Genomic DNA, 48,979 nt, shown 5'->3' with positions numbered 1-48,979 from the left:
CGTGGCGAAGCCCTGCGCCACGGAAACCGACAGGATGCCGTCGCGGCCTTCCAGTGCCTTGATGCGACTGACGAAGCCTAGCGCGGGCTCGCGCGTGGTGTGCATGGGCACGATCATCTCGCAGTCCACCAGCGACGCCACGGGCCGGCTACGGTCCGCCTGCGCATCCAGGCACAGCGCCAGCAGATCCTCCGCGCGCTCTCGGATATCGGTATGCGGATATTCCTTGAACAGCACCAGGACCGTGGCCTGCTCCACCATCAGCGGAGAGAGGTGCGCATGCGGATCCAGTTCCGCGCCCACCACGACGTCCGGGCCCACGATCTCGCGCACGCGGCGCAGGATGTCGCCTTCGCAATCATCGTAGCCGTCGGCCACCATCGCGCCGTGCAGGCCAAGCAGCACCATGTCCACCGGCATGGCCGCGCGCAGATCGGCCAGGATCTGGTCGCGCAGTGTCTCGTAGGCTGCGCGCGTCGTCGTGCCCCCGGGCTGGGCGGACGTGACGAGGCCTTCGGCCAGCGTCCAGCCCGCTTCGCGGCCGCGCAGACGCGCCACGTACAGTGGCGCGCCCGCGAAGGTGACCGAATCCGGATGTTTGCCCGCCGGATAGTAGTCCCGCTCCTGGAAGGCGGCGAGACTGGTGGGCATGGGTGCGAAGGTGTTGGTTTCCGTGCCCAGGCCGGCGCTGAAGATCTTCATGGCCGCGCTCCCGGACAAGCTGGAGCATGCGCCGCGGCATGCGCGGCGTTCCGGTACGACGACATATTGTTCCCCTTGTTTGGACCGGATATCCGTCATTGCCGCTGCGTGGAAAGCGGCACTGCGTTCCGTAACGCGGATCATCGGCGGCACACAAGCGTGGCACAAATAGCTAATGTGGGCGTATGGATAACCCAAGGTTATGGCGTGCGTTTTTTCGGGCGAAATTGCAGAAAAACGCGCGTGAAACGGGCTTTTTTAAGGGAAAACGATAGGACGATGGAAACGCGCCACGCACATGCCGCAAGGTTATGGATAGCTCATGATTTGGAATTTGCCGGCCCTCGGCGGTCGGCCCAGAATCGTGGCCTGTTCTGGACCTACGGGGCGAATCATGCGGGTATGCGTAATTGGAGCAGGTGTGGTCGGCGTAACCACGGCGCACCTGCTGGCGCGAGAAGGGCACGAGGTTGCGTTGGTCGACGAGCGGGCCGAGCCCGCATTGGGCAGCAGCTTCGCCAACGGCGGCCAGCTCAGCTACAGCTACGTCGCGCCGCTCGCCGGCCCAGGCACCCTGGCCGAAATGCCCCGCTGGATGTTCCGGCGGGACTCGCCGCTGCGCCTGCGCTATCGTTGCGATCCGGCGCAATGGCGATGGCTCGCGGGATTTCTGAGCGCCTGCCGCGCTTCGGTCTCGCGCGCGTCCACGGCGCAGTTGCTTTCGCTGTCATATCTCAGCCGCGACACTCTGCACGCCATGCTGGATGAAGCGCCGATGGATTTCGGGCTGACTCGCACCGGCAAGCTCATCGTGTACCGCAGCGCCTCCCTGCTGGACAAAGCCGCCGCACTTGTGCGCTACCAATCCGCGCATGGCGCGGAACAGCGCGTGCTGTCTTCCAGCGAAACCATTGCCGCGGAGCCCGCGCTGGCCGGCATGGGAAGAAAGATCGCAGGCGCCGTTTTTACGCCGGGCGAAGAAGCCGGCGACTGCCGCCGCTTCACCGACGCGCTCTTCCAGCGCCTGCAACGCGCGTCCGATATCTCCGTGCATATGAACACCCGCGTACAGCGCCTGCGGCGCGAACGTGGACGCATCGTGGCGGCACAGACGTCCGCAGGCGACCTGCAGGCCGACGCATTCGTCGTGGCGTCCGGAATCGGCAGCCGCCCGCTGCTTGCAGCCCTCGGCCAGCGCGTGCCGCTCTATCCACTCAAGGGCTATAGCCTGAGCATCCCGCTTGCTGCCGGCGGCGCCGGCGTCCCGGCCATCAGCGTCACCGACTACGAACGCCGCATCGTCTACGCCCGACTGGGCGACGTGCTGCGCATTGCCGCCATGGTGGACATCGGCGCCCAGCCGGAAGAGATCGATGCATCCCGGCTGGCCACGCTGCGGCGCCAGGTGTCCGGTGCTTTTCCGCGCCTGGACTTGTCGCAGGCGCAAGCCTGGGCGGGCGTGCGCCCCGCGACGCCTACCAGCAAGCCGCTGATTGGCAGAAGCCGCGTCGCGAACAACCTGTGGCTCAACATCGGCCAGGGCGCCCTGGGCTTTACCCTGGCCTGCGGCAGCGCCGCCCTGCTGACGGCGCAACTGAGCGGCGTACGGCCGCCCATCGATCCCGCTCCCTTCCAACCCTGACCGGCGCGCTGCGCCCTGGAGTCGTCCCATGCGTGTCTTCACCGGCGCTCTCGCCACGGAAACCAACACGTTCTCGCCCCTGCCCACCGGGCTCGCCGCCTTCAAGTCGCGCGAATACCTGCCGGGCGGCACGCACCCCGACCATATGACGTTCTACGCGGGGCCGCTATGGGTCGCGCGACAGCGCGCCAGAGAGATGGGATGGACGCTCATCGAGGGTCTCGTTGCGTCCGCGCAACCCGGAGGCACAACGACACGCATGGCCTACGAAACGTTGCGCGACGAGTTGCTGGCCGATCTGCGCGCGGCCATGCCGGTGGACATGGTGCTGCTTGGCCTGCACGGCGCGATGGTGGCCGACGGCTACGATGATTGCGAAGGCGACATCCTGCGCCGCGTGCGCGAGATCGTGGGCCCGGACGTCGTGGTGGGCGCGGAACTGGATCCGCATGCGCACCTCTCTCCGCTGATGGTGGAGCAGGCCACGGTCCTGGTGCTGTTCAAGGAATATCCGCATACCGACGTACTGGAACGGGCGCAGGATTTGTTGGAACTGAGCCATGCGGCCCATCTTCGCCAGCGGCATCCCGTTGCGGCGTTGGTGGATTGCGAGATGATCGTACCCATGCACACCACGCGCGAGCCCGCGCTAGGCTTCGTCAGTCGCATCAAGGCGCTGGAAGGCCGCGACGGCATCCTGTCGGTTTCCGTGGCGCAGGGCTTCGCCACGGGCGACGTGCCGGAGATGGGCACCAAGGTGCTCGTCTACGCCGACGGCGACGCCGGCCGCGCGCAGGCGCTGGCCCGGCAGCTGGCCGACGAACTCATCGCCATGCGCGAACAGCTCATGGTGCCGTACCGCAGCGTGGACCAGGCGCTCGATGAAGCGCTGGCATTCGGCGACGGCCCCATCGTCCTGGCCGACCGCTCCGACAACCCCGGCAGCGGCGCCGCGGGCGACTCCACCTATCTGCTGGCCCGCATGCGCGAACGTGGCATACGCGACGCCGCCATCGGCCCCATGTGGGATCCGGTGGCGGCGCGCATCGCATTCGATGCAGGCCCCGGCGCGGTGCTGGACCTGCGCATCGGCGGCAAGGTCGGCCCCTTGTCCGGCAACCCCGTGGATGCCCGTTGCCGCGTCGTGTCGACCCGCGCCGGGATGTTCATGACCGGCAACTCCAACACCCGCATCGCGCTGGGCGACTGTGCTCTGGTCGACGTGGACGGCATCCTGGTCGCGCTCGTATCGCTGCGTACCCAGGCCTACCATACGGATCTGTTCACTCAGCTGGGCTGCGACCTGACGGCGCAACGCCTGATCGTGGTGAAGTCCGCGCATCACTTCCACGCCATGTACGCCCCGCTGGCCAAGGCGGTGTTGTACGTGGCCGCCCCCGGTTCGGCCAGCCCGGACTGGCGCAGCCTGCCATACCGCAAGGCCAGGCTGCCGAAATGGCCCATCGCTTGAAATTCCGGGCCGCCAGCGGCCGGCCTCTCAGGCAGCATAAACATACCGGTATGAATTAACGGAGCCATTCTTTCGGATACTGGCGGGCCGCCCGGGCTCCGCCTATATATCGCTGCTACGGCCGCGCCGCACCGCGCCGCCGTCATGTCGTTTGCCGATAACACAGATTTCGAAACCAGGCCGACAATAAGGGAGGGGCCGCCATGGCTGCCAGGAAGCAAACGGGGCGCGCTGCCCAGAAAAAGCCGGCCACGAAGGCCTCCGCGCGCAAGACGCCGCGCCCGCGCAAGACCCGCAAGCTCCCGCCGGAACTTCCCTTCCGCCGCACGGCGAAGCCCGACGCCTTCGACGCTCGCGACGTCGCTTTCCATCCCAACATTTCCGTCACCCCCAAGACGGAAATGATCCCGGCCATGGGGCTGACGGTAAAACACCAGGGCGACACCTCCGCCTGCACCGGCTTCGCCTTGTCGACCGTCGTCGAATATCTGCTGCGCCGCTCCGAACGCGAGCCGCGCCCGGCCATTTCCCCGTACATGCTGTATTCGATGGCCAGGCGCTACGACGAATTCCCGGGCTCGGTCGACGACAACGGATCGAGCCTGCGCGGCGCGCTCAAGGGCTGGTTCAAGCACGGCGCCTGCGCCCAGGCCCTGTTCCCCGGTATCGAGATGCCCGCCGCGGCCAACGCAACGGAGGACGACTGGTGGCTGGATGCGGTGAAGCGGCCGCTGGGCGCCTACTATCGCGTCGACACGCGCAGCATCGTCGAAATGCATGCGGCGCTCAACGAGGTCGGCATCCTCTACGCCAGCGCCGGGTGCCATTCCGGCTGGGACGCCGGCCATGGCGTCACGCCGCGGACGGCGCCCGCCACGCCCGTCGCCCAACCCTTCTGGATCATTCCTTCCAACGATCAGGAATCCGCGATGGACGGCCACGCCTTCGTCATCGTGGGCTATACCCAGGACGGCTTCCTGATCCAGAATTCCTGGGGCGAGGAATGGGGCACGCACGGCATGGCGGTGCTGACCTACGACGATTGGATGCGCAACGCCATGGACTGCTGGGTGGTCCAATTGGGCGTCGTCACCCATGAGCACGAAAAGATTTCCAACAGCATCAGCCTGCGCACGGACGGCAGGAAGGTCACGCTGGCCGCGGGCACGGTCTTGCGCAACCGTGAAATCTCCCCGTTCATCGTCAACATCGGCAATAACGGGAAGCTCAGCAACAGCGGAACCTTCAGGACCACGCCGGACGACCTCCGCGCCATCGTGGACGTGCATATGAACGCCGCGCGCGAAAAATGGGGCCTGAAGGACAAGCCGATGGACGTGTGCGTCTATGCCCATGGAGGATTGGTCGGGGAGGAAGATGCCGCGCAGGCTGCCGCCGAGTGGATACCCCTGCTGTACGAAAGACAGATCTTCCCGGTCTTCCTGATGTGGGAAACCGATTTCATCACCACGGTGATGAACATCATCCAGGACGCGGCCAACAGCGTGCCCAGGACCACGGGCGGCCTCGGCGAGCGCCTGGAGCGCTGGTGGAACCAACGCCTGGAACGCTGGCTGGCTCGGCCCGGCACGGTCGTCTGGGGAGAAATGAAGCAGAACGCGCAGGCCATGAGCGAGCCCAACCCCAAGGGCAGCTCCCAGGAAGAGGCGGCGATGCTCATGCTGTACAAGCACTTCAAATCTCAGGTCGGCCAGGGCCGCGTCCGCCTGCACATCGTGGGCCACTCGGCCGGCGCCATCGTCGCCAGCCATTTCGTGCAACGGCTGGCGGCGGATGGCGGCGAACTCGAATCCCTGAGCCTCATGGCGCCGGCGGTAACGATGGACACGTTCCGCCGGCTGGTCGTGCCGAGCCTGAAGACTCGCGTGAAGCGCTACCAGCAGTTCCACCTGTCGGACCGCGCCGAAGAGGACGACCCCACCTGCGGGCCGTACCGGCGCTCGCTGCTTTATCTGGTGAGCGAGTCCTTCGAGGGCGGCACCACCACGCCGCTGCTCGGCATGGAACGGTACTTCCGCGACGCCGGCATCCCCTGCGACGCCGTGCATGTCTCGCCGGCCGGCGCCCATGCTTCGGGCGGCGGGCTGCCGCCCGTCGCCTCCAGCACGCATGGCGGCTTCGACAACGATAAAGGAACCCAGCAGCACGTCATCGCATTCATCAAGCGCTGACCGGCGCCGGGAACGGGCGCCTATTGCGTGCCCTCGCTTGGCGCACGCGGCTCGGCTAGCGCAGCACCAGGGTCGCCCCGATGACGCGCATGGTCGGCATCAGCTGGCGCCAGGCGTCCTTGGAAATGGCGGCAGGCCTCCGGAGCGCCGCGGCGGCGGGATCGTCCAGCAGATCGCCCTTGCAGGCGAACACGATGCTGTTGGTCATGTCGTCATCCACGACCTCGAACATCGACGCCCCGAACGAGGCGCGCACCCGGTCCATGTACTCGTGATGCTGCGGATGATTCACGTGGAAATTGATCACCAGGATGCCGTCCTCCCGCAGGGCGCGGAAGCAATCGGCATAAAAGCCGACCGAGCACAGGGCATCGGGAATCCCACCCACGCCGAAACCGTCCAGGAAGATCACGTCCGCGTGGTCTTCGGCTTCGCGCAGGTATTCTGCGGCGTCCGCCTGGATGACCCGGAACCGGGCGTCGTCCGCCGGCACCATGAAGGCATCCCGCAAGGCGATGACGTCGGGATCGATCTCGATCACCTCGATCTCGGTCCGGGCCAGGTGGCGGTGGCAGAACTTGGGCAGCGACCCGCCCCCCAGCCCGACCATCAGGATGCGGGCGGGTTCCGGCTTGAACAACACGAAGCCCATCATCATCCGCGTGTATTCGAGGTCCAGCGCATCGGGATTGAGCAGCGACATGCTGCTCTGTATTTCCTTCTCGGTGAAATGCAGCGTCCGCCGGGCGCCTGAATCCTGGACAAAGGGCCTGGGATTGCCGGTGGACGCGGCGGGCGGCGGGGAATCGGCGGAAATGCGGACGTCGGACATGGGGGTGCGGCGGATTGCAGGGAAATGTGCAGAAGATACCATCCGGCGCGGGACGGGTTCAGATCCCCGTCCCGCCATGCAATCCGCCCGCGCGGGCGGCCCGATCGGCCGGCGTGCCCTAGATCAGCAGGACCGGGCAGGGCGCGTTCGCGACGATCCGCCCGCAAACCGACCGCAGGATGGCATCGACGAACTGCCCCCGGTGGTGCGAACCCATCACGATCGCGGCCGCTTCGATCCTGGCCGCGTACTCGACGATTTTCTCCGCCGCGTGGCCCGTCAGCTCGTGGCATTCGAACGCCACGCCGCCTTCGGTCAGGATGTCGACCGCCGACTTCATCGCCCTGCCGCTCTCTTCGTGGTGCCAGGCGTCTATGCCTGCCTTGCCGATGAAGGCCTGCACATCTCCCGTCACGTCGGGCTCGCAGTGCACCACGTGCACGGTGAAATCCCGGTTGAGCAGGGAACTTCCGACCAGGTAGCGCGCTGCCGCATCGCTGTAGCTCGACCCATCGGTGGCAAGAATGATCGTGTTCATGGCGGATCTCCGGTTTTTGACGCTTTGGCCTTGGGACGCGCGGCATTTGCCGCAATCCGCCCGGGCAGAATCAGGCTGGCGCCAACGGACGCCAACAGGATAAGGCCAACTGCCCCAAGCGACCAATGCACGGGCACATGGAGCCATGGCGCGGCCAGCATCTTGCCGCCGATGACGATGAGCACGGCGGCCAGGCCATGCTTGAGATAGCGGAAGCGCTCCCGCATGTCGGCCAGCAGGAAGTACATCGCGCGCAGGCCCATGATGGCGAATATATTGGAGGTGAATACCAGAAAGGGATCGGTGGTGACCGCGAAGATCGCGGGAATGCTGTCCACCGCGAACACCGCATCGCTGGCCTCGATCATCAACAGCACCACGAACATCGGCGTGGCGTAGCGCAGGCCGCCGATACTCACGAAGAAGGCCTCTCCGTGATAGTCCTTGGTGATCCGCATGGACGACCGCAGCAAGCGGACCAGCGGATTGCGGGCGATGTCCGGCTGGTGATCCGCCTTGGCCAGCATCCTGGCCCCGGTGACGACCAGAAGCGCGCCGAAGACGTAGAACAGCCATGCGAACTGCGAAAGCAGCCACACGCCGGCAAGAATCATGGACACGCGCATCACGATCGCGCCCAGCACGCCGTACAGCAATACCCGGCGCTGCAGGTCGAGCGGCACGGCGAAGTACCCGAAGATCAGCGAGAACACGAACATATTGTCCACCGACAGGGACAGTTCGATCAGGTATCCGGTAAAGAACTCCAGCGCCTTCCGGTTCGCCGTGGCGCGGCCCAGGGTGGCATCCAGGAACCACCATAGCAGGGCGCCGAACAGCGTGGCGAGGGCCACCCAGGCAAGCACCCAGCATAGCGCCTCCCGCGAAGAGACGCGGTGCGCGTGCCTGCCGCCCAGCACGTACAGGTCCAGCGCCAGCACGACCAGCACGAACCCGACGAAGCCCGCCCACATCGGCAGGGTGGCAAAGGTCTCGACCTGATCCATCAGGGTCTCCCGCCATCGCCGCACCTCCGGCGCCTGGCCGGCGGCTTGCGGCAAATACACGAATCCAGTCTAGAGCGGCGCGATTCCGGGAACAATTCGCATATGACGAATTGATAGTCAGTAAATCCCGAAATCCGCGCGCGGGCGCCACGCCGCGGCGCCGGCGGAGTAGAATTTTTGCGTTGCAGCGCGCCCCGGGGCGCCAAGGCACACCTTGCACACAATGGGAGGTTGACTCATGCCAGAGATATCCCCAGCGTCACAGCAGGTCCGGCCGTTGGAGATCGGCGACATCACCGTCATCGACAACACCAAGCTCAAGAAGGCGGTAACGGCCGCCGCGCTCGGCAATGCGATGGAGTGGTTCGACTTCGGCGTCTACGGCTTCGTCGCCTTCGCGCTGGGCAAGGTGTTCTTCCCGGACGCCTCGCCCGCGGTCCAGACCATCGCCGCGCTGGGCACCTTCTCCGTGCCCTTCCTCGTGCGCCCGCTGGGCGGCGTCTTCTTCGGCGTGATGGGCGACCGCTTCGGTCGCCAGAAGGTGCTCTCGCTGACCATCATCATCATGGCGATCAGCACCTTCTGTATCGGCTTGATTCCCTCCTACGAATCCATCGGCCTGTGGGCGCCTGTACTGCTGCTGCTGTGCAAGCTCGCCCAGGGGTTTTCCGTGGGCGGCGAGTACACGGGGGCCGCCGTCTTCGTGGCCGAGTACGCGCCCGACCGCCGGCGCGGCTTCCTCGGCAGCTGGCTGGACTTCGGCTCCATCGCCGGCTTCGTGCTGGGCGCGGGCCTGGTCGTGCTGCTGCAGGCGACGCTGGGGGAACGGACCTTTCTTGAATGGGGATGGCGCGCGCCCTTCTTCGTCGCCGGTCCGCTCGGGCTGCTGGGCCTGTATCTGCGCCATGCCGCCGAGGAAACCCCGGCGTTCACGCAGCAGCTGGAAAAAATGGAGCAGGAAGACCGCGACGCCGTGCAGGAACGGCCCACCGTATCCTTCCGGGAAATCTTCTCCAAGTACCGCAAGGCGCTGCTGGTCTGCATCGGCATGGTGCTGGTGACGAACATCACCTACTACATGCTTCTGACCTATATGCCCACCTACCTGTCGAGCAGCCTCGGCTATTCCGAGGAGCACGGCGTGCTCATCATCGTAGTGGTCATGATAGGCATGCTGTTCGTGCAGCCTGTCGTCGGCTTCTTCAGCGACAAGGTCGGCCGCAAGCCGTTCCTGCGGGTCGGCAGCATCGGCCTGCTGGCGATAGCGGCACCCGCCTTCACGTTCGTGGGCAGCGACAACACCGGCCTGATTTTCCTGGGGCTGTTGTTCATCGCCGTGTTCCTGAACTGCCTGACCGGCGTCATGGCGTCCACGCTACCCGCGCTGTTTCCCACCCGGATCCGGTACAGCGCGCTGGCCAGCTCTTTCAACGTGGCGATCATTGCCGCCGGCCTCACCCCCACCGTGGCCGCATGGCTGGTCGAGGAGACCGGCAACCTGATGATGCCCGCCTACTACCTGATGGCGGCATCGCTGATCGGCATCGTCACGTCCTTCTTCCTGCCCGAAACCGCGAACCGCCCGCTGCGAGGAGACACCCCGACAGCCTCGAACCGGCGCGAGGCGCACGCCCTGCTGCAGCAAGCCCATGAGCATATCGAGCAGAGCGTGCTCGACGTGGAGGCGGAGATCGCGGAACTGGAAGAAAAACTGGAGGAACTGCGGCAACGCCGCCAGCGCCTGGCGGACCGGCATCCCGATCTGGAATGAGGCGGCGCGGCGGACGCACGCCGTCTCTCCTTTACAATCCGCGCGGGCCGATGCCTCGTTGACAACCCAAAGGGCGACTTATCGAGTCGCCCTTTGTTCGTCCGCCGCATTGGCGCAATCCGCTATTCAAAAGGAAGTCATACCCACCATGCAGCACCCTCAGTCTTATTCCAAGGGCGACCTTATCCAGACCTTTCGCCATGGCAAGGCCCTCGTCTATTTTCTTGTGATAATGGGATTCGTCTGCCTGGGCACGGCCGGGTTCGTGGTGTATCTGAGCACCATCGTGCCGCAGAAAGATCCCGTTCTCTTCTTCGGCACCAGCGGCTTCCTGCTGTTCTGCTCGATTTGCGCATTCGCCGCCTCCGTGTGGCAGAAGAAACTGCGCCGCGCCAGCTACGACGTCTACGAAAAAGGCATTGCCCAGGTCATCGGCGGCCAGGCGCAGTACACGCCCTTCACCGAAATCCAGGACCTCTACCTGTTCAGTTCCGGGCAGACCATTCTGAGCGGCATGGCAACCAACCTGGCCTATCGCCGCGACGCGAGCGAACCTTTCCGCTGGATCAGCGAACACCTCTGGAAATTCATGGATTTCCAGCAACTGGTCCGCGAACTGTACCTGCGCGAGCGCCAGCCCGCCGTCCTCGAAACCCTGGCGTCCGGCGGGGCCGTCACGTTCAACTACATCAGCAGCGGCCAGGTCTGGCGCAAGCGCATGAGCGGTAAGTTCCTGAACGTCTCCACCCAGCCCATCGTCCTGACCCGCGACGCGCTTGAAGTGCAGGGACGGAAGATTTCCCTGTCCAGCCTGCGCAGCGTCGACCTGAACGCCTGGACCGAAAAAGTCGTCATCAAGGACGAGTCCGGCAAGACCGTGCTGTCCACGATAGGCCTGGGCATTCTGAGCCTGGATCTGTTCCTGAATACGTTGAGCCTGGTTCGTGAGCAGGACTACGAGATGGCTGCCGCAACGCCCGCCTGACCAGGAAAGCCGCGCCGGCTTTCCGCGGCGCGGGAGCAATACCATCCACGCGGTAGGTGAAGACAGATTTGGCGATCTTGCAAAGACCGGCCCGGTCCGTCACCCCGGGCAGCCCGCTCCGGTCCGCGCCGCGGGCAAGGGCGTATCGCCAGCGGTGTTGCCCGCGAACCGGCGGATTCTTTCCGCAAGCTCGGGCGTCGGCCGCTCGTAGCTGTAGCAATACGGCGGCGTCGGGGCCGACTCGGGACGATAGTCCTTCAACACCGGCTTCGCATCGCCCAGGTACAGGTTGTCCTTCAAGCGCAGGAAGGCCTTGTAATCCCGCGTGTAGCCATGCGCGTCCTTCCGCTTCTCGTAGGCGCCTCGGTCGGATTCGCCGTTGTCCAGCGCGCTGCGCTGGGGCGCGATGGGGATATAGCGGCAGTAATTCACATTGATGCCTTCGACCGTGGGAAAAAATTCGGGCTCGACGCACTTGCGCTGCGCTTCGTTGTTGAAGATGTTTCCTTCGACCAGCGCCTTGGCCTCCAGGCTGAAGCTCATGCCGTAGAAATCCCAGTTCTCCAGCAGGTTGTTGAAGAGGTGGAAGGTGCCGAATTGCCCGCGCGGATTGCGCTGCACGGTATTGAAGAAATAATTATGGTGCAGCGTCACGCGCGCGATCGAATCTCGGCCGTAGTTCTGGAAGAGGTTCTTCGAGGTAATGTTGTTGAGCAACATGACCTTGTTCGAATTATGGAATTTCGTCCATGAAATCGTGACGTCGGTCGAGCCATTCTTCACGTTGAGCAAGCGGTCGGACATCCGTGAAAGATCCATGTGATCGACCCACACATCGCGGCTGCCATTGGCCACGTTCACCGCTTGCGTAAGCCGGTTCAGGCGTCCGTCTATCGTAAGGTGCGTAAGAATGACGTTCTTGCTGCCGTACACGCCCAGCCCGTCGTCGATCAGGGTGACGCGCCTGCCGCGCCCGTCTATCGTCGTGTTCGAGGGCACGCGCAGCTGGGAATTCAAGACAATGGTCATATCGGACGCGAAGCGGATCCACGAAGGGCCTTTCTTCGCCTGCGCCAGCGCGGCGCGCAATGTCCCTGGACCCGCGTCCTGGTCGGACGTAACCTCGATGAACTTTCCGCCCAGGCCTCCCGTGGCCTGGGCGCCATAGCCTTCGCGCTGCTGGAGCAGCGCCGCCACAGTCGGGCAGCGCTCGTCCGGGCTCTGGCACGAGACCTCCGCCGCCGCCGACCCGCCATACAACATGGCCAGGGCGAGCAGCCAACACGCGGGTTTCATTGCAGCCTTCATCGGCGCTCGCTCCTATTGCTGCGCCGACCGGTCGGCGGCCGTGACGTGGCGCCAGATTCCTCCGCTCAGGCGCAGGTTCTCCGGCGGGCCGGCCAGATGCTCCCGCAGCCGTTCGAAATAAGCTTGCTGCCAACGCTGCGAGTATGCGTCGGCATCCTCGCCGGGCTGGGCCGCGGGCAGCATCTCCAGCGTATAAGCCACGTGGCCATCCTCCCAGCGGGGTGCGTAGAACACGGAGGGCACGCCCATGCGATGCGCCAGATTGGACGCGAAGCTGGAATACGTCACCTCCTGCCCTTCGAAGCGGGTGCGCGGCGCGGCGGGATTGGCCGCGCCGTCGATGGCCAGGCACAGCACGTAGCCTGAACTCAGCGCCCGCATGCAGGCCTTGGCAACCTGCGCCTCGGTCTGGTCCGCCGTGGAAATCAAGGCGGCGGCGTAGCTGCTCTGCGCGATATTGGGCGCCGTCGCCAGCCAGCGCGACGGAATGCCCACCAATTCCAGCGCCATCAGTCCGGCATACATGGGGCCGACGTGAGCCGTGGCGACCACGACCCCCTTGCCGGCCGCCAGCAGCGGCGCAAAAAAACGCTCGCCCGTGTCGAGCTCACCCAGCACCTGCATGGCCTCTTCGACGCTTTCCTCGCGGCATTCGAGCCAATCGAATAGCAGATGGTCGACCAGATGGCCCCAGCGGGCGCGGCGCTCCCACTGCGCCCGGTCGACCCCCGTGTCGCCACGCATCGACCAGGCCCAGTCCAGGCGCGCCTGCGGGATCGGAGCGCTATCCAAGCGCTCTTCCAGCTGTGCCATGGCCTGCTGGAAGGTCGCCGGAAGCCGTTTGCCGCGCTGCGCGACATACTTCCCGAACAGCGCTTCCGCCTCTTGCTTGCGGCCAGCCTGGGAAAGCGCGCTGATGGTCCCGCGCTGCCAGAGCTGGCTCTCCGGGGATTTTTCCAGCAGATACATCATCTGGTCGGCCGCGGCATCGTACTGCAGCGTGTAACGCAAAGCGCGTGCATAGAAAGCCCGCGTCTGCTCCAGATCGGGCGCCAGGTCGATGGCTTGCTTCAGCGGCGCGAGCGCCTCTTTGTAGCGACCGGCGCGCAACAGGGTCTCGCCATGCAGCGTCAGCAGCCTGACGTCGGCCGGCGCCGCGCCCAGGCCGGCCTCGAAATGCGCCAGGGCATGCATCTTGCGGTCGTCCTCGGTGCCGCGCCGCAGATGCGCAAGCCCCAGGGACGAGCGCAGGGCCGGGCAATCCAGGCCGGCCTCCAACGCCGCGGCGCCGAACTGGATGGCCGCTTCCACCCTGCCATCTTCCAGCAAGGCGCGCACGGCCATCGTAGCCACGCGTTCATTAGGCAGCTCGCGCGGATCCAGCGTCGCCGCCATGCCAGCTGCCTCGGCCGCATCCCCGTTGCGCACGAAGGCCATCAGCCAGGGGGAGGCCTCGCCAGGTTCGTTTTCCGCCAGGCCCCGCGTCGCGCGGGCGACCTCGGCGGCCTCGGCCGTCCGGCCGGCCTGCACGCGCAGCTGGATGCGCGCGGCATGCAACGCCGCCGCGCCGGGCTCGATGCCGGCGGCAGCGTCCGCCTCGGAGATGGCGCGATCCCATTGCTCCGTGCGCCCGAAGAGGCTGGCGAGCAGGCGACGCTCGTCGGCGCGCGCGGGATAGACCGCGACCATGATCTCCAGCGCGGCGATCGCCGCGCCTAGCTTGCCTTCCCGCACCAAGGGCGACACCAGCAGGCGGCGCGCATCGCGCCAGCCGTCGGCGGCCTGCCGCAGCGCGGGCTCCAGCAGAGGCATTTCATGCTGCGGATCGGCCGAGGCATGGATCTGCTTGATCACGTCGCGCAGCCGGGCCGCAGCCTCGGCGCCCGCGGGACGATTTGCCATTGCCGCATCAACCATGGCGCAGCCCCCTCAGCAAGGCCATCGCCACACGAGCGATGAACATCAGTACAAAGCCCAGCGCCAGCGCCTGCAGCAGCAGGATGCCCGTGCGCGGACTGCTCGGGCGGTCCGTAGGCACCGGCTGCGCGATGATGGACAGGTAGCGCTGCAGGCGCAGGGTATCCGTCATGGCCTGCTGGTAGGTCTGCTGGGCCAGGGTCAGGTTCGAATCCGCGAACGCCTGGGCATTCCTCAGCGCTTCATAGGACTTGAGCTGTTTCGCTTCCGTGTTGCCCGCGCCGCTCAGGCGCTGGCGCACGGCCGCGATCCGCTTCTTCAAGGATGTCACCTGCATCTCGGCGGGCCGCAGCATGAAATGGTCCTTATTGCCCAGCGCGCGGATCTTGTCGAGATTGATCTGCGCGGTGTTGAGCTCCCCTTCGAGCTGGCTGGAAAGGTTCAGCAGCATGGTCACCGTGGCCGTGGGGTCGATATTGCCGTGGGTCGTCCGCCAGGCAGTCAGCGTCTCCCGGGCGGCAAGCGCCTTCTGCTCAGCAAGCTTCACCGCTTCCTCGCTCACCTTCAGCTTGTCGGCGACGCCCTTCTCGTTCATGGAGCTGACGAAGTTCTCGGCCAGTTCGATCAACGCCCTGGACAGCAACGCGGCATCCTCCGAGGAAAACGCGCTCACGCGCAGCACATCGATCTGCTCCAGCGCGTTGAACGAGACCTTTACCGAGGCCTGGTAGGCACGATAGAGATCATCCTCGCTGGAATCCTCGGCAAGATGGCTCACCGGGTCCATGCCCGCTCGGATCAGGTACTGGCGCAGGCCGACCTTCTTGTCGAGCTGCTGCATGGCATCGCGCGACTTGAGAAAGTCGGCGACGGCCCAGCCATCCACGAAGCCGCCCAGCATGCCGCCCGCGTTGCCCGTGGTCAGCAGGCTGGCCGCGGCGCCCCCTCCGCCTTGCTGGCCCGAGGCCGACTGCACGAAGAAGCGCGACTCCGCTTCATAGCGGGGCGTGGCGAAACACAGCACATAAACCAGGGCGCACACGACCGGCGCCAGCACGATGAGCACGTTGACCCAGCGGTGGCGGCGCCGCTCACGCAGCGCCGATTGCCGCTCGCGGCGGCGGCGTTCGATTTCCGAGCGGCCCTCAGATACCAAACCCGGTTTCCTCGAAGCCGCCTCCGAGGACGTCGTCGCCTGCGCTGCCGGATTCGTTCCTTGATCGTCTCGGAGGGAACCTGCGGATGCACTGGTCGAGGTCGTCTTCGATGCTGAGTGCGCTTCGTTCATAAATCAAACCCTTGAAGCAATAGTCCGCCAACTGATTCTGGCGGTAACTGGAAAGAATGAGTGTCCGGCCGACCAGCCGCTCTTCGAACAGGGCGAGCCAGAGGCGGGTGAAACGGCAAGGCTCGAAAGGGATGGCCCCTTCGATCACATAGACATCGAACGCCGGCGCCAGCGCCAGCGCAAAAGAGAACTCCTGCCGCGCATAGAGCGGCCAATGCTCCATGGGCTTGGCCAGGGTCCTCGGATCGCTAACCAGGTCGGCGACCAGTTCGTGCGTGGCGTCCGCGTCGATCTCGTACATTTCGCTGACGAAGTCGATCATGCTCAGGCCGTTCGCCTTGCCGCGGATGAAGCCCTGCCGGCCTATCGCCCACGACACGTTGCCATCGTGCTTGACGAATCCCTGGCGCGGCGGACGCAGGCCGCACAACACATCGACGATCTGGCGATGCAGCTCCGGCGCGGGCGACAGCAGCGCATAGCGGCCGACCGGAATGTCGAGATCGACATTGGAAAGCAGCGCTTGCCTGCTTCCGAATGCATAGGGCTCGTCAGTGACGCCATTGAGATGGATCATCCTCTTCCTTCACATCGGCTGGACGTTGGGGCGGGCCAGACGCTCGGCCGCCAACGCAAGCACCATCAAGAAAACCAAAGAGGTCAGGAAATACCCCAGACTCGCATCGTGCGAGGAGTAGGCCTCGAAATAGGCCGAACGCAGCAGCTGCATGCCGTGCGCCAACGGCAGCCACAGCATCCAGTGGCGCAGATTTTCCGGCAACTGCTCCGAAACAAAGAACACGGCGGCGAATATCTGCAGAAATCTCTCGATGATCGGCGCCAGCCTGAGAAAGAAATGCCAGAAGGTGGCGATCGATCCGAACAGCACGCCCAGCGCAACGCCGAAACACCCCATCAGCACGACGTAAAGCAGGAACCCGGGCCAGCTTCTCGGCAGCGTGATGAGCTCCAGGGCATGGCCCGCGCTGATCAGCACCAGGAACACCACCAGATACACCGACACGTAGATGAACGCCTGCACCAGCGCGCACATCAATGGCGTAACCCCCTGGAAGTTCAGCAAGCCGCGCGCCGACACATAGGCGGTACTGCTCCTGAAGACGATCTGCCGGAACATGATCCAGGTCGTCGCCCCAAGCAGCGAAAACGTCTGCACATCCATGCCCATGATGTAGTGGGTGCCCATCAGGATGTACAGCGACGAAATCAGCGTCAGCAGCACGACCGGGCCTACCAGCGCCCATACCAGGGCGATCCGGCTCTCGCCGTGCATCACGCGCAGCTGGTAGATGAACATCGCCAACAGCGTGCGCCCGACCGGCCGGACCTTTACGGAATGGCTCGGGTCGTGCCCTTCATGCAGGTCCTGCAGGCGCTCCCGCAGAATCGCGAGATCTCCGGCTTCGTCCTGCGCCACCTCGACTTCCAGCGCGATGTCGTTGCGCGAGGCATGGCGGCGCGCTTCACGCGCTTCGTCCTGCTTCCTGCGCTCCACGCGCCGCGCATGCGCTGCGGCCAGGCGCTCGTCTTCCGCCACCAGCTTGGCCGGCATGTATCCGGGCGCGAACACCTCGGCGCCATCGCGGATGTCCATTTCCAGCAGGCGCACGATGACGCGCAAGCGCCGCCGCGAAAAATCGGCCAACGTCTCATCGACATTACTGCGCGCGATCTCCGCGTCTAGCTCCGCCTGCACGGCTTCGTACACCGCCCGCCGGGCCGCCACGGAATCGTGCGGCTCGCCCTGCAGGCGCGCGACCAAGGGCTTGAGCAGGACGGCCGGCGTCGCCTTCGCTTCAAACAATGCCGCCGGATCCAGGCGCCAGGCCGAAACGCCCGCCCCTACCGCGTAACTGCTGTCTTTTCGGCGCGAGCGCCAGCCCTTGATCCTGTCCTCGTTACTCATCGACACGCTACTGGGTAATGCCAGAAGAACTGGAGCCCGAATCGCTGTCGATTGCACGCGTGGCGCTAAAGCCCGCGCTCATCGTGACGCGGAACGCCGACAAGACCTTCTGCACCTGCGTAAACGGCGCGTCGGAGATGTAAATGGCCTGTCCTTCATGCACGGTGAACTCCCGCGCCAACGCCACCTGCTCCGGGCGGGTGAGGTCGAACTGGTAGACCACGGGCAGCATGTCCGGCTTGCCGTCGACGCCAGCCTTGGCAGGCGTGAACAGGAACACGGAACGCGGATCCGCCAGCTTGTCGTCCAGGCCTCGGGAATCCGCCAGCGCGTCCAGCACACTGTAGTTGCGCTTGCTGATCGCCACACGCCCCTGGTTGCCGGCCGCGCCCAGCACGGTCAGGTACTCCTTCGAGTCGTAGGCGGTAATGACGTCGCCCGCCCGCAGCAGGATGTCGTTGTTCTGGTTGCGGTAGATGTCCGACAGCCGAACCGACACCACCTGGTTGTCGCGGCGCAGGCTGATGACCAACTGCTCGGGGTTCGTCTGCACCGGCGCCGCCTGCGCCAGCGCGCTGCTCAAGCGCTGGGAAGTCTGCGTAATGGGATACATGCCAGGCTTGGTCAGGTTGCCCTGCACGGTCACCATCTGTCCGCGCGCGTCCGCCGCGCGCGTCACGCTGACGTCAGCGCCAACGACGAGCTTGGCCAAACGCGCAACCACGGCGTCATGCAATTGCGCCAGCGTCATGTTGGCGGCATGGAATTTCCCCAGGATGGGAAAAGTCACATTCCCCGACGGATCTATCTCCTGGTTGCCCAGGTCGCTCACGCCGGAAGGATCGGCCGCGAACACGCCCAGCCCTCCGCGCTCCCATACCTTCACGTTGATGCCGTCGCCCGGCACAAGCCGGTCGAAGCCGGCCTGCGTGAGATCGCGGTAGCGCACGGGAAAGTCGGCGACGTCGGGCACCCGGCTCGCCTGCGCAAGCTCGCGCGAAACGGGCATCACGATGACGTCCTTGTCATCGTGCGCCCCCGTCATCTCGCTCAACATCGGGCCGGAACGCGGCAGTTGGCATCCCGTCAACAAAAGCGTGGCAAATACCACCGTGGCCAGGGCCGCTTTGCGCCGCGGTCCTGAAGCCGGGACGTACATATGCATAAGATCCTTTCGTTTCAGCAGCTGGATTGGATGGACGCCAATCAGGCCTGCATCAGGCTCATGGGTTCCATATCCATGCGTTCATCGTTCTCGGAGATGACCGGCATGCACAAGCCCATGAACTTGGTCAGCATCGCATCGAGCGAGAACAGTTTCTGCGCCCGGTGGCGGCTGTGCTCCCTCAATTTCTCGTTGCTGCGCACCTGGTCCACCATGGACGCGACTTTCTCGCAGGCCTCGTGCAGATCCGGATGATCGACGCAGCTGAGCAGATGACCGGTCTCGTTCTCCACGAAACACTCGCCGGCGCCCCCCGCTGGCGTCGAGATCACCGGCACCCCCACGAGCTGGGCTTCGATCAGCACGTTGGGCAAGCCTTCGTAGCGGGACAGCAGGACGCTGGCATCCATTTGCGAATACCAATAACCCACATGGTTGGAAAGACCGACCAGCAAGAGCCTGCCCGTCACGCTCAACTCTTCGGCCAGCGCCTCGATGTTCTCTCGAAGGCGTCCGTCGCCGACGATGACAAAGCGCGCTTGCGGACGCTCTTTCAGATACAGCGCCGCCAGCTTGATCCACAGCTGGGGCCGTTTGTCCGGCTCCAGGCGGAACACGCCGCCGATCGTCTCCGTGGCGTCATTCGTGCTTTCCTGGAAGGCTTTCCACTTTTCCTCATCCGCGGCCGAAGCGTCCGTCGACAGGTCGGGCACGCCGTTATACAGAATGTGGAAACGTGTTATCGGGATGCCCAGCCATTCGGAATACGCTTCCGCAGCCTTGCAGCTATTGCTGACGAACACCACCCCCGGCACCTGCGCCAGGGCCTGGTATAGCTCCGGATACTCTTCCCGAAAACGGTCCTTGCGGATATTCGGCGGCAATCCGCGGAAAACCAGGTGTATGGTCGGCGCTCCCGCCAGCAACGCGGCCAACGCGCCAAACAGGCAGGTTCCGTCCTGCCACAGGCTCACCACATCGAACGAGTTCTCCCGCAGCACCGGCGCGAGCCGGGTCACACCGTAGTGAACGGGAGGCGGCAACTGCTCCAGCAAGCGGCTCAGGCTGCCCTCGGGAACCGATTGATGGGAGACCGACACGGCCGGCAACTTGTTGATTTCCGTAACCGGGATCTGCGCCTTCACCAGCACGGGCAGGAAAAAGTCCAGCCCCTGCTTCTTGGTGGAACCCGCCGGCTCGGTGTGCTGCTTCACCATGACTTCGACCTTCTTGGGCATCATGACGACGTCCGCCGGCCGGCGCTCGGGAGCCTCGGCCAGACGGGTCAGCTCGCCCGCGAGCCGCGTCAGCTGGCGTTCGGCGCCGCCTGGGCCGAGGCTGCCCGTCACCAGCGCCACCGACACCGGCCTTTCCGCCGACTGTTCGACGATCTTCCGGTCCCGGAAGTGCAGGATCGCATGCTTCATCGACACGATCCTGACATCCTTGCCCACCAGCCCCTCTTCGGATTCGAAGCGCTGGTAGAAGGCGTAATCGCTGGCCAGGTCATTGGCCAGTTCCGCCGCCTTGCTGCCGGGCGTCAGGTGCTTCATCACAGGCGCTATCGCGTCGAATGCGTCGGCCAGCAGCCCGCGCTTGCGCAGGCGCTTGGCGAACTCGACCCGCATGTTGCGATCGGTGTTCTCCGAAATCAGCCGACGGAACAGCGCGTCGGACTGCTCGTGGGCGCGGATGTCGCTAAGCAGTTTGGCGCGGGCGAACAAGCGATTGGGATTCTGCGTCGAAGGCGGCAGATGGCGGTCGACCAGCGACAAGGCTTCATCGATCTTGCGTTCCTTCACCAGGCGCGTCGCGCAATAGCGCACGATCTGGAAGTCGTCAGGGCATTCTTCCAGCAGCGTGGCCCACTGCTCGGCCATGCCTTCGTTCAGGCCCGCCGCCTCCTTCAGCCTGAGCAGCAGGAATCGGACCTTCGAGTCGGCCATGTGATCGCGCGCCAACTCCTGTGCGCGGGCCAGGTTCTCCTGCGCCACTTGCACCCGCACCGACGCGGCAACGATCTCCTCCAGTTGGGCTTGCACCCTTTCCAGATCGGACGCGGTTTCTTCTTGCTCGGCAATCAATGGCGGATTCATGCTGCCTTCCTCCGGTTGATCTTCTCGATCCACACGAGGCAGCGTTCAATGTAGTGGTCGAACTGCGCAGGATTCTCGGAGCGTTCCTGGAGCGCACGCCAGTACGGCAGGGCCTGTTCGAAACGATGCAGGCGCATGGCGCCAACCGCGGCCAGGCGCAGGCCAATGGGATCGTCCGGAACCAGCTTCAGGATCCGCTCGCCCAAAGCCAGGCGCTCCGTCGTGCTCGCCGAATCCAGCGCGCGCGCTTCGGCGTACAGCACGGCGATGATGCGCCGTTTTTCATGGTCGACTTCCGGCATTCCGGGCCATGACTGCGCAACGCGCTCCAGCAGGTTCCAGGCTGCCTGGTGATCGCCGGCGGAAAGGATCTCGCGGGCGCCGCGAATGGCGCGGGGGCCGAGCCGGCCCAGCTGACGCTGCGCTTCGTCCTTGGCGCTTTGATCCGCTCCGGTGTGGCCGAGCACTGTCTTGTAGGCGTCGATGGCTTCGCCGTACCAGCCGCCGTGGAAGGCTACCCGCGCGTAGTGCAGCTGCGTGCTGAACGAAGCGGAGTCGCCGGCGGCGGCCTGTTCGAGGTGCCGCATGGCGGTCTTTTTGTCGCCAAGCGCGTCGGCCGCGCGGCCACGCATGGCGTGCAGCTCGGGAAAATCGATCTGGCTGTCGAGCGCGATGTCGGTAAGGTCGATGACTTCCTTGTGATTGCCCGCGACCAGCGCGGCCCGCACGCCCAGGCGCAGGGCGCGTTCGAATGCGCGCTGAGCGCGCACTCCGGCCAGCGCATCGGGAGTCAGCAGGCGGTGCGCGCAGATGCGCTCCGCCGCATCGCGCAGGCGCCCCTCTTCCAGCGCGCGGTTGCCTTCTTCGGCCCACGCCTGCGACTGGCCATGCAGCCAGGCAACGATGTCCTCTTGCTCGCTGCTGGCCAGCTTGCACGAGACGGCCAGCGTGGCGGCGGCCATGATGCAGCCCCGCCATGACGCTTCCTTGACGAGCTCCAGGGCGTCGACGTCATTGAGCGCGGGCGATTCGGAAGCCAGGTTGCGCAGTTCCGCGCGGTCCCCGGCCAGCAGGCGGTCGCGCCACAGCGTGGCGAAACCCCGGCCATAGGCGGGCATGGCGGCGCGGACCTCATGGACCCAACGTATGGCGGCTTCCATGTCGCCGCTGGCTTGCAGCAGCGCAAGAACCGTGTCGGCCGCTTCCACCGCTCCCGCATCCTCCGGCGAGGAAATGCGGAACAGCTGCTTCCAGTTGCCCAAGGTCTCACCCCCATAACCCAGGTGGCCCGCGGAAACCGCCGCGATCCGCACGATCTCGGGGGTTTCGATTTCGTCGCCCAGCAGGCCGGCTGCGAGCGAGTACGCCACATCGAAGCGTCCCAGCTTGAACTGGTTGCGCATCAGGATCTGCTCGGCCTTGCTGCCCGACGCCACTGCGCCGTCGGCGCTGCCCAGCAGCGCCAGCGAGCCTTCGTAGTCGCCCAGTTCCTCCTGGATGCGCGCAAACAGCAGGGTGTGGTCGGGCAGACCGGGGTGGCGGCGCAGCACGTCGCGCACCCGGCGCGAAGCTTCGCGCAGATCACCCGAATCCCACAGCTTCTCGATGCGGTCGGCGCTTTCTTCCGCGCCAAGCTTGGGCGGGGAAGGCTGCGTCGTCGAAGCATCCATCCGAGGACGCATGTAGGTCTTGAACCACTCGGCGCACAGGCGCTCGGCGAAGGCTGGCGTGTAGTGGGTCAGGTCGAGCCCGCCGTCTTCCATCGCTTCGGCCTGGCCGATCTTGTTCATCAGCGGAGTCGGGTCATAGCAGGGCACGCCGATGCGTTGCGCGCTGGCGGTCACCGCGGCGATCAGCTGCTGACGCTGCTCGATGGGCGCATTGTCCGGCGTCAAGGCATTGACGTGTGTGACAAACACCACTTTGTCCCGGCCTAGCAGGTCGACCAGCTGCGTCATTTCCTGCTCGATCTCTTCGTCGGTCTGATCGCGCTTGACGATGCGGGCGAGCAGCTCGCGGTCGTCCGGGGTCAGCCCCTTGTAGACAGGGTCCTGATCCAGCAAGGCGCGCCGTTCGGCCAGGCGGTCGGTGTGCGCCATGGACCAGAACATCCGGGTGCGCGTGCGGTCAGCGAAGAATTCGCTGAAATAGCGCACCAGGTAGTTGGACTGGATGGGGTAGCCGTCTATGGTCAGCAGCTTGCGCGAGGACAGTTCGACCACGTAGAGGTCAGCCGGCTTGTGCGTGCCTTTACGCGCCTGCTCGCCGTTCGAGGGCCGGAAGATCACGCGCTGGACGTCAGCCGGGATGTCGCCCTGGCCGAACATGAATCGCGCCTGCTGCAGCGCCTCGGCGCTGGTGTGCACGAAACCGTAGTTGCGGCCGAGTTGCAGCTTGATCGGGTAGCGGCCCACGGCATCGCGCAGCGGCGTATGGATGCGGCAGGTGCCAATCGGAGCGGTGGTAAAAGCAGCCATTCGGAGGCTCTCCTCTAGTGATCGATAGTGAGCCTGAACTTAAAGAGTCCAGTACAGGAGATCGGACTGAAGCCGCTTGCTGTCCAGCACCGACTTCAGGTCGCACACCATGCCGCCGCTCTTGACCAGCGCGGGCATGTCGTCCCAGATGGAATCCATGGTTTCGCGGTGCGGGACCGCCAGGATCAGCACGTCCATGTCGCGGAACTGGTCGCGCTCCACGAGCTTGATGCCGTACTCGTGCTCCATCTGCTCCGCGTCGGCCATGGGGTCGCACGCAACCGGAGTAATGCCGTACTCGCCAAGGGCGTTGTACAGATCGACTACCTTGGAGTTACGGATATCCGGCACGTTTTCCTTGAAGGTCATGCCCAGGATGCCGACTCGGGTCGTGGCATTGAGCAGGCCGTTGCGAGCCAGCTTCTGCACCACGCGCGAGGCGACGTGGTTCGCCATGCCGTCATTGATCCGCCGGCCCGACAGGATCACTTCGGGGTGATAGCCGAGCTCCTGCGCCTTGGAGGTCAGGTAGTACGGATCGACGCCAATGCAATGGCCGCCCACCAGGCCGGGCGAGAACTTGAGGAAGTTCCACTTGGTGCCGGCGGCCGCCAGCACTTCCGAGGTGCGGATGCCGACCAGATCGCAGATCTTCGACATTTCGTTCATCAGCGCGATATTGATGTCGCGCTGCGTGTTCTCGAGCACCTTCGCGGCTTCCGCGACCTTGATCGACGAAGCGCGGTGCACGCCGGCATCGATGATTTTTTCGTAGACGCCGGCGATGGTTTCCAGCGATTCCTCGTCCTGGCCGGAGACGATCTTGACGATCTTCTCCAGCGGATGCTCGCGGTCGCCCGGATTGATCCGCTCGGGGCTGTAGCCCAGCTTGAAATCGGTGCCGCAGCGCAGGCCGGAGGCTTTCTCCAGTTCCGGTCCGCAGATTTCCTCGGTGGCGCCCGGGTGGACGGTGGATTCAAAAACGACGATGCAGCCGGGGCGCAGCACGGGGCCGATCGTGCGGCAGGCACGCACCAGCAACGAAAAATCCGGATTGTTCTTCTCGTCCACCGGCGTGGGGACGGCCACCACGAAGAAGTCGCAGCCTTCCAGTTCCGTCACCTGGTCGGTGAACTGCATGGGGGAGGCAAGCAATACGTCGCGTTCGATCTCGCCTGTCCAGTCGTCACCCTCTTTCAGCCGCGCGATTCTCCGATTGTCCACATCAAAACCGATGACATCAAAGCGCTTGGAAAATGCGACGGCTACGGGAAGGCCGACATATCCAAGGCCACACACTGCGATTCTCTTTACCACGGGGGGACCTCACTATTTTCGTCGTGTCGGAGACACTAGAAATCGACGCCCTGAGACACGAAATCGATGCGAAATCGAATACGTTTTTCTCAGCTTTGGCGGGCGTATTGCTTAAGAATATTTACAGCTCGATACTCGCTTAAACGTGCCAAGCGATGAGCCAACGAATCGTAAAGGGGGCCGACAGCAAAATTCTTTCTAAAAATTTTTATTGCTGTGGAAATAAATCAGATTCGTCGCAATAAACCCAGGGAAATCCCTCAAACAATTACATTCATTACATGAACCGCAACATGGACCGGCCACGAGGTTGTTAGCAAATATATAAAAGAGTTTTTCTTGGTCCGGTTTAACCAAAATGAAAAAACATAATACCCATCAGGGGGTTATTTATTAATCGCCCAAGGATATGTCATATTCCAAAACAGCCTGGATACAGTCATTATTCAGAAATAACAAAGCCTGACTTCCGCCCTCGGGATAGTGAGTATTCGCATATGCAAGGCCCGCAAAAGCAAAAGCCCACCGCGTGCGGGTGGGCTTTTGCTCGATACTGCCGCCGGCCTTACTCGACCGTCACGCTCTTGGCGAGGTTGCGCGGCTTGTCCACGTCGGTGCCACGGGCGCATGCCGTGTGGTACGACAGCAGTTGCAGCGGGACTGTGTGCAGGATGGGCGACAGCTTGCCGTAGTTCTCGGGCATGCGGATCACGTGCATGCCTTCGGCGCTCTGGATCTTGCTGTCGGCGTCCGCAAATACGTAGAGCTCGCCGCCGCGGGCGCGCACTTCCTGCATGTTGGACTTCAGCTTTTCCAGCAGTTCGTCCTTGGGCGCGATGGTGACGACGGGCATGTGCTCCGTCACCAGGGCCAGCGGGCCGTGCTTGAGCTCGCCGGCCGGGTAGGCTTCGGCGTGGATGTAGCTGATTTCCTTGAGCTTGAGCGCGCCTTCCAGGGCGATCGGATAGTGCATGCCGCGGCCCAGGAACAGGGCGTTCTCCTTGGAGGCGAAGCGGTCGGCCCAGGCCATGATCTGCGGTTCCAGCGCGAGCACGGAACCAATGGCCACGGGCAGGTGGCGCAAGGCCTTCAGGTGCTCGGATTCCTGTTCTTCGGTCAGCTTGCCGCGCACTTGGGCCAGGGTCAGCGTCAACAGGAACAACGCGGTGAGCTGGGTGGTAAAGGCCTTGGTGGAGGCCACGCCGATCTCGACCCCGGCGCGCGTGATGTACGACAGCTTGCACTCGCGCACCATGGCGCTGGTGGACACGTTGCAGATGGTCAGCGTGTTTTCCATGCCCAGCGAGCGGGCATGCTTCAGCGCGGCCAGCGTGTCGGCGGTTTCGCCCGACTGCGAGATGGTGACCACCAGCGAACGCGGGTTGGGCACGCTGTCGCGATAGCGGTATTCGCTGGCGATTTCCACGGCCACCGGGATCTTTGCGATCGATTCGATCCAGTACTTGGCGGTCAGGCCGGCGTAGTAGCTGGTGCCGCAGGCCAGGATCAGCAGGGAATCGATGTCCTTGAAAATCTTGTAGGCATCGTCGCCGAACAGTTCAGGCGTGATGGACTCGATGTCCTGCAGCGTATCTCCGACCGCGCGGGGCTGTTCGAAGATTTCCTTCTGCATGTAGTGGCGGTAGGGACCGAGTTCGGCCGCGCCGGTGTGCACGTGCACGGTGTGCACTTCGCGGTCCACGTTCTTGCCGCTGGCGTCGACGATCCAGACGCGCGACAGCTGCAGGTCGACGACGTCGCCGTCTTCCAGATAAATGATCTGATCGGTCGTGCCGGCCAGGGCCAGCGCGTCGGAAGCCAGGAAGTTCTCATTCTGGCCCACGCCCACCACCAGCGGCGAGCCCTGGCGCGCGCCCACCACACGATGCGGTTCGTCGCGGCAGAACACGGCGATGGCGTAGGCGCCATGCAGGCGGCGCACGGCGTTCTGCACGGCTTCGAACAGGTCGCCGGCATACAGGTGATTGACCAGGTGCGCGATCACTTCGGTATCGGTCTGGCTTTCGAACACATAGCCGACGGCCTGGAGCTCGGCGCGCAATTCATCGTGGTTCTCGATGATGCCGTTGTGAACCAGCGCGATGCGCGGCTCGTCGTTGCCCAGATGCGAAAAGTGCGGGTGGGCATTGTGCGTGGCGGGCACGCCATGGGTCGCCCAACGGGTGTGGGCGATGCCGGTGTAGCCCTGCAGCTTGTCTTGCGAAACCTGTTCGGCCAGCTCGGCCACGCGCTGCGTGCTGCGCGTGCGGCGCAGGTGGCCGTCGGCGTAGACCGCGACGCCGCAGGAATCGTAGCCGCGGTATTCCAGGCGCTTGAGGCCTTCAACAAGAATCGGGGTGATGTCGCGCTGGGCGACGGCGCCAACAATGCCGCACATAGGGAGTGCTCCGGGAAGTTCGTGTACGGACGCATTGTGCTCGCCCCGCAAAGAAATTTGATTTCTTTATCTGGTCATTTATGTAAATTAATTCCCTTACATATTTGTGATTAAATAATCTTTCTTCCAGAACTGATTTTTGAAATTAACCATGCAGAATCCACCGATTCCACTGCCAGAACTGGATGATCTGGACCGGCGCATTCTTGAACAGTTACAAGAAGACAGCTCGCTGACCAATCAAGACCTCGCCCAGCGCGTGCATGCATCGCCGCCTACATGCCTGCGGCGCGTCCGCCGGCTGGTGGACGAAGGCGTGATCGACCGGCAGGTGGCCATTCTGTCTGCCGGCAAACTGGGCAGCACGCTGACCGCAATCGTGGAAATCACGCTGGACGTGCAGGCGGCGGAACGCTTGGACGAGTTCGAGCAGAGCATGCTGGCCGAACGCGCGGTGCTGCAGTGCTACCGGGTCTCGCCGGGGCCGGATTTCGTGGTGATCGCGCAAGTGAAGGACATGCCGGCCTATCACGCGCTGGTGCATCGGGCGTTCACCGCCCAGGCCAATGTGCGCAACGTGCGCACCTTTTTCTCGGTGCATCGCGCCAAGTTCGAAACCCGGATCGACGTACGGGCCTGATACCCATGCGCCGCCTGCGCGATGCCCCGGGATTCAGCGGCGGGCAAGCAGGCGCTCGAACTGCGCCAGATAGCGGTTGCCCATTTTTTGCACGTCGTGCTCGTTGCGGACGTACTCATAGGCGCGCTCGGTGACTTCCTGGCGGAACGCCGCGTCGTCCAGGCAACGCGCCATGCCTTGCGCCATGGCCTGGAAATCGCCCACGGCGCACAGCACGCCGCGCCCGTCGGCCAGGCTTTCCTTGAGCCCGCCGGCATCGGTGGACACCACCGGCACGCGCTGCAGGAAGGCGTCCAGCACGCTGCTGCCCAGGGCCTCTTCTTCGGAGCTCATGACGAACACGTCGAGGATGCTGTAGAAATCTTCGACGCCCTTGCGAAAGCCGGCAAACTGGTAGACGCCCTCGATGCCGAGCCTGCGCGCCTCGTCTTTGGCCTGCTGCTCGCGGTCTCCGCCCGCGCCGAAGTGCAGGAACACGAAGTCGCGGCGCGTCTTGGCCAATTCGCCCACGGCGCGCACCAGCGTCACCGGATCCTTGTCGCGGATCAGCGCGGCGGACGTGGCCATGACCTTTTTGCCGGCCAGGCCGAATTCACGCGCCAGGCTGGCGACGTTCTCGGCATTGATCTCGTGCGGCTCGACCGCGCTGCGGATGATGACCGGCTCGATACCCAGGCGGCGCGGCTCGCCCGCGGCCATCTCGCTGATCGCCACGAACAGATCCGCGTGGCGCCACTTGAAACCGGTCTTCCATTCGTCGCCGGGCTTCACCACGAAGGAGGTGCGGCGCGAGAAGACCACCGGCCGGCGATGCAGCCATTTGGTCAGGACCGCCCAGGTGATGGTGTTGGCCGTCTGCGCGTGGACGACGTCGTAGCGGCCGGCTCCGGCCAGAAAGGCCAGCTGCCCGGGCACGTTGCGGCAGGTATGGGCCACGAAGCCCTCCTGGCGGGCGCGTTCGGCCAGTGGCGCTCCTTCGCGGCACATCACTTCGACGTCGTGGCCTGCCTTGCGGAAGGCGCGCATGCAATAGAGGGTCTGCCGTTCGCCCCCGCGCCAGCCTTTCTCGAAGTTCAGTTGCAGGATCTTCATGCGCGCCCGATGCCCGAGTACTCGAAGCCCAGGGCGCGCACGTCGGCCGGCGTGTAGAGATTGCGGCCGTCGATGATCAGCGGCGTCTTGAGCAGGGCCTTGACGCGGTCGAAGTCGGGCGCGCGGAAAACCTTCCACTCGGTCGCGATCAAGAGCGCATCCGCGCCGTCCAGCGCATCGTACATGTCGGCGGCGAAGCTGATGCCGGGCTTTCCGGCCAGCACGCGGCCCGCCTCGTGCATGGCCACGGGATCATAGGCGCGCACCTCGGCCCCGCGGCGCGTGAGTTCGGCAATCGCCGTCAGGCTGGGCGCTTCGCGCATATCGTCCGTATTGGGCTTGAACGACAGGCCCCACAGCGCGATCTTGCGGCCGTGCAGGTCTTCGCCGAAGCGCTCGACCAGCTTTTCGGACAAACGGAATTTCTGGGCGTGGTTGGCGGCTTCCGCGGCTTCGATGACCCGCATCGGCAGGGAATTCTCCGCAGCGGTGTTGACCAGGGCCTGCACGTCCTTGGGGAAGCAGGAGCCGCCGTATCCCGCGCCGGGATACAGGAAGTGGTATCCGATGCGCGGATCGGCGCCGATGCCGCGGCGCACCTGCTCGATGTCGGCGCCCAGCGCCTCGGCCAGGTTCGCCATTTCGTTCATGAACGAAATGCGCGTGGCCAGCATGGCGTTGGCGGCGTACTTGGTCAGTTCGGCCGAGCGCACGTCCATCACCATCAGGCGGTCGTGCGTGCGCTGGAAGGGCTCGTAGATGCGGCGCATGACGCCGATGGTGTAGTCGTCGTCCGCGCCGACCACGACCCGGTCCGGGCTCATGAAGTCGTTGATCGCCGCCCCTTCCTTCAGGAACTCGGGGTTGGACGCCACGCTGAACGGAATCTCCACGCCCCGCTCGGCGAGTTCACGCGCGACGACCTCGCGCACCTTGTCGGCCGTGCCCACCGGCACGGTGGACTTGTCCACGATCAGCTTGCGCGCCGTCATGTGGCGCGCGATGTTCTGGGCCGCAGCCAGCACATACTTCAGGTCGGCGGAGCCGTCTTCGCCGGGCGGAGTGCCCACGGCGATGAACTGCACGTCGCCGAAGGCGACGCTTTGCGCGATATCGTCGGTGAAGTGCAGGCGGCCGGCCTGCACGTTGCGCCGCACCAGGTCTTCCAGGCCGGGCTCGTAAATGGGGATGCCCCCCTGGCGCAACAGGGCGATCTTCGCCGCGTCCACGTCCAGGCACATGACGTCGTTGCCCATGTCGGCCAGGCACGCCCCCGACACCAACCCCACGTAACCGGTACCCACGACCGTGATCTTCATGCCTGAACGCCTCAAAAATTGGTAAGCCTTGCCCCCGATATCCAGAACCGGGCGCAGGTCGCCATTATAGGAGCGGCTCCCGGCGATGTCTGACAGCCGTACGAGATGACGGGACGGGTTGCTTCGGCGCCGTTGGGTGTCTGACACCCGGGAAGTGTCTGACACCCGTACGGGATGACGGGACGGGTTGCTTCGGCGCCGCCGGGTGTCTGACACCCGGGAAGTGTCTGACACCCGTACGAGATGACGGGGCGGGTTACTTCGGCGCCGTTGGGTGTCTGACACCCGGGAAGCGCCTGCCTCAATCCGAAGAACGGCTCGTACGAGATGACGGGACGGGTTGCTTCGCCGCCGCCGGGTGTCTGACACCCGGGAAGCGCCTGCCCCAATCCGAAGAACGGCTCGTACGGGTGTCAGACACGAGCCCGCGCTAGGGCTTCAGCTTGGTAAACCGCACGGTGTTGACCACCACGGCAAGGCCGGCGCAAACCGTCCCCAGAACCAGGGCCAGGCCCGGACCATGGGCCACGCTGATGCTGAACGCGATGGCGACCAGCGCCGTGCCGAAACTCTGGCCGAACACACGGGTCGTGGCCTGCAGTCCGCCCGCCGCGCCGCTGCGCGAACGGGGCGCGGCCGAAAGCAGGGCCCGGTTGTTCGGCGTCTGGAAGAAGCCGAATCCCGTGCCCGCCACGAACATGCCCGCGATGATGGGCCAGTTGGACACCGAGGCCGGCAGCGCCGCCAGCCACAGCATGCCGGCCACCATCGTGGCCGCCCCGGCCCCGCTCAGGGTGGCGGCCGAATAACGGTCGGACAGCCTCCCCGCCAGCGGGGCGATGATCGCGGTGCCCACGGGCCAGGCTCCCATCAGCATGCCCACCTCCAGGTAGGGCCGGCCGAGGACCTGCTGGAAGTAGAACGGCAGCGACACATAGGACGCCATCTGCGCCGCAAACGTGCAGGCCGACGCGCCCACGGCGAAGGCCAGCGGACGGATGCGCAACAGGTCGACCGGCACCAGCGGCATCGGCTGCTGGCTGGCCCGGCGCACCAGCACCAGGCCGACCACCGTCGCGATCGCGACCAGGCCGATGCCGCGCAGCAGGTCCATGCCCATCATGTCCACCCCGGAGATGAATACGCCCAGGGTGACCATGCACAACAGGGCGCTGACCCAATCGAGCTTCACGTTGTTGCGCGGCACCTCCGGCAGATGGCGCAGGCCCAGCATCGCCAGCATGCAGATGGGAAGGTTGACCGCGAAGATCCAGGGCCAGGGCGCCACCGACAGGATGGCGGAGCCGATGGTCGGCCCCAGCACCGACATGATGGCCACCGTGGTGGCGTTGATGCTGATCCCGCGGCCCAACAGCTTCAGCGGATAGATATTGCGCACCAGCCCGCCGAACATGCACATCAGCGTGGCGGCGCCTATGCCCTGGAACACCCGCGCCGCCGTCAGCTGCCAGAGCGTGGCGGCCAGGGCGCACCCCAGCGAGGCCAGCGTGAACAGCATCAGGCCGAAGGTGAACATGCGGCGAAAGCCGATGCGTTCGGCCAGCGCCGACAGCGGCAGCAGCATTGTCACCACCGCCAGGTTGTAGGCATTGACGATCCAGACCGCCTGGGCCGGCGAAGCGTTGAGGTCGACTGCGATGGTGGGCAGCGCGACGTTGGCGATGGTGGTGTCCAGCACCGACAGGCTGATGCCCGTCATCACGGTTGCCGCCGCCCAATAGCGCCGCGGCGTCGGCAGGCCGTCGGGCGGGGCGGGCTTGGGCGCCCCGCCTGGGGCTGCGTCTTTCTCGCCGGTCACGATTTCTTGACCGGGCGTTGCCAACCCTCGACGGTGAGTTGCTTCGGGCGCGATACGGTCAGTTTGTCGGCCGGCGCGTCCCGGGTCAGGGTGGTGCCGGCGCCCAGCGTCGCGCCGCGGCCCACGCGCACCGGCGCGACCAGCTGCGTGTCCGAGCCGATGAAGGCGTCGTCCTCGATGACGGTGCGGTGCTTGTTCACGCCGTCGTAGTTGCAGGTGATGGTGCCCGCGCCCACGTTCACGCGGGCGCCGATGTCGGCATCGCCAATGTAGGCCAGATGGTTGGCCTTGCTGTCCTCGCCCAGCACGCTCTTCTTGATCTCGACGAAGTTGCCCACATGGCTGCGGTCGCCGAGCTCGGCGCCCGGACGCAGGCGCGCATACGGACCGACGCGCGCGTCGCGCCCGACCTGGGCCTGCTGCAGATGGCTGAAGGCCTCGATATGCGTGCCAGGGCCGACGCTGACGTCGCGCAGCACGCAATGCGGGCCCACGCGCACCCCGTCGGCCAGCGTCACCTGGCCTTCGAACACGCAACCCACGTCGATGAAGACGTCGCGCCCGCAGGTGAGCGAGCCGCGCACGTCGAAGCGCGCCGGGTCGGCCAGCGTCACGCCGGCTTCCAGCTGGCGGCGGGCCTGCTCGCTCTGCCAGCGACGTTCCAGTTCGGCCTGCTGCACTCGGCTGTTCACGCCCAGCGTTTCCCAGTTGGCGCCGGGCTGCGCCGCGCCCACCGGCACGCCGTCGGCCACGGCGAGGCCGACGGTGTCGGTCAGGTAGTACTCGCCCTGGGCGTTGTTGTTGTCGATGCGGGACAGCCAGTCCTTCAGCTTCGCGGTGGGCGCGCTGAGGATGCCGGTGTTCACTTCCTTGATTTCGCGCTCGGCGTCCGAGGCGTCCTTGTGTTCCACGATGCGGCAGACGTTGCCTCGATCGTCGCGCACGATACGGCCATAGCCGGTGGAATCGGCCAGCACTTCGGTCAGCACGGCGGCGCCTGCGCCGCGGGCCTCCAGCAGGCGCTTGAGGGTTTCAGGCTGCACCAGCGGCACGTCGCCATACAGCACCAGCGTCACGTCGTCCTTGCCATCGCCCTCCAGCAGCAGCGGCACCGCCTGCTGCACCGCGTGGCCCGTGCCGTGCTGGGGCTGCTGCAGCGCGAAGTGCAGGTCGGCCTGGCCTTCGAAAGCCTGCTTGACGCGGTCCGCGCCATGCCCCACCACGACGATGATGCGCGCCGGATCGAGCTGGCGCGCGCTGTCCAGCACATGGGACAGCATGGGTTTGCCCGCGAGCGTGTGCAGCACTTTGGGAAGGTCGGACTGCATGCGTTTACCCAGTCCGGCGGCAAGAATCACTACGTTAAGCATAAGTTCCACAATGTTGAAGACGGCCCGGCGGCCTTGCGGCCGTCCAGGGCATCGATTGAATAGGAGGGCTAGCTCGCGGCCGGCCCCGTTTTCTTGCTGGTCTTGGCGGCGCTACGGGAAGCGGCGGGCTTGCGGGCCGCCGGCTTGGAGGCCCCGGCCTGCGGCGCGGCCTTGGAATCGCCCGCTTTCGCCTTGGACGCGGCATCGGCGCCGGGCGCGGCCGGCATGGACGCGGCCGTGGCGGCGGCGATCTGGTTGAACTGCTGCTGCAGCAGGTCCCACCACGCCTTGGAAGCCGATTGCGCCGCGGCGCCCATCTGCTCGCTCATCCCCGGCGCGGCCGAGGGCGGCTCGCCCGCCGCGTTGGCCGCATCCTGGCCCTTGGCGTTGCCATTTTCCGCCGCCTTGGGAGCGGCGGCCGCGGGCTTCGGCGCGGGCTTCAGCCCCAGCACGACTTCCAGCGGCGACGCCGCGCCGCTTTCGCGCACGGCGGCCATGTCCATATTTGCCGCGCTGTCCACGAATGCGCGCAGCGTGCTGATGGTGGAGCGCTGCACTTCCATGCCCTGGATGGTGCTGGACAGCATGCTCAGGTTCATGCGCAGCCAGTTTTCCACCGACCGCAATTCGGCGATGCGGCGGTCCAGGTCTTCCAGATTCATCGGAGGAGCCATGGGCAGGCTACTGGCCAGTCCCCCCGGCCCGGTCAGGCCGGCCCAGGCCTGGCGCATCATTTCCATGCTGGCCAGGAGCGGGTTGCCCGACAAGTCGGAATGCTGACCCATGCCGGGTAGGACGAACGGGTTCGATTGTTGGTCGCTCATTCCTGGTCTCCCCAAAACAGATAATTGCCTGCCGCGCCGGGCCTACCCCGGCAGCAGCTGGTTGTTCTCCACGCGCACGTGATCGCCGGACGCAAACGCGAACGGCTGCGCGCTACGGAACTGGCGCGCGCTGCCGTCGCTCATGCGCACGGTGAGCTCATAGTGCGTCACCGTTTGTTGCTGTCTGATATTACGCTCAACTTCACGGCCTGCCAAAGCACCGCCGACCGCGCCCAGCACCGTCAGCGCGGTCTTGCCGCTGCCGCCGCCGAACTGGTTGCCCACGACGCCGCCCGCCACCCCGCCGGCAATGGTGCCGACAAGATGGTCGCTGTTGTCCTTCACGGGCACCTGGACCTGGCGGATGGATTCGACGACGCCGCAGCTGGCGCAAGCCTGCTTCGCGGGCGCCGGGGCAGGCGCTTGAGCAGGACGGGCCGTCTGCCCAGGCTCGGGGCGAGCCTGCTGGCCAGGCGCGCCCTGGGCGGGCGGAGCGGGCGCCAGGTTGGCGCCTTCCGGGCCCGCCTCGGCCACAGGCTCATCGGCGTGCGGATTGGCGGAGGGCGTGGGCAGCCATCCCAGCACGGCGGCCACGCCCACCGAGCACATGACGATCACGGCGACCGCCGCGGCCGCGACCAGCGGATGCAGCGCGCGCCGCGGCGCTTCGATTCGGGTAGGGGTACTCATAACGATGCTCCATCGTAACTAACCGGCAGTGGTATAGCACCCGCCCGCGGTTTCGGCATGTTGCGATGGTGACGCTTCTTTGCTGGCGGCGCCCGGTGGACAGCACTGGCCAATCGTGGACAATAGGCGCATGGATTCCGTCACCCTGCCCCTGCTCGAACAGGCGATCAACTACTGGCGCAATGTCTCGCCGTCCGTCGGCGACGAATGCCGCCTATGCCCCGAGGCGGCCGCGCTGGCAACCCCGTACGCGCTCATGATCATGGCCCACCGGCGCGAAATCCCCGCCGCGGAACTCGGCGACAAGGCCCGCGCCGCGCTGGACGGCTGGGCCGTCGCAACGGGCAGATAGCGCCCTTTATTGCTTCAGCAGGGCCTGGATGTCGTGCGTCAGCGCGTCGACGCCGATATTGTTATTGGCCAGCACGCGCGATTCGCCCTTTCCGTCCAGCAGGTAGAAGGCGGCCGTGTGATCCATGGTGTAGCTGCCGTCCTTGGTGGGCGCCTTGGCGTAATAGGCCTTGAACGACGCAGCGGCCTTCTTGACCTGGTCCGGCGTGCCCGTCAAGCCCAGGAAGCGCGGGTCGAAGGCGGTAACGTATTGTTTGAGAACCTCGGGCGTGTCGCGCTCGGGGTCCACCGTGATCAGCAGCACCTGCACGCGGTCGGCGTCCGGCCCCAGCTTCTTCATGACCTCGGTCAGTTCGGCCAGCGACGTGGGGCACACGTCCGGGCATTGCGTGAAGCCGAAGAACACCACCACCACCTTGCCGGCGAAGTCGGACAGCTGGCGCAGTTTGCCGTTGTAGTCGGACAATTCCATGCCGCGGCCCAGCTGGGTTCCGCTGATATCGCTGCCCTTGAACACGGGCGCGCTCTCGCCGCAGGCGGCCAGCGCGGCGGTCAAGGCGGCGGCGGCGCCCAGGCGCAAGGCCAGCCTGCGGCTGGTGGAAAACACGGACATCGACAACCTCCAGGAAATCAGCGCAACAGGCCGACCCAGTGGTCCGCCAGCAGGGCGCCGAAGAGCAGCGCCAGGTAAAGAATGGAAAACCGGAACATGCTGCGCGCCAGTTCGTCGCTGTAGGCGCGGTACAGCCGCCATGCGTAGGACACGAACATGCCGCCCAGCACCAGTGCGGACGCCAGATAGAGCGCGCCGCTCATGCGGATGGCGTAGGGCAGCAGCGTGGTCGCGACCAGCGCCACGCTGTAGAGCAGGATGTGCAGGCGCGTGAACTGGTTGCCATGCGTCACGGGCAGCATGGGCAGCCCGGCCTTGGCGTAATCGTGATTGCGATAGAGCGCCAGCGCCCAGAAGTGCGGCGGCGTCCAGATGAAGATGATCAGGACCAGGACCCAGGCTTCGGCCGGCACCGAGTCCGCCACCGTGGCCCAGCCCAGCGCCGGCGGCATGGCGCCGGACAGGCCGCCGATGACGATGTTCTGCGGCGTGCGCGGCTTGAGAATGACGGTGTAGATGACCGCATAGCCCACGAAGGTGGCGAAGGTCAGCCACATCGTCAGGGGATTGACCAGGTGGTAGAGCACGAACATGCCCGCGCCGCCCAGCAGCCCCGAGAGGGACAGCACCTGGAAGGCCGAGATCGTGCCGCGCGCCGTGGCGCGGCGGGCGGTTCGCAGCATGCGCGCGTCCACTTCCTGTTCGATCAGGCAGTTGATGGCGAAGGCGGCGGCCGCCAGCAACCAGATGCCGATGGTGCCGAACACCACCCGCCGCATGTCCGGGATGCCGGGCGCGGCCAGGAACATGCCGATCACGGCGCAAAACACCGCCAATTGCGTCACGCGCGGCTTGGTGAGGACGAAATACTGGCGGAGCAATCCGGTTTGGGGAGCGGCAATACTGGTCATAATGAGCCCTATTTTAAACGCGCACCGAATTGGGGCCGTATTCACCCGCGGGCGAACGCCGCGCCGTGGACAAACGCACCATCAAGACCACCGCGGCCAGCGTCAGGCCGGCGGCGCCTCCATTGTGCAACACCGCGATCAGCAGCGGCCACTGGAAGAAGATCGTCGTCAGGCCGGTCACGAGCTGCGCCGCCAGCAGCGCCAGCATCAGCGTGGCGGGGCCGCGCAGCCCGGGCTCGGCCCGCAGCCGCCAGGCCAGCGTGCCCAGGTACAGGAACACCACGAAGGCGAAATTGCGGTGCACCCAATGGATCGCCGTGAGCGCGGGCTGGGAAATCATCTCGCCGGAAGGAAGCTCGCCCAGGCCGCGGATGATCGAGTACCCGCCGTGGAAGTCCATTTCAGGCACCCACTGGCCGTGGCACATGGGGAAGTCCATGCAGGCCAGCGCGGCATAGTTGGTGCTGACCCAGCCTCCCAGGGTCACCTGCACCAGCAGCAGCCCGAAGCCCACGGCCACCCATGGCTTCCAGCGCGCGGCCGACTCGGGCACGGGCAGATGCGGGCGCTCGCGTGCGGACAGCCAGGTCATCAATGCCAGCACGGACAGGCCGAACACCAGGTGCGCCGTCACGACAGCGGGCATCAGTTTGTGCGTCACGGTCCAGGCGCCGAACGCGCCCTGCACGCAAACGGCCACCAGCGTGGTCACGGCCAGGGCCGGCGAGCGGCCCAGTTCACGGCGATAGCGCCACGCCATGTACACGATGCCGATGATCAGCATGCCCAGGATGGAGCCGACGTAGCGATGGATCATCTCGATCCAGGCCTTGGAAAGCGTGACGGGGCCGAAAGGCATGGCCTGGGACGCTTCGTGGATATCCCCCATGGCGCCCAGCGGCGTCACGCTGCCGTAGCAGCCCGGCCAATCGGGACAACCCAGCCCGGAATCCGTCAAGCGCACGAATGCGCCGAACATGATCAGGTCCAGCGTAAGGAACCAGGTGAAGAAAACCAGTTTGCGATACCGCGCTTTGATGCGTTCCATTTCCATAAACCATTACTCTGCCGCGCGGATTCCGCGGCACGAAAAACCAGCAGCCCCCCGCATGCGAACATCGCCACGCCAATCAGGGCCGCGCAGATCCGGCTCCGCCGGTCTGCTGCGGCGCCCCCCTGGGGGGGAAGCGCCGCAGGCGCTCCGGGGGGGATCACCCTATCCTAGAGCTGTAGACCAGCTTGCTGATGTCCTTGCGCACCTTCACTCCGTCGGCCTCGGCAGGGTACTGCATCATGAGGTTGCCCAGGGGATCGATCACCCAGATCGGATCCTGCAGGCCGGGCTGCCCGGCCGCGGTATCGCGCGCCATCAGGAAGCGCGCCAGCTGATCCGGGTTCGCGCGCACCATGACCGTGCCCTTGTAGGCCTCCAGCACCTTGTCCGGCACCGGCGCGTCATCGGTGATGAACCAGACGCGAGCCAGCCGGTCCACGTTCTTGCCCTGGCTGGCGTGGCTGTTGCGGGCGATGAAGAGCTTGCGGGCGCAGCTGTCCGGGCAGGCCCCGCCGTCGGCGGCCACCAGCAGCCACTTGCCCTTCAGGCTCTGCAGGTCGAAAGGCTTGCCGTCCAGCGTGGTCAGCTGCAGGTCGGCGGCCGCGGGCATGGGCCGCTGCGGGCTCACCAGCGCGCCGTAGTTGCTGGTTTCGTCGGGCCACCACTGCGGGTTCATGTAGACCACGACGGCGGCGACGATGGGCGCCAGGCTGCACAGAAACACTAGCAGCATGGGCATCAGGGAGCGCTTGCCGGCGGGCCGGGTAGGAGAAATGTCGCGAGCCACTTTGTATCCTGTTGTCTTGCGGGTTGATGGTGGACGCCGGCTCAGGCCTGGGACCCGGCGGACTCGCGGCGCCGCATGCGCCGGATGGCGCCCCCCAGCACCACCAGCCATGCCACGGCCGCAATCGAAGCAAAAGCGAACCACTGTACGGCATACGAGGTGTTCTGCTGGAAGTCCACGGACGGCTGCGGCCAATCGCGCACCAGCCCGTCGTCCGCGCCGCCGTCCGATTGCAACAGCACGGTGGGCAGCAGGGCAAGTCCCGTCGCCTTGGCATAGGCATCCAGCGGCAGGTTCTGCACCTGCGGCACGCCGTCGCCGGCCGGCAGCCTAGCCGGCAGGACGGATTGGTCCGATCCGCCAAGCGACCAGATCTCGAACAACCGGGGCACCCGCAGGGAAAGTTCTCCGGTCACGGTCTGCGTGCCCTCGGGCGTGCCCGGCAAGGACGGCTGCGCCGGCCCCTGGCCGGGAGCCTGCCCCGCCGCCGGCAGGGCCCGCGGCAGCCAGCCGCGCAGCACCAGCACGGCGCGCTTCGCGTCGCCATCCAGCAGCAAGGGCATGGCCAGCCAGTAGCCGGGCCTGCCGTCATGGTTGCGGTTGTCCAGCAGTACACTGAATTGCGGCTGCCACACGCCCGTGGCTTGCGCGGCCCGCCATGCGGTCATGTCCGCGGGATCGGTCCCGGGCGTCAGTTTCAGCGGCGCCTGCTTGCGGCCCGCCTCGATAGCGGCCAGAATGGCGCGTCGCTCGTCGCCGCGGCGCAATTGCCATTGCCCCAGCGACGCCAGGATGATCACGGCGGCGCCAAGCAGCAGCAGGGCGGCTACCGTGTAGCGGGTTGAATGCGGTCGGGCCATCTTTCTTCAATAACTCTGATTTGTCCGGAGACCACCATGCGCGTTTTTGTCGTCCTGGCCTTTATCGGTATCCTGGCCAGCCTGGCATCCGCCCTGGTCTACCTGATGCGGGACAAGGGCACCACCAGCCGCACAGTCAACGCGCTGACGGTACGCATCGGACTATCGGTAGCCCTGTTCCTGTTCGTGCTGTTCGCCCACCACATGGGCTGGATCGAGAGCACAGGCCTTAGATAGGCATCCGGGACCCGGGTTCCCGCCACACCCCGCGGGAATGTAAAAGCGCGATGGACGCCGGGCTTGCCGCCCAGCCTCCTATCGCGCTTTGCTCTCCGCGCAAGCGGGTACGGGGAGAGCTTTTTCCACCTCAGAACCAGTAGACGAACAGGTACAGGCCCAGCCACACCACGTCCACGAAGTGCCAGTACCAGGCCGCGCCTTCGAAGCCGAAGTGATGGTCGGCAGTGAAGTGCCCGCGGATCAGGCGAATCAGGATGACCGTCAGCATGGTGGCGCCCAGCAGCACGTGGAAACCGTGGAAGCCGGTCAGCATGTAGAACAGCGAACCGTATGCGCCCGAATTGAACTTCAGGTTCAGTTCGGTATAGGCGTGGTGGTATTCGTATGCCTGACAGGCCACGAAGACGAAGCCCAGGACGACCGTGGCCAGCAGCCAGAAGATGGTCTTGCCGCGATGGTTTTCGCGCAGCGCATGGTGGGCGATGGTCAGCGTGACGCCGGAGCTCAGCAGCAGCGCCGTGTTGATGGTAGGCAGCCAGAACGGGCCGACGGTCTGGAAGTGCTCGACCACGCCGGCGGGGCCGAAGTTCGGCCACACGGCCTGGAAGTCGGGCCACAGCATCAGGCGGTGGTCCATGTCGCCCAGCCACGGCGTGGTGATGGTGCGCGTGTACCAGAGGGCGCCGAAGAACGCCGCAAAGAACATGACTTCCGAGAAGATGAACCAGCTCATGCCCCAACGGTAGGAACCGTCGATGCGCTTGCTGTTCAGGCCGATCTCGGATTCGTGGATGGCGTCGCCAAACCAGTAGTACAACACCACGATCAAACCGATAAAGCCCGCCAGCAGGGTCCATTTGGCCCAGCTGACGCCGTTGATCCAGGCCGCGGCGCTCAGGCCCATGAACAGCAGCGCCACAGCCGTACGCACGGGATGACCCGAGTCGGCGGGCACAAAGTAGTACGGTGCCTCTTTACCTTGAACCGAGTGGCTTGCACTCATGGCTTTCTCCCTGGTACAGATTTATAGATTAAGTGATTCAAGTCAGGCTGGAAACGGCCCAACGCACAATTAATACCAGCACAGTAACGAAGATAGCCGCTGCCAGCAGCCCCGCCACGATCACATGGACCGGGTTGAGCTTGGCGACGTCTTCCCGGTGGCCCGCTCCCTTGCGGACGCCGAAAAATCCCCACGCCACCGCTTTCATCGTCTGAAGAAAGCTCAGCTTGCGCTGGGAAGTCTGGCGCAGGTCATCGCTCATGGCCGCCGCCTAGTTGACGGCAACGCCGGACAGCAGGGCCGATCCGCGCAACACGGTCCAGGCGAACACGGCGATGACGAAAGCCAGAAGGATCAGTCCTGCGATCTTGTTGCGGCGGCGCTGCTCGGGTGTCATTGCTGTGCTACCTGGATCATGAAAGCGTGTTTACTTCACTTCGGGCGGAGTTTCGAAGGTATGGAAGGGCGCCGGCGACGGCACCGTCCATTCCAGGCCCTCGGCGCCTTCCCAGGGCTTGGCCGAGGCCGGCTCGCCCTTGCCCGCGTAGCAGCGCAGCATCGCCCACAGGAAGATCAGCTGCGACAGGCCGAACCAGAACGCGCCGATGGTGGCCATCTGGTGGAAGGTCGTGAACTGCCCCGCGTAATCGGCGTAGCGGCGCGGCATGCCGGCCAGGCCCAGGAAGTGCATCGGGAAGAAAGTCACGTTGAACGAAATCAGCGTGGACCAGAAGTGCAGCTTGCCCAGCTTTTCGCTGTACATGCGGCCCGTCCACTTGGGCACCCAGTAATAGGCGCCGGCGAACAGGGCGAACAGCGAGCCCGCCACCAGCACGTAGTGGAAGTGGGCGACCACGTAGTACGTGTCGTGCACCTGGATGTCGATGGGAGCCACCGACAGGATCAGCCCGGTGAAGCCGCCCATGGTGAACACGAAGATGAAGCCGATCGAGAACAGCATCGGGGTTTCGAACGTCATGGAGCCGCGCCACATGGTGGCGACCCAGTTGAACACCTTCACCCCGGTGGGGATGGAGATGAGCATGGTGGCGTACATGAAGTAGAGCTGGCCGGTGACCGGCATGCCCGTCGTGAACATGTGGTGCGCCCACACGATGAAGGACAGCACGGCGATGGACGCGGTGGCGTAGACCATGGAGGCATAGCCGAACAGCTTCTTGCGGGCGAACGCGGGAACGATGGCCGACACGATGCCGAACGCCGGCAGGATCATGATGTAGACCTCGGGGTGCCCGAAGAACCAGAACACGTGCTGGTACAGGACCGGATCGCCGCCGGCGGCGGCGTTGAAGAAGCCCGTGCCGAAATGGCGGTCGGTCAGCACCATGGTGATGGCGGCGGCCAGCACCGGCATCACGGCCAGCAGCAGGAAGGCGGTGATCAGCCAGGTCCAGCAGAACAGCGGCATCTTCATCAGCGTCAGGCCGGGCGCGCGCATGTTCAGCACGGTCACGATGATGTTGATCGCGCCCATGATGGAGGACGCGCCCATGATGTGCAGCGCGAAGATCGCCAGGTCCATGCCGGGGCCCATCTGCAGCGACAGCGGCGCGTACAGGGTCCAGCCGGCCGCGGTGGCGCCGCCGGGCACGAAGAACGACGCCGTCAGCATGATGGCGGCCACGGGCAGCAGCCAGAAGCTGAAGTTGTTCATGCGGGCGAATGCCATGTCGGACGCGCCGATCTGCATCGGGATCATCCAGTTCGCGAAGCCCACGAACGCCGGCATGACCGCGCCGAACACCATCACCAGGCCGTGCATGGTGGTGAACTGGTTGAAAAGCTCGGGGCGGAAGAACTGCAGGCCCGGCTCGAACAGCTCGGTGCGCAGCAGCAAGGCCAGCGTGCCGCCCTCCAGCAGCATGACGAACGAGAAGATGAGGTACATCGTCCCGATGTCTTTGTGGTTCGTGGCAAAAAGCCAGCGGCGCCAGCCGGTGGGGATGGCGTGGTGGTGGTCATCGTGACCGTGGCCGTGGCCCGGCGACACGTGGTCTACAGTGACGCTGCTCATGATGGACTCCTTCCTGCTGAGTGCCGCCCCCGATCCACGGGGCCGGCAGGGTATCTCTAACTAAACGGAACCGGTTCTAACGGTGGAGGAACTGGGCGCGCGCGCTATCAGCGCCCGGCCACCACGTCCTTCGGTAGAACCGTCGGGTCCTGCCCCTTGCCTGCATTGCTCCAGGCATGGCGCGTATAGCTGATGACCGCTGCGATCTCGACATCGTTGAGCTGCCCGCCGAATGCCGCCATCGCGGTGCCGGGCTTGCCCTTCAGCACGGTGTTGATCTGTTCCGCCTTCGGGCCCAGAACAACCTTGTCTCCGTCAAGCGCAGGGAAACTTCCCGGGATGCCCTTGCCGTTGGCCTGGTGACAGGCAACGCAATTCGCCGCGAAAACCTTCTCGCCGCGGGCAACCAGTTCGGCTTCCGTCCACTCTTTATTGGGATCGTCGGCGTTCGCCGCCATCTTCTTCTTTTGGTCTTCAACCCACTTATCGTAGTCGGCTTGCGCCAGAACTTCCACGACGATGGGCATGAATGCGTGGTCCTTGCCGCAAAGTTCCGCGCACTGACCACGGTAAATGCCGGGTTTGTCGGCATTGAACCAGGCATCGCGCAGGAATCCGGGGATGGCGTCCTGTTTCACGCCGAAATCGGGAATCATCCAGGAATGGATGACGTCGGCGGCCGTCAGGACGACGCGGACCTTCTTGTTCACCGGGACGACCAGGTGATTGTCCACTTCCATCAGGTAGAACTCGCCCTTGGGCTCGCGATTCTCGATCTGCGCGCGCGGGGTCGACAACGTGGAAAGGAACTTGATGCCGGCGGCCGGGCCATCGAGGTACTCGTAGCCCCACTTCCATTGGTAGCCCGTGACCTTCACGGTGACGTCGGCGCTGGAGGTGTCTTTCATGGCGACCACGGTCTTGGTGGCCGGCAGCGCCATGGCGATGACGATGATGAATGGGATCACCGTCCACGCGACTTCGACGCCCAGGTGCTCGTGGAAGGTCGCGGCCTTGTGCCCGCGGGATTTGCGGTGCGCCCAGATGGAGTAGAACATCACCCCGAAGACGCCGATGAAGATCACGATACAGATCGTGAGCAGCATCCAATGCAACCACATGATGTCGCGCGAAATCGACGTGACGCCCTCATGCAGGTTGAGCTGATTGACCTTCGGGCCGCCGGGCATGTCTTGCACCTGAGCACCCGCCACGCTGCCAATCAGCATCGCACAAGCCCCCAGTATCCCTCTCCACTTCTTCATGCTTACCTCGAAACACGGCGCGTAGGTCCGTTCTCTAGTGGCGGAAGTCACCGGAAACGGGCAACGCGCAATTATTAGATGGCAGGGCGAGGCAGGGAGATAGAGCGGCCCCTGTCGTTCCCACTCGAAATCACAAAGAAACTGCCGGATTATAGCGGACGCGCAAACAAACGTAATTTAGTGCTCTTGACTTTGTCGAAACCGCCCCTGGCTTGCGCGCACCCACTTGACCGTGCGGCCGAAATCGGCTGGCATAAAATCGTCAGGAACTTCACCACCGCAAACCCACGATGCAACAGCAGTTGTCCGACTTGTACGCCGCCCTTTGCGCGCGCGCCCAAGAACCCGCCCCCGACGGCGCACGCGCTTTATATATAGCGGGGCGCCGCTGCGGCTGGGCCACGCACGCGGCTTGCGACGCCTTGCGCGGCGCCAGGAATATCGACTCGGACGGCGTGGCCCTGCGCATCGGCACGGGCATCGAGCCGGGCGCGGACCTGGATCGCGTGCTCGAACAGGCCGCGGAACTGTTGCGCCAAGCCAACTGCTTGCGCGGCTGGCGCGACGAATTGCTGGACGTGATGGACGGCGACGAGCCCCTGGGCGTGATCGAACGCGCGGCGGTCCGCCCGCTGGGCCTGCTCACCAAGGCCGTGCACTTGAACGCCTGGACGCCGGACGGCCGCCTGTGGGTCGCGCGCCGCGCGCTCAGTAAGTCCACCGATCCCGGTATGTGGGACACATTGGTGGGCGGACTGGCCGGCAGCCGCGAGGACCTGGAATTGGCGCTGGTGCGCGAATGCGGCGAAGAGGCGGGGCTGGACGAACCCGATTTGGCGCGGCGCTCGCCCCTGCGCACGATCCTGCGCATCCATCGCCGCCTGCCCGAGGGCTACCAGGTCGAAGACGTCCTGACCAGCACCTGCGTGCTGGCGGCCGACGCCCGTCCCGCCAACCGGGACGGCGAGGTCATGGAAATCGCAACGGTCGACGCGGCCACGGCCGTGCGCCGGATCGCCGACGGCGAATTCACGCTGGAAGCGGCGCTGGTGATCATCGAAGACATCATGCAGCGCCGCGCGGGCGGCGAAATCCCGGCCTAGCGCGGCACGACACCGGGCTCGCCCAGCACTTCGCCTGGCTGCGCATCCTCGCGCGGCGGGTCCGCGACGGGAGTTTCCTGGGCCGCAGGGGCGGCTTGCGCCTCGGCGACGGGCGGCGCGCTCACGCCCGCCGCTTCCGCGGCTTCGGCCGCCTGCGCCGGGCTGGGCGCCGACGCGGGGGCAGGCGCCGGCGCGGGCGCGGCGTTGGCCTGCGAGAACTGCTTCCACACTTCGATCGCGCGCAGGCGCTGCTTGGCCACCAGCTGGATGCGCTCGCGCAGATGCTCGTCGCGCGCCAGCAAGGCGTGGAAGTCCCGCGACGACAGCATCAGGAGCTTGCTGTAGCCCAGCGAGGTGACGTCGGGCGCGATCTGCTGCTCGCCCAGCAGCCCGAGCTCGCCGAAGAACTCTCCGCTGCCCAGCTCGATCATCGTGTTGTCGGGCAGGTGCACGGCCACGGCCCCGGACGCCACGAAGCACATCTCTTCGCCGTGCCGGCCCTTCGTAAGCACGCGCTGGTCCGGCAGCGACAGCCGCGGCTTGAGCAGCTTGCTGATGGCCCGCAGCGAGTCGGCCGACAGGCCCTCGAACAGGGGCACGCGCTTGATCAGCTCCGCCGCGCTCATTTCGATGTCCAGCGGCGGGTGCGTATCGATATGGGCCCAGCGGCTCTTCAATTGCGCCATCAGGTCCGCGTACACCTCGCCGCTGATCAGGAATTGCTCGAGCATGTCGCGGTAGCGGATACGCTCCATTTCGCGCGCCACCCGGCCCAGATAGCTTTCCTGAAGCCACTGCGCGTAGGACGGGTATTGCAGGTTGAGGGCCTGCATGGCGTTCTCGATCAGGTCCAGGCGGCGCTGATGCAGCGACACGATGCGCTGAGTCGCCTCTTCGCCCAGCAGGGGCGTGATCTGTTCGCGCGCGAATACGATCAGGCGCTGCGCGACCGACCGCTTGCTCATCAGGTTGGCGAAGCGCTGGCCCAGCTCGCGCGCCAGCCAGCCCTGGAACCCGAACAGGTAGTGCAGGCGCAGGGCGAGGCGAAAGCCGGTGGAATAGCGCACGTCGGCGGCGATGGCGCGCTCGAAGCCCGGGATGCCGCCCAGCCGGATCGCGTCCTCCAGCCGTTCCGCCCGCGCCAGCAGGGCCTCGGCCATGCGCCAGTCCACGATCTGCGCCTTGAGGATGTCGAAGAACATTTCCTCTTCGCGCTGCGCCACGATGGCCAGCCCCACCGCGACGCGCTGGTCGTCGGTCATCTGGCCGACCTGGCCGTCATGCACGCTGGTCAGGCTGGCGTCGAACACGGCGCGGATGCGGTCGCGGACTTCAGTGCCGATATGCTCGGTCTTGGCCACCTCTTCGGTCTTGCCTTGCAGGTCTTCCAACGCCACGGCCAGGGCCTGGTTGCGGATGGTGCGCTCCACCGGCGACAGCTGGTTCAGGCCCAGCATGCGGATGAGCGGCCGCAGACTGATGCCGTTGATGAACAAGGTCAGCAGCACATAGCTGGTGGTAGCCACCGCGATGAACTGGCGCGCCTCTTCGGCCACGCCGATCTGCTCCGTCACGGCCAGCGCCAGCGCCAGCGACACGGCGCCGCGCAATCCGCCCCACAGCATGACCACTTTGTAGGGATTGCTGACCTTGGTCCCCAGCCGGGTCAGCCCCAGCAGCGGCAGCAAGCCGAAGACCACGATGGCGCGCGCCACCAGCGTGGCGACGAACACCACCGCCACCAGCGCCAGTTCCTGCCAGTCGGCCGCCGCCATCAGCTTGGGGATCAGCATGGCCGCGAACAGGAAGATCAGCGAGTTGGCCCAGAACCCGAACTGTTCCCAGGCGCTGGACAGGTATTCGAAGGTGGTGGGCGACATGCGCGTGCGGCCGGTGGACCCGACCACCAGGCCGGCGATCACGGTGGCGACGACGCCGGAAACATTCAGGTAGTGCTCGGAAATGAAGAAGGACAGATAGGCCAGCGTCAGCGTCAGCGTGATTTCCGCCGTGGGAAAGCCGCGCAGCCAGGCGAACAGGAAGCAGGCCAGGCGCCCCATCGCGAAGCCGGCGACGCCACCGCCGATGAAGTGCACGATGAAGTCGTTGAAGATGCCGCTTGCCGTCAATTCGCCATGGCCGCCCAGCACGGCCAGCAGCACCGAATACAAGGCGATGGACGCGGCATCGTTGAACAGGCTTTCGCCTTCGACCAGGGTGGTCAGGCGCTTGGGCGCGCCCACTTCCCGGAAAATGCCCACCACGGCCACCGGGTCCGTGGTCGCCACGATGGCGCCCAGCAGCAGGCAGACCACCAGGCCGTAGGAAGATATGGCGTCCAGGGTGACGCCGACCACCACGGTGCACACCACCACCGCCACGATGGCCATCATGAGGATGGGGCCGATGTCGTCCATCAGGCGCCGCACGTTCATCGACAGGGCGGTTTCGAACAGCAGCACCGGCAGGAACACCATCAGGAACGTTTCGGACGAAATCTCGAAGCGTTCCAGGGAGTCCAGGAAGTCGCCTATCCAGCTGGGCGCCCAGCCGTGGACGTGCACGATGATGCCGAGCAGGCAGCCGACGATAGCCAGCAGCACCGAGTACGGCAGCTTGAGGCGGCCGGCCAGGGGCGGCATGAAACAGACCAGCGTGAGCAAACCGGCCAAGCCGAATACGAGAAAACCGACATCCATGGGTAGCGCCGCGTCCGATCTTGAAGCTTGTGTAAAGTTTCACAAGAATAGCGGCTTTTTTCCCTGGCTTTTGGCCGGAAACTGTAGAGAATCGTAGAGAATGCACGTTTCGTTACCCCAATACAGGCGCGCGAAACGCGTCGCGGCGCGTTTTTGGGTAATGTGGAATCGCACCAACTTTTCAGGAGCGGCACTTGGCCCGCATCCATTCCCTGGGCCGGCGCGACGACGCGCCCGCCATGCTGGTCCAAGTGACCGATAGCCATCTGTTCGGCGCGGCCGGCACCGCGATGCTGGGCGTCGACACCGACGCCAGCCTGCGCGCCGTGCTGCGCCAGGTCGAAGCCGACGGCCGCCACCCCGACCTGCTGCTGGCCACGGGCGACCTCTCGCAAGACGGCGAAGCGGCGTCCTACCAGCGCTTTGCCTCCATTCTGTCCGAAGCGCCGGCGCTGGACCGCGCCTGCATGCGCTGCCTGCCGGGCAACCACGACCTGCCGGCCGTGATGCGCCAGGAATTGCCGGAATGGTCGGCGCCGGTGACCGACGTGGGCGCCTGGCGCGTCGTTGCGCTGGACACCACGGTGCCGGGCTCGAACGCGGGCCACCTGCCCGACAGCGAGCTGGACATGCTGGAGGCGGCGCTGGCCGAGGCGCCCGGCCGCCACACGCTGGTGGCCATGCACCACAACCCCATGCAGATCGACAGCCACTGGCACGACACGATGATGATCGACAACCCGCAGGCGCTGTTCAAGCTGCTGGCCCGCTGGCCGCAGGTGCGCGTGCTGCTGTGGGGTCACGTGCATCACGAATTCGACCGCCGCAGGCACAACCTGCGCATGCTGGCCACGCCATCGACCTGCTTCCAGTTCAGCATCCGCGACGGCAAGCACGTGGTGGACAACATGGCGCCCGGCTACCGCTGGATCAAGCTGTACCAGGACGGATCGATGGCGACCGGCGTGCGGCGCGTGCAGGACGCGCTATGGCATCCCGCCCTGGCCGCGCCGGACAAGGCGCGCGCAGCGTAAGGGAAAAGCGCCCCCCCCCTCGGGGCCAGCGAGCACGCAAAGCATGCGCAGCGCTGGAGCCCGCTCCACATCCTCACAAAAATAGCCGCGCCCCCCGCCGGGCCGCCCCAAGGCGGCGCAGCCCCCTCGGGGGGCAGCAAGCACGCAACGCGTGCGCAGCTTAGGGACCCACAGAAGAATAGTCGCGCCGCCGCCGGGCCGCCCCAAGGCGGCGCAGTGTATGGACCGGGGACATGG

40 protein-coding genes and 1 pseudogene are annotated in these 48,979 nt (G+C 65.3%); 10 read left to right on the top strand and 31 right to left on the bottom strand.

From position 1 onward, the window contains the following. A pseudogene (locus JL37_RS03240) lies at positions 1 to 702 on the bottom strand (M81 family metallopeptidase); the annotation flags it as partial. 394 nt (positions 703 to 1,096) lie between these two features. On the opposite strand from JL37_RS03240, the gene JL37_RS03235 reads away from it, so the two are divergent. The 3 genes from JL37_RS03235 to JL37_RS03225 all read left to right on the top strand — a co-directional run bounded on the left by JL37_RS03235 (position 1,097) and on the right by JL37_RS03225 (position 6,007). Beyond that, positions 1,097 to 2,344, top strand: a complete 1,248-nt coding sequence (locus tag JL37_RS03235) for a D-amino acid dehydrogenase (protein ID WP_043541958.1) — start codon at positions 1,097 to 1,099, stop codon at positions 2,342 to 2,344. Between the two features lie 28 nt (positions 2,345 to 2,372). Next, positions 2,373 to 3,815 (top strand): M81 family metallopeptidase, encoded by a 1,443-nt coding sequence (locus tag JL37_RS03230; protein ID WP_043541957.1) that lies wholly within the window; start codon positions 2,373 to 2,375, stop codon positions 3,813 to 3,815. A gap of 203 nt (positions 3,816 to 4,018) precedes the next feature. Beyond that, the gene (locus JL37_RS03225; protein WP_043541956.1) at positions 4,019 to 6,007 is read left to right on the top strand and encodes a hypothetical protein; all 1,989 of its coding nucleotides are present in this window, start codon (positions 4,019 to 4,021) and stop codon (positions 6,005 to 6,007) included. Between the two features lie 55 nt (positions 6,008 to 6,062). On the opposite strand, the gene JL37_RS03220 is transcribed toward JL37_RS03225, so the two are convergent. The 3 genes from JL37_RS03220 to JL37_RS03210 form a co-directional block, all read right to left on the bottom strand. Beyond that, a complete protein-coding gene (locus JL37_RS03220) occupies positions 6,063 to 6,839 on the bottom strand; it encodes a fused MFS/spermidine synthase (RefSeq protein ID WP_043541954.1) in 777 nt (258 codons plus the stop codon). A 118-nt stretch (positions 6,840 to 6,957) separates the two neighbouring features. After that, a complete protein-coding gene (locus JL37_RS03215; RefSeq protein ID WP_043541952.1) occupies positions 6,958 to 7,377 on the bottom strand; it encodes a universal stress protein in 420 nt (139 codons plus the stop codon). Then, positions 7,374 to 8,384, bottom strand: coding sequence for a TerC family protein (locus JL37_RS03210; protein ID WP_043541950.1), 1,011 nt, complete (start codon positions 8,382 to 8,384; stop codon positions 7,374 to 7,376). The genes JL37_RS03215 and JL37_RS03210 overlap by 4 nt, the downstream gene beginning before the upstream one ends. Before the next feature lie 238 nt (positions 8,385 to 8,622). Here JL37_RS03210 and proP point away from each other — a divergent pair, with 238 nt between their 5' ends. Both proP and JL37_RS03200 read left to right on the top strand, forming a co-directional pair. After that, entirely contained in the window at positions 8,623 to 10,155 is a 1,533-nt protein-coding gene (gene proP, locus JL37_RS03205; protein ID WP_052096822.1) for a glycine betaine/L-proline transporter ProP, read from the top strand. 148 nt (positions 10,156 to 10,303) lie between these two features. Then, the gene (locus tag JL37_RS03200) at positions 10,304 to 11,140 is read left to right on the top strand and encodes a hypothetical protein (RefSeq protein WP_043541949.1); all 837 of its coding nucleotides are present in this window, start codon (positions 10,304 to 10,306) and stop codon (positions 11,138 to 11,140) included. A gap of 99 nt (positions 11,141 to 11,239) precedes the next feature. Here JL37_RS03200 and JL37_RS03195 read toward each other — a convergent pair whose 3' ends face one another. From JL37_RS03195 to glmS, 10 genes are all read right to left on the bottom strand, one after another. Further along, positions 11,240 to 12,436, bottom strand: coding sequence for a polysaccharide lyase family 1 protein (locus tag JL37_RS03195; RefSeq protein WP_369798515.1), 1,197 nt, complete (start codon positions 12,434 to 12,436; stop codon positions 11,240 to 11,242). 24 nt (positions 12,437 to 12,460) lie between these two features. Then, a complete protein-coding gene (locus JL37_RS03190) occupies positions 12,461 to 14,350 on the bottom strand; it encodes a tetratricopeptide repeat protein (RefSeq protein ID WP_231570280.1) in 1,890 nt (629 codons plus the stop codon). Positions 14,351 to 14,357: 7 nt separating this feature from the next. Continuing rightward, the gene (locus tag JL37_RS03185; protein WP_043542105.1) at positions 14,358 to 15,389 is read right to left on the bottom strand and encodes a sugar ABC transporter; all 1,032 of its coding nucleotides are present in this window, start codon (positions 15,387 to 15,389) and stop codon (positions 14,358 to 14,360) included. A 121-nt stretch (positions 15,390 to 15,510) separates the two neighbouring features. Next, positions 15,511 to 16,230, bottom strand: a complete 720-nt coding sequence (locus tag JL37_RS03180) for an ATPase (RefSeq protein ID WP_043541946.1) — start codon at positions 16,228 to 16,230, stop codon at positions 15,511 to 15,513. A 9-nt stretch (positions 16,231 to 16,239) separates the two neighbouring features. Next, entirely contained in the window at positions 16,240 to 17,580 is a 1,341-nt protein-coding gene (locus JL37_RS03175) for an ABC transporter permease (RefSeq protein WP_043541944.1), read from the bottom strand. A 7-nt stretch (positions 17,581 to 17,587) separates the two neighbouring features. Continuing rightward, entirely contained in the window at positions 17,588 to 18,745 is a 1,158-nt protein-coding gene (locus tag JL37_RS03170) for a polysaccharide biosynthesis/export family protein (RefSeq protein ID WP_043541942.1), read from the bottom strand. A 41-nt stretch (positions 18,746 to 18,786) separates the two neighbouring features. Further along, a complete protein-coding gene (locus JL37_RS03165; RefSeq protein WP_043541941.1) occupies positions 18,787 to 20,841 on the bottom strand; it encodes a glycosyltransferase in 2,055 nt (684 codons plus the stop codon). Continuing rightward, positions 20,838 to 23,318 (bottom strand): tetratricopeptide repeat protein, encoded by a 2,481-nt coding sequence (locus JL37_RS03160; protein ID WP_043541940.1) that lies wholly within the window; start codon positions 23,316 to 23,318, stop codon positions 20,838 to 20,840. Before JL37_RS03160 ends, JL37_RS03165 begins: the two co-directional genes overlap by 4 nt. 39 nt (positions 23,319 to 23,357) lie before the next feature. Continuing rightward, positions 23,358 to 24,617, bottom strand: coding sequence for a nucleotide sugar dehydrogenase (locus tag JL37_RS03155; protein ID WP_081954968.1), 1,260 nt, complete (start codon positions 24,615 to 24,617; stop codon positions 23,358 to 23,360). A 583-nt stretch (positions 24,618 to 25,200) separates the two neighbouring features. Continuing rightward, complete coding sequence (gene glmS / locus JL37_RS03150; protein ID WP_043541938.1) at positions 25,201 to 27,033, bottom strand: glutamine--fructose-6-phosphate transaminase (isomerizing); 1,833 nt, start codon at positions 27,031 to 27,033, stop codon at positions 25,201 to 25,203. Between the two features lie 151 nt (positions 27,034 to 27,184). Here glmS and JL37_RS03145 point away from each other — a divergent pair, with 151 nt between their 5' ends. Next, positions 27,185 to 27,673, top strand: a complete 489-nt coding sequence (locus JL37_RS03145) for an Lrp/AsnC family transcriptional regulator (protein WP_043541937.1) — start codon at positions 27,185 to 27,187, stop codon at positions 27,671 to 27,673. 33 nt (positions 27,674 to 27,706) lie between these two features. On the opposite strand, the gene JL37_RS03140 is transcribed toward JL37_RS03145, so the two are convergent. From JL37_RS03140 to JL37_RS03115, 6 genes are all read right to left on the bottom strand, one after another. Further along, positions 27,707 to 28,765: a glycosyltransferase family 4 protein gene (locus JL37_RS03140; protein WP_043541935.1), complete on the bottom strand. Its 1,059-nt coding sequence runs from the start codon at positions 28,763 to 28,765 to the stop codon at positions 27,707 to 27,709. Next, positions 28,762 to 30,084 (bottom strand): UDP-glucose/GDP-mannose dehydrogenase family protein, encoded by a 1,323-nt coding sequence (locus JL37_RS03135; RefSeq protein ID WP_043541934.1) that lies wholly within the window; start codon positions 30,082 to 30,084, stop codon positions 28,762 to 28,764. Before JL37_RS03135 ends, JL37_RS03140 begins: the two co-directional genes overlap by 4 nt. A gap of 430 nt (positions 30,085 to 30,514) precedes the next feature. Next, complete coding sequence (locus tag JL37_RS03130; RefSeq protein WP_052096820.1) at positions 30,515 to 31,903, bottom strand: MFS transporter; 1,389 nt, start codon at positions 31,901 to 31,903, stop codon at positions 30,515 to 30,517. Further along, positions 31,900 to 33,273 carry a bifunctional UDP-N-acetylglucosamine diphosphorylase/glucosamine-1-phosphate N-acetyltransferase GlmU gene (gene glmU, locus JL37_RS03125; RefSeq protein ID WP_043541932.1) on the bottom strand — a complete coding sequence of 458 codons (1,374 nt, stop codon included), beginning with the start codon at positions 33,271 to 33,273 and terminating at the stop codon, positions 31,900 to 31,902. The genes JL37_RS03130 and glmU overlap by 4 nt, the downstream gene beginning before the upstream one ends. 68 nt (positions 33,274 to 33,341) lie before the next feature. Further along, entirely contained in the window at positions 33,342 to 34,097 is a 756-nt protein-coding gene (locus JL37_RS03120; RefSeq protein ID WP_043541931.1) for a PhaM family polyhydroxyalkanoate granule multifunctional regulatory protein, read from the bottom strand. Between the two features lie 42 nt (positions 34,098 to 34,139). Beyond that, complete coding sequence (locus tag JL37_RS03115) at positions 34,140 to 34,787, bottom strand: glycine zipper 2TM domain-containing protein (protein WP_043541930.1); 648 nt, start codon at positions 34,785 to 34,787, stop codon at positions 34,140 to 34,142. A gap of 130 nt (positions 34,788 to 34,917) precedes the next feature. On the opposite strand from JL37_RS03115, the gene JL37_RS03110 reads away from it, so the two are divergent. Then, on the top strand, positions 34,918 to 35,139 hold the full coding sequence (locus tag JL37_RS03110) for a DUF3717 domain-containing protein (RefSeq protein ID WP_043541929.1): 222 nt from the start codon (positions 34,918 to 34,920) through the stop codon (positions 35,137 to 35,139). 6 nt (positions 35,140 to 35,145) lie between these two features. Here JL37_RS03110 and JL37_RS03105 read toward each other — a convergent pair whose 3' ends face one another. The 5 genes from JL37_RS03105 to JL37_RS03085 form a co-directional block, all read right to left on the bottom strand. Further along, the gene (locus tag JL37_RS03105; protein WP_043541928.1) at positions 35,146 to 35,751 is read right to left on the bottom strand and encodes an SCO family protein; all 606 of its coding nucleotides are present in this window, start codon (positions 35,749 to 35,751) and stop codon (positions 35,146 to 35,148) included. A 17-nt stretch (positions 35,752 to 35,768) separates the two neighbouring features. Then, positions 35,769 to 36,662 (bottom strand): heme o synthase, encoded by an 894-nt coding sequence (gene cyoE, locus JL37_RS03100; RefSeq protein WP_043541926.1) that lies wholly within the window; start codon positions 36,660 to 36,662, stop codon positions 35,769 to 35,771. A gap of 13 nt (positions 36,663 to 36,675) precedes the next feature. Next, positions 36,676 to 37,710, bottom strand: a complete 1,035-nt coding sequence (locus JL37_RS03095; protein WP_043542100.1) for a heme A synthase — start codon at positions 37,708 to 37,710, stop codon at positions 36,676 to 36,678. A gap of 163 nt (positions 37,711 to 37,873) precedes the next feature. Then, complete coding sequence (locus JL37_RS03090) at positions 37,874 to 38,503, bottom strand: membrane protein (RefSeq protein WP_043541925.1); 630 nt, start codon at positions 38,501 to 38,503, stop codon at positions 37,874 to 37,876. Between the two features lie 41 nt (positions 38,504 to 38,544). Beyond that, positions 38,545 to 39,363, bottom strand: coding sequence for an SURF1 family protein (locus JL37_RS03085; RefSeq protein WP_043541923.1), 819 nt, complete (start codon positions 39,361 to 39,363; stop codon positions 38,545 to 38,547). Positions 39,364 to 39,399: 36 nt separating this feature from the next. Here JL37_RS03085 and JL37_RS03080 point away from each other — a divergent pair, with 36 nt between their 5' ends. After that, complete coding sequence (locus tag JL37_RS03080) at positions 39,400 to 39,600, top strand: twin transmembrane helix small protein (RefSeq protein ID WP_006224570.1); 201 nt, start codon at positions 39,400 to 39,402, stop codon at positions 39,598 to 39,600. Between the two features lie 130 nt (positions 39,601 to 39,730). Here JL37_RS03080 and JL37_RS03075 read toward each other — a convergent pair whose 3' ends face one another. The 5 genes from JL37_RS03075 to coxB all read right to left on the bottom strand — a co-directional run bounded on the left by JL37_RS03075 (position 39,731) and on the right by coxB (position 43,906). Continuing rightward, positions 39,731 to 40,606, bottom strand: a complete 876-nt coding sequence (locus JL37_RS03075) for a cytochrome c oxidase subunit 3 (RefSeq protein ID WP_042795688.1) — start codon at positions 40,604 to 40,606, stop codon at positions 39,731 to 39,733. Between the two features lie 37 nt (positions 40,607 to 40,643). Beyond that, a complete protein-coding gene (locus JL37_RS03070; protein ID WP_043541919.1) occupies positions 40,644 to 40,868 on the bottom strand; it encodes a DUF2970 domain-containing protein in 225 nt (74 codons plus the stop codon). Between the two features lie 9 nt (positions 40,869 to 40,877). Next, complete coding sequence (locus JL37_RS30830; RefSeq protein ID WP_043541918.1) at positions 40,878 to 41,003, bottom strand: cytochrome oxidase small assembly protein; 126 nt, start codon at positions 41,001 to 41,003, stop codon at positions 40,878 to 40,880. Positions 41,004 to 41,033: 30 nt separating this feature from the next. Next, positions 41,034 to 42,641 (bottom strand): cytochrome c oxidase subunit I, encoded by a 1,608-nt coding sequence (ctaD, locus tag JL37_RS03060; protein ID WP_043541917.1) that lies wholly within the window; start codon positions 42,639 to 42,641, stop codon positions 41,034 to 41,036. 107 nt (positions 42,642 to 42,748) lie between these two features. After that, complete coding sequence (gene coxB / locus JL37_RS03055; RefSeq protein ID WP_043541916.1) at positions 42,749 to 43,906, bottom strand: cytochrome c oxidase subunit II; 1,158 nt, start codon at positions 43,904 to 43,906, stop codon at positions 42,749 to 42,751. Positions 43,907 to 44,196: 290 nt separating this feature from the next. On the opposite strand from coxB, the gene JL37_RS03050 reads away from it, so the two are divergent. Continuing rightward, the gene (locus JL37_RS03050; RefSeq protein WP_043541914.1) at positions 44,197 to 45,009 is read left to right on the top strand and encodes an NUDIX hydrolase family protein; all 813 of its coding nucleotides are present in this window, start codon (positions 44,197 to 44,199) and stop codon (positions 45,007 to 45,009) included. On the opposite strand, the gene JL37_RS03045 is transcribed toward JL37_RS03050, so the two are convergent. Beyond that, positions 45,006 to 47,708 (bottom strand): cation:proton antiporter, encoded by a 2,703-nt coding sequence (locus JL37_RS03045; protein WP_043541912.1) that lies wholly within the window; start codon positions 47,706 to 47,708, stop codon positions 45,006 to 45,008. The two genes, JL37_RS03050 and JL37_RS03045, sit on opposite strands and share 4 nt — an antisense overlap. Positions 47,709 to 47,902: 194 nt before the next feature. Between JL37_RS03045 and cpdA the strand changes: the two genes are divergently transcribed. Further along, positions 47,903 to 48,742, top strand: a complete 840-nt coding sequence (cpdA, locus tag JL37_RS03040; protein ID WP_043541911.1) for a 3',5'-cyclic-AMP phosphodiesterase — start codon at positions 47,903 to 47,905, stop codon at positions 48,740 to 48,742. The last annotated feature ends 237 nt before the right edge of the window (positions 48,743 to 48,979 follow it).

The organism is Achromobacter sp. RTa, from assembly GCF_000757485.1.
Lineage (GTDB): Bacteria > Pseudomonadota > Gammaproteobacteria > Burkholderiales > Burkholderiaceae_B > Achromobacter.
The sequence above is the reverse complement of the archived record's forward strand: the minus strand, read 5'-3'. Positions and strand labels throughout refer to the sequence as shown.

Coding starts and splice junctions, on each gene's coding strand:
- glmS (WP_043541938.1), bottom strand. CDS start 27,033: ATGTGCGGCATTGTTGGCGCCGTCGCCCAGCGCGACATCACCCCGATT.
- JL37_RS03135 (WP_043541934.1), bottom strand. CDS start 30,084: ATGAAGATCACGGTCGTGGGTACCGGTTACGTGGGGTTGGTGTCGGGG.
- JL37_RS30830 (WP_043541918.1), bottom strand. CDS start 41,003: ATGACACCCGAGCAGCGCCGCCGCAACAAGATCGCAGGACTGATCCTT.
- JL37_RS03225 (WP_043541956.1), top strand. CDS start 4,019: ATGGCTGCCAGGAAGCAAACGGGGCGCGCTGCCCAGAAAAAGCCGGCC.
- proP (WP_052096822.1), top strand. CDS start 8,623: ATGCCAGAGATATCCCCAGCGTCACAGCAGGTCCGGCCGTTGGAGATC.
- JL37_RS03180 (WP_043541946.1), bottom strand. CDS start 16,230: ATGATCCATCTCAATGGCGTCACTGACGAGCCCTATGCATTCGGAAGC.
- JL37_RS03175 (WP_043541944.1), bottom strand. CDS start 17,580: ATGAGTAACGAGGACAGGATCAAGGGCTGGCGCTCGCGCCGAAAAGAC.
- JL37_RS03170 (WP_043541942.1), bottom strand. CDS start 18,745: ATGCATATGTACGTCCCGGCTTCAGGACCGCGGCGCAAAGCGGCCCTG.
- JL37_RS03045 (WP_043541912.1), bottom strand. CDS start 47,708: ATGGATGTCGGTTTTCTCGTATTCGGCTTGGCCGGTTTGCTCACGCTG.
- JL37_RS03210 (WP_043541950.1), bottom strand. CDS start 8,384: ATGGATCAGGTCGAGACCTTTGCCACCCTGCCGATGTGGGCGGGCTTC.
- JL37_RS03195 (WP_369798515.1), bottom strand. CDS start 12,436: ATGAAACCCGCGTGTTGGCTGCTCGCCCTGGCCATGTTGTATGGCGGG.
- JL37_RS03200 (WP_043541949.1), top strand. CDS start 10,304: ATGCAGCACCCTCAGTCTTATTCCAAGGGCGACCTTATCCAGACCTTT.
- JL37_RS03110 (WP_043541929.1), top strand. CDS start 34,918: ATGGATTCCGTCACCCTGCCCCTGCTCGAACAGGCGATCAACTACTGG.
- JL37_RS03075 (WP_042795688.1), bottom strand. CDS start 40,606: ATGAGTGCAAGCCACTCGGTTCAAGGTAAAGAGGCACCGTACTACTTT.
- JL37_RS03095 (WP_043542100.1), bottom strand. CDS start 37,710: ATGGAACGCATCAAAGCGCGGTATCGCAAACTGGTTTTCTTCACCTGG.
- ctaD (WP_043541917.1), bottom strand. CDS start 42,641: ATGAGCAGCGTCACTGTAGACCACGTGTCGCCGGGCCACGGCCACGGT.
- cyoE (WP_043541926.1), bottom strand. CDS start 36,662: ATGACCAGTATTGCCGCTCCCCAAACCGGATTGCTCCGCCAGTATTTC.
- JL37_RS03190 (WP_231570280.1), bottom strand. CDS start 14,350: ATGGCAAATCGTCCCGCGGGCGCCGAGGCTGCGGCCCGGCTGCGCGAC.
- glmU (WP_043541932.1), bottom strand. CDS start 33,273: ATGCTTAACGTAGTGATTCTTGCCGCCGGACTGGGTAAACGCATGCAG.
- JL37_RS03160 (WP_043541940.1), bottom strand. CDS start 23,318: ATGGCTGCTTTTACCACCGCTCCGATTGGCACCTGCCGCATCCATACG.
- JL37_RS03105 (WP_043541928.1), bottom strand. CDS start 35,751: ATGTCCGTGTTTTCCACCAGCCGCAGGCTGGCCTTGCGCCTGGGCGCC.
- JL37_RS03230 (WP_043541957.1), top strand. CDS start 2,373: ATGCGTGTCTTCACCGGCGCTCTCGCCACGGAAACCAACACGTTCTCG.
- JL37_RS03220 (WP_043541954.1), bottom strand. CDS start 6,839: ATGTCCGACGTCCGCATTTCCGCCGATTCCCCGCCGCCCGCCGCGTCC.
- JL37_RS03115 (WP_043541930.1), bottom strand. CDS start 34,787: ATGAGTACCCCTACCCGAATCGAAGCGCCGCGGCGCGCGCTGCATCCG.
- JL37_RS03165 (WP_043541941.1), bottom strand. CDS start 20,841: ATGAATCCGCCATTGATTGCCGAGCAAGAAGAAACCGCGTCCGATCTG.
- JL37_RS03085 (WP_043541923.1), bottom strand. CDS start 39,363: ATGGCCCGACCGCATTCAACCCGCTACACGGTAGCCGCCCTGCTGCTG.
- coxB (WP_043541916.1), bottom strand. CDS start 43,906: ATGAAGAAGTGGAGAGGGATACTGGGGGCTTGTGCGATGCTGATTGGC.
- JL37_RS03050 (WP_043541914.1), top strand. CDS start 44,197: ATGCAACAGCAGTTGTCCGACTTGTACGCCGCCCTTTGCGCGCGCGCC.
- JL37_RS03080 (WP_006224570.1), top strand. CDS start 39,400: ATGCGCGTTTTTGTCGTCCTGGCCTTTATCGGTATCCTGGCCAGCCTG.
- JL37_RS03140 (WP_043541935.1), bottom strand. CDS start 28,765: ATGAAGATCCTGCAACTGAACTTCGAGAAAGGCTGGCGCGGGGGCGAA.
- JL37_RS03235 (WP_043541958.1), top strand. CDS start 1,097: ATGCGGGTATGCGTAATTGGAGCAGGTGTGGTCGGCGTAACCACGGCG.
- JL37_RS03215 (WP_043541952.1), bottom strand. CDS start 7,377: ATGAACACGATCATTCTTGCCACCGATGGGTCGAGCTACAGCGATGCG.
- JL37_RS03070 (WP_043541919.1), bottom strand. CDS start 40,868: ATGAGCGATGACCTGCGCCAGACTTCCCAGCGCAAGCTGAGCTTTCTT.
- JL37_RS03145 (WP_043541937.1), top strand. CDS start 27,185: ATGCAGAATCCACCGATTCCACTGCCAGAACTGGATGATCTGGACCGG.
- JL37_RS03120 (WP_043541931.1), bottom strand. CDS start 34,097: ATGAGCGACCAACAATCGAACCCGTTCGTCCTACCCGGCATGGGTCAG.